Consider the following 57671-nt stretch of genomic DNA (forward strand, 5'->3'; position numbering starts at 1 on the left):
ACCGGCCTTCACCATGGGCAACGCCTGGCAGTTCTTCATGGGCTACCGCTTCGCCATCTTCAACTACGCCACCCAGTCCCTGGGCGGCGCGGTCACCGTCAACCGCTTCGACCTCACCACCCCCTGACACCACCGACCTGACACCACCGACGGCCCTCGGGGACGGATACGCCGATCCCGAGGGCCGTCGGTTGCGGGCCTTGGCCTATTCCATGATCCACCGCTCGGCGCCGGGTGGGCGGCATCGCGCCCACCCGGGTCCCGAGATTCGCTCGCCGGCAGGGGTGACCGATTCTTGGGATCAGAGTCCGATGCTGCGGCTGCCGAGGTGCTTGGCCGTGGTGGCGGGGCTGCCGCCGACCGGCCAGTAGGGGAGGGAGGTAGTGGGGTTGGAGGCCCGCTGGATGAGGTAGGAGGTGCCGGCCTGTGCGGGGATGGCGATGGTGGCGCCGGTCTGGTTCGCCAGCACGGTGGTGCCGCCACCGTTCACGACGGTGACGTTCTGGCCGGGCCAGGGGTTGCGGACGGTGATGGTGCCGTCGGCGCCGGCTTCGACGGCGACGGTGACCAGGGTGCCGTTGCGGATCTGGACGTGGGCCTTGCCCTTGTGCTGGATGTAGACGGTGCCGTCGGCGTTCCAGGTGCTCGGCCAGCCGGGAGCGATGCGCAGGGTGCCGTCGTAGTCCTGCACCAGGCCCTCGGTGACCGCGGCGGCGGTGACGCCCAGCTGCTCCAGGTAGGGGTTGGTCAGCTTACTGGGATCCCAGCTGGCGAACCCGTTGGGGAAGACCTGGTACTTGTTGACGTTGGCGATCAGCGCGGTGCGCATGTCGTTGCCCAGGCCGAGCCGGGCGGCGTGCAGCGCGTCGAAGCTCCAGTCGGTCTCGGTGATGTAGCTGCGGTGGCTGAAGGTGCGCTTGGCCAGGTCGGACTGGTTGCCGCTGTCGCCGATGAGGTTGTACGGCCACACCGGCTCCAGGCCGAGGTTCTCGACGTTGTGCTTGGCCGCGGTGGGCTGCGCCGACAGGGCGAGCATGTCGTTACCGGCGGAGTCGGAGGACGGGCTCAGCACCTGGGTCTGACCGAAGTCGGTGCGGGGCAGCGGCCGGATCTTCGGGATCGCCGTCTGCAGGCGGCCGACCAGGTCGGAGTCGACGCCGAGGGTCTGGGCCGCCTGCACCGTCACCGGGAACAGCGCCTGCATCGCGGCGACGTCGGTGATCGGGTCGTCGACCGACCACTGAGTCTCGTGGGCGTTGGAGTGAGTGTGCAGCAGGCCGTCGGATCCCGCCTTGGCGTGCGACAGCAGGAACTTCGCCGAGTCCCGCATGACCGGGTAGTTCGCCGACAGGAACGACCGGTCGTCGGTGGCCAGGTAGGTCTGCCAGATCCACAGGCCGATCTCCGCCCCGGAGGTGACGGTCTGGGAGTTGTAGGAGGGGGCGATGGTCGAGTCGCAGGACTCGTTGCCCGAATACCAGCTGCCGTTGCCGTTGAAGCGCATGGTCTCCGGCACGCAGATGCCCTCGTGCCCCGGGTAGCGCGCGGACGTCCAGGCGGCGATGTTGGACAGGTTGGTGCGGTAGAGGGTGAACATCGGCGTGTTCAGCGAGAACGCCCCGGCCGACAGGTTGGCCTGGATCATCATCCGCAGGTTCCAGAACCAGTATCCGGCCGGGTACCAGGGCTGGGTGTCCTGGCCGACGTTGAACAGGTTGGCCTCACCGGCCTGGGTGCCCGGCAGGGTGTCGCGGTTGCTCGCGGCGATCGCGTACAGGTACAGCGTCCGCATGTTCTCGAAGTACTCGCCCGACCCGTCACCAGAGGTGATCTTGATGAGGCCGACCGAGTTCCAGTAGTCGTGCCACCACGACAAGGTGCTCGCGGCCAGGTCCGCCGAGCCGCGGGTGAGATCGGTGCCCAGCAGGCCGGTCGCCGTGGTCAGCGCGTTGCCGCCCTTCCAGCCGGGGGACACCACGATCACCCGGAACGACCCGTCGCTGTTGGGCTGGAAGCTCACCTGCGCGGTCCGCGAGTCGGGATTGGACGCCCGCACGTTGCGCCCGCCCGCGCTGACGCCCGCCATGGTGCCGAACGTCTGGCCGGAGGCCCACGTCCCGCCGTCGGTCCAGGACTCCGACAGCGTCGCCACCGATCCGGACGCCTCGGCCCTGGGGTTGCGCGGGCTCCACAGCTTCACCTGCGCGGTCTGGGAGCTGTTGGGGTCGGCGCCGGTGACGTCCACCACCAGCTGAGAGGTGTCGGCCCGTACGTAGGCCTTCAGCGTCATGCCGCCGCCGGACTCGTACAGCGTCCCGTCGTACAGGTCGAAGTAGCCCTTGAAGTCCGACGCCCCGGTGAGCCTGCTCAGCCCGGGAATCACGACCTGGCCCGGCGACTTGCGGTCGGGGAAGGTGTCGTTGCGGTTGAGCTGCGCGGTGAACCCACCTCCGCCCCAGGCGGGGGCGCCGAGGGCGCCGTTGCCCAGTGGGACGAACTGGGTGGAGCTGGTGTTGGCCTTGCTGAGCACGATGTTCGACCGGCGCACCACGTTCGGGACGTCCACGACGAACTTCCCGTTCTGCCACGCCGTCGAGTTTCCGCTCGGCGACACCGACGGACTCGGGGACGCCGAGGGGCTGACCGAGGGGCTGACCGACGGGCTGGCCGAGGGGCTGGCCGAGGGGCTGGCCGAGGGGCTGACGGAGGGGCTGGGGGAGGGGCTGGTGGTGACGGTGCCCGTGCAGGGGGTGCCGTTGAGAACGAAGTCCGTCGGCACCGGGTTGGCCGAGCCGCTCAACGTGCCGTTGAAGCCGAAGCTCGTGCTGCCGCCGGTCGGTATGGACGCGTTGTAGCCCGCGTCGCTCACCGTGACCTGCGCGCCCGACTGGGTGTAGCTGCCGTTCCACAACTGGCTGATCGTCTGCCCGCCGCCGAACGACCAGGTCAGCTTCCAGCCGTTGACGGGGTCGCCGATGTTGTTAACGCTCACATTGGTGCCGAAGCCACCTGGCCACTGGTTGGTCACCGTGTAGGTGACCTGACAGCCGGCGGCGGCATGGGCGGACGGGACACCGATGAGGGCGGCGCCGACGCCGACGCCGGCCGCGGCCGCGAGTGCCATGCGTAACCGATGGAACTTGAGTCGCATGCTGTTGGTCCTCCAGGGGGCGGATTCACGGGAGGGGCCGTCGCCGACCCGGCGGCGACGTCGAGCGCCTTTCCAAATCCGGAGAATCGTCCGTCCTAGACATAGGACGTCTTCGTAGGCGGACAGTACGAAGAGCCCTGTTCGCCGTCAAGTTCCCAACCGGCTCATAGTCGGGCGGTGGCGCGGGGCGCGCGGTTGGCGTGCCCAGTGGCGAGAGGTGGCCGCGGACCGCGCCGGGCGACGTCATTCCTGGTCGGTCCAGTATTTCGAGCGTGCCGCGCGCTCGGAAGGCCACTCGGGAACGCCTGATCGCGGTCGCCGGTAGATCCGGGGCCGCGGGTGCGGGACTCGTGAAACGTACATGTCCGGCCGTACCCCTCGGACATGCCGCGCATCCTCGCATGCGCTGCACCCTTGTTTCATGGGATGACTAACACGAGGAAGTGCCGACACATGCCGACGCATACGGTCACCTGCTGACCGCGCTGACCCGGCCGCCGCGGCCCGGAGGTCGTGTCGTCTTCGTGCCGGTCTCCGGCTCCCCAGGGGGCTCACCCCTCCAGGCGGTAGACCCGTGTCGCCGTGTCGCGGAAGACGGCCTCGCGGTCGGCGGCCGTCAGTCCGGCATCCGTGAGGAGCGCCGAGACCGTCTCGGTCCAGAGGGGCAGGGAGCCGGCGAGGAGACAGACCGGCCAGTCGGAGCCGAACATGAGACGAGACGGACCGAACGCGTCGAGCGCCACGTCGACGTACGGGCGCAGCGCGGCGGCGTTCCAGTCGTCCCACGCCGCCTCGGTGATCAGGCCGGAGAGTTTGGCCGTCACGTTGGGCTCCGCGGCGAGCTCACGGATGAGACCCGCCCAGGGGTCGAGCTCTCCGGACGCGATCGGCGGTTTCGCGAGGTGGTCGAGGACGAAGGTCAGCTCGGGCACGGCGCGTACGGTCTCGATCGCGGCGGGCAGCTGGTGCGGCAGGACGAGCAGGTCGTAGGCGAGTCCGGCCGCCGCGACCTGCCGCAGCCCGCGGCGCACGTCGTCGCGGGCCAGCCAGCGCGGGTCGGATTCGCCCTGCACCAGGTGGCGGATCCCGTGCAACAGGGCACCACCGGGCGAGGCGGCCAGGGCGGCGAGCTCGTCGGCGAGATCGGGCCGGGTCAGGTCGGTCCATCCGACCACCGCGGCGACGGTCCGTGACCGCGCCGCCAGCGCCAGGAACTCGCGCGTCTCCTCCGCGTCGCCCAGCACCTGCACGAGCACGGAGCGGCCGATGTCCGTGCCGGCCGCGGCGGAGGCGTAGTCGGCAAGGGTGAAGTCGCGGCGGATGGGAGCCATCTCCGGGGGATCCAGCCACGTCTGCGGGCGCTGGGAGAGGTCCCACAGGTGGTGGTGGGCGTCGATGCGGGTCACGCTCGGAGCCGCGGGGGGAGTCGCAGCGGAGGTCACAGTGGAGGTCACAGTGGAGGTCACAGTGGAGGTCACGGTGGAAGTCACAGCGCGTCGAAAGCCTCTCGTGCCAGTTCCTGTAACGGTCTGCCGGTGGCCTCGGCCAGGGCGGCCAGGTCGTCGTACTCGGGTTTGACCCCCCACGGCCCGTGCTTGATCCGGACGTCCCGGCCGTGCAGGCGCACGGTCTCGAAGTGCCGGGGCAGGGCGACCTTCTCCACCGCGCCGCGTCGCAGGCCCAGGCTCCCCGTCTCGGCGAAGACCAGGTTCTGCAGGTCGTCGGCCAGCTCAAAGGGTGTGAGGACGTGCAGGACGTGCGCGGGGCGCCCCTTCTTCATGACGGCGGGCGTGATCCAGGCGTCCGCCGCGCCCGCCGCGAGGGCTCGCTCGATGACGTGCCCGAGGACCTCCCCGGTCACGTCGTCGAGGTTCGTCGACAGGACGATCTGGGTGCCGGTCTCGGCCACCGGCTCTCCGAGCATGGCCACGGTCACGTTGGGCCGGTCGGGCAGCACGCGGCCGCCCGCGCCGTACCCCGTGGCGCGCAGGGCCATCTCCGGAGCCGGGCCGTACGCCGTGCCTGCGGCGCGCAGCAGGGCCGCCCCCGTCGGCGTGACCGCCTCTCCCGCCTCCCCGCCCCGCACCCGTGCGCCCTTCAGCAGCGCGAGCGTGGCGGGAGCCGGGACGGGCAGCACGCCGTGGCGGGTGTGCACCGTGCCGCCGCCAAGCGGCAGCGGCGCGGAGTGCACTCGCGTCACCCGGAGATCGCGCAGCGCCGCCGCGCATCCGACGATGTCGATGAGGGTGTCGTGCCCGCCGAGTTCGTGCAGGTGGACGTCGGCGGCCGGCACGCCGTGCAGCGCGCCCTCCACCTCGGCGATCGCGGTCAGCGCCGCCTCCGCCACGGTCAGGCCGGTCCGGGCCGCCATCGCGATCAGCTGCGCGGCCGGGCGCTCGGTGGCGTCGTCGTCGACCTCGATCCGCACGCGGGTGGCGGTCAGGGCTCCGGTGCGCACCCGTTCGGCGTCGAGCCGCCAGCCGGTGAGCCCGGTCGCGGCGACCGCCTGCCGTACGGCGTCGAGCGAGGCGCCGGCGTCGAGCAGCGCGCCGAGCAGCATGTCGCCCGCGAGTCCGGTGAAGGGGTTGAGGCAGAGGATCACCGGGACGTCCTCCTCGTGAGGCGGTAGGCCGCGAGGGCGGCGCCGAAGCCGGAGTCGATGTTCACGACGGTCAGCCCGGCGGCGCAGGAGGTCAGCATGGCCAGCAGGGCCGTCACGCCCTCCAGCGCGGCGCCGTATCCGGTGGAGGTGGGCACCGCGATCACGGGCGTCTCGACGAGACCGCCGACGACGCTGGCCAGTGCGCCCTCCATGCCGGCGATGACGATCACGCTGTCGGCCGCGCGCAGGTCGTCTGCGGCGGCGAGCACGCGGTGCAGCCCGGCCACCCCGACGTCCCTGACCATGACGGTCCGCAGGCCGAGCGCGGAGGCGACGGCCGCCGCCTCGGCCGCGACGGGGCCGTCCGCCGTCCCCGCCGTGACCACGGCCACCGTGTGCTCGATCGGCCGCGCCGGCCGCCAGACCAGCAGCAGGGCGTCCGGGTCGTACGCACCGCCGGAGACGAGCTCGCGCACCGCGGCGGCCGTGCCGGGTTCGACCCGCGTCACGAGAACCGGCCCGGTGTTCCGGCCGAGCAGAGTGGTGACGATCCCGGCGATCTCATTCACCCGCTTGCCCGGGCCGTACACCACTTCGGGCAGCCCCTGGCGCGTCTCCCGGTCCAGGTCGACGCGCGCATACCCGAGATCTAGCGACTTGCTCATGCCGGGACGATATATCCGACGGTCAGCAGGAGATTCGCGTAAAGCCGGTCGTCGCCGGTCGCGACGGCGAACGCGACGTCCGGCTGTTTCGCGGCCTCATAGAAGTCGAGCCGGTCCATGGCCTCGATGGGCAGGCCCGGGCCGAGCAGCTCCCGGTAGCGGGCCAGCACCTCGGGCTCGCCGCCCTCGTCGGGACGCATCGAATGGACCGACTCCAGCGGTACGGCGTCCGCGAGAACCTCCAGGACGTCGTCCACGCGGACCAGCCCGGGCCGCAGGTTGAGATGGATCACCGGGGCTCCGGCCCGCACGTTGGTGGCGTGGGCGTAGTTGGCGTCGGCGAGCAGAACGCGCGATCCGTGACCGGTGGCCGCGAGCGCGGACAGCAGCGGCGGGTGGATCAGGGGGTAGCGGAGCACGGTCACTCTTCCGCGAGGTAGGGGATCGTCATAGGGCCTTCCGGCAGGACGCAGACCCGTCCGGGCAGGGCGCGGACCGTGGCGGCGATGTCGCCGGTCTGCTCCAGGTGGGCGGCGGCAAGGTCGGCGTCGCCCAGATACGACGTGTGCATGATCACGTTGGCGTGCCGCTGGATGCGGGCCTGGATCTGGACCTGCCACTGGTCGGGAACGGTCTCGGCGCGGCGGGAGATCTCCTCGAACAGCGCCTCCGGAGAGGCGGCGGAGGTGAGCACGTCCCGGTAGGAGCCGTGGTCGGGGAAGCCGTCCCGGCACTCGGCGGCGCAGATGATGGTCCCGCCGGGTTTGACGACCTGGGCGGCGGCGCTCATCCCCTTCACCGACTGGTACAGGTTCTGGTCGAGCGGGAAGCCCGCGTTCGTCGTCACCACCACGTCGAAGGGCTCGCGAACCGGGCGCATCGCGGCGGCGCGGGCGGCGGCCGTGGCGGCGGCGTGCATCGGCAGCAGATCACCGCCGAACGCGTGCACGATCTTCTGCTCCCGGTTGAGCACGACGTCGAGGGCGAAGGTGACGCCGGTCGCGGCGGCGATGGCGCGGACGTCGTCGTGGACGGGATTGCCCTGGACGACACCCCAGGTGGCCCGGGGGTCGCCGATGCGGGCCGCGTCGTGCAGGGTCAGCACGGTCTCCAGTGCGGCGAGCCCGGGCGCGACCAGCTTGGGGCCGCCGGAGAACCCGGCGAAGAAGTGCGGCTCGACGAAGCCGGTCGTGATCCGTACGTCGGCGTCGGTCCACTCCCGGTTGAGCCAGACCGGTACGTCCTTGCCGTGGCGGCCCATCCACCTCAGTGACGACGCGTCGCGCGCGTCGTGGTTGACGATCCGCACGGCGTCCACGACTTGGTCGCCGAACATCGCGCGCAGTTCGGCGCCGGTGTTGCCGCGGTGGGTGCCGGTGGCCACCAGGATCACGACGTCGCCCAGATCGACGATCCCGTCCAGTTCGGCCAGGATCGCCGGGATCATCAGGTGCCGCGGCTGGGGTCTCGTACCGTCGCAGGCGGAGATCGCCACCGTCTGGCCGGGGCGCACCCGCTCGCGCAGCGGCGGGCCCGCGACGGGTTCGCGCAGGGCCCGCCGCAGTTCGGCGGCCTCGTCCGTCACGGCGGGCCGGGCGACCGGCGCGATGACCGTGGTCCGGTCGTCCGGCAGCTCTACGACCAGGCCGCCGGTGCCGTAGGCGAGGTCAACCCGCATGGTTCAGTTCCTCCCAGAGCACGTCCGGGATGTCGGCCGCCGCCAGCGCCAGATCCTCGACGATCTCCTCCGCGCTGCGTGCGCCGATCAGGACCGTGGTGACGGCCGGGTGCCGGTGGGGGAAGCGCAGGGCCGCGGCGGGCAGCGGCACGCCGTGCGACGCGCAGACCCGGTCCAGTTCGCGTGCCCGTTCCAGCACGGCGGGCGGGGCGGCGTCGTAGTCGTAGGTGGTGCCGCCGGCGAGGATCCCGCTGTTGAACACCCCGCCTGCGACGACGGCGACACCGCGCCGTTCGCACTCGGGCAGCAGCTGTTCGGCGGCGGAGCGGTCGAGCAGCGTGTAGCGTCCCGCGACCAGGACGGCGTCCAGGTCGGTCTCGCGGACGAACCGGGTCAGCATCTCGGCCTGGTTCATCCCGGCGCCGATCGCGCCGATCACCCCCTGGTCGCGCAGCTCGGCCAGCGCCGGGTACGCCTGGCCGGCGGCCTGCTCCCAGTGGTCGTCCGGGTCGTGGATGAACACCAGGTCGAAGTGGTCGAGCCCGGTCCGCCGCAGACTGTCGTCCAGCGAGCGCAGCACACCCTCACGGCTGTAGTCCCGCACCCGCACGAAACCGGTCCGCCCGGGGAACCCCTCCTCCTCGCCCTCACCAGGGACGAGAACGCGGCCCACCTTCGTGGAGACGACCGCCTCGGCGGCGCCTTCGGGTAGGGCGCGCAGGAACCGCCCGAGACGCTCCTCGGCCAGCCCGCTCCCGTAGTGCGGCGCGGTGTCGAAGTAGCGGATCCCCGCCTCCCACGCGGCGGCCAGCACCTGCTCGGCCTCTTCCTCGCTCACCGGCGCGAACAGCCCACCCAGCGGCGCCGTGCCGAGCCCGTAGCGTCCCAGCCTGCCCGCCAGGCCACCGGCGGCGGCCGTCACGACGTCACCGGCCTCAGCCGCAGGCCCGACATCCCGCCGTCCACGGCCAGCTCGATCCCGGTCGTGGACCCCGCCCCCGGGCTCGCCAGATAGGCCACCGCGTGGGCGACCTCCTTTGGCGTCACCAGGCGGCCGTGCGGCTGGCGGGCGGACAGCGCCGCCCGCTCGGCCTGCGGATCGGGGGCGGCGTCCAGCAGCCGGCCGACCCAGGGGGTGTCCACGGTGCCGGGGGTGACGCAGTTGACCCGGATGCCCTCGCGGACGTGGTCGGCCGCCATCGCGCGGGTCAGCGCGAGCACCGCCCCCTTGGACGCCGAATACACCGCCCGCTGCGGCAGGCCCGCCGTCGCGGCGATCGAGCAGGTGTTGACGATCGCGGCGTGCGGCGACTCGCGCAGGTGCGGCAGCGCCGCCCGGGTCACCCGGGCGACCCCCACCACGTTCACGTCGAACACCCGCAGCCACTCGGCGTCGTCGTTGTCGGCCACCGTGCCCTGCGCACCGATGCCCGCGTTGTTCACCAGCACGTCGATCCGGCCGTACGCCTCCGCCACCGCCGTGACAGCCGCACGTACGGAGACGTCGTCGGTCACGTCGCAGACGAACTCGGCGTCCTTCAGGTCCAGGACGGCGACGCGGGCGCCGCGGGCGGTCAGCTCCTCGGCGACCGCCCGGCCGATGCCCGAGGCCCCGCCGGTGACGATCGCCACCAGGCCGTCGAACTCTCGACTCATGCCTGTCCCATACGCTGGCGCTGGCGGCCCAGGCCGTCGATCTCCAGCTCCACCACATCGCCCTCCCGCAGGTAGGCCTGCGGGCCACGGCCCAGCGCCACCCCCGCCGGAGTGCCGGTGTTCACCACGTCACCCGCCTCCAGCACCATGAACTGGCTGAGATACCAGATCACGTGATGCACCCCGAAGATCTGGTTCTTGGTGTTCCCGTTCTGCCGCAGCTCCCCGTTCACCCACAACCGCAACCCCAGCGCCTGCGGATCGCCGACCTCGTCGGCCGTCACCAGCCACGGACCCAGCGGATTGAACGTTTCACACGACTTGCCCTTGTCCCACTGGCCGCCGCGCTCGTTCTGGAACTCCCGCTCCGACACATCGTTGGCGATCGCATACCCCGCGATCACCTCCGCCGCCGCCTCCGGGGATTCCAGGTATCGCGCCGTACGGCCCAGGATCACGGCCAGTTCGACCTCGTAGTCGGTTTTCACGCTCCGGCGCGGCACCAGCACCTCGTCATCGGGGCCGACCACCGTGTTCGACGCCTTCATGAACACCACCGGCTCGGCCGGGATCGCCGCGCCCGTCTCCTCCGCGTGATCGGAATAGTTGAGCCCGATACAAATGATTTTGCCGGGCCTGGCCACCGGCGCACCCACCCGCTCATACGGCCCCGCCTCCGGCAGCCCGCCCTCCGCCAGAGCCGACCGCACCCGCTCGACGCCTCCCTCAGAAAGGAACGCGCCGTCGATGTCGGCCGTCAACGACGACAAGTCGAACACCCGCCCGTCGGGCGCGAGCACGCAGGGTCGCTCCTCGCCCACGGGACCCACTCGCAACAGCTTCACGATCTTGGCCTCTCCGCTGGTTCACAGGGCCATGTGCCGTGCCGAGCCTGCCAGATTCATCGGGTTGAAGTAAAGCCTTTGATGGGATATCTGCCGACTTGCCTTGACCTTCTTCCAGTGTGACCCTACTGTTCCAATCACATTCATCGGATCAATTGGAGTTCGCCCATGCCGACGATCACCTCTGTGAACGTGATCGACATCAGGTTCCCGACCTCCGCGACGCTCGACGGCTCGGACGCCATGAACCCGGACGGCGACTACTCCGCGGCGTACGTGGTGCTGGAAACCGACGATGGCGACCTGGCGGGGCACGGTCTGACGTTCACCATCGGGCGGGGCAACGACCTGTGCGTGGCCGCCGCCCGGCAGATCGGGGCGCGGCTGGCCGGCCGCGACGTGGACGAGCTGGCCGGCGACCTCGGCGGGCTCTACCGCGAGATCATGGCCGACAGCCAGATGCGCTGGCTCGGGCCGGAGAAGGGCGTGGTGCACCTGTCCGCCGCGGGCGTTCTCAACGCGGCGTGGGACCTGGCGGCCCGCCGGGCCGGCAAACCCCTCTGGCGCTTCGTCGCCGACATGACGCCCGAGGAGCTGGTCGCGGCCTGCGACTTCCGTTACCTGTCCGACGTGCTGACCCCCGCCGAGGCCGTCGAGATGCTGGCCCGGCTCGCCCCCACACGCGGGGAGCGGATCGCCGAGCTCGCCGAGCACGGCTATCCCGCCTACAACACTTCTCCGGGCTGGCTCGGCTACGACGACGGCAAACTGCGCCACCTTCTCCGTGAGGCCGTGGCCGACGGCTGGACGCACGTCAAGCTCAAGGTCGGCGCGAACGTCGAGGACGACATCCGGCGCCTGTCGATCGCCCGGGAAGAGCTCGGCGACCGCGTCCTGATGATCGACGCCAACCAGGTGTGGGACGTGCCCCAGGCCATCGAGTGGGTCAACCGGCTCGCGCCGTACGAGCCGCTGTGGATCGAGGAGCCGACCAGCCCCGACGACGTGCTCGGCCACGCCGCCATCCGTAAGGCGATCGCCCCCGTCGGCGTCGCGACCGGCGAGCACTGCCACAACCGCGTCATGTTCAAGCAGCTCCTGCAGGCGGGCGCGATCGACTTCTGCCAGATCGACTCCTGCCGGCTCGCGTCGGTCAACGAGATCGTGCCGGTCCTGCTCATGGCCGCCAAGTTCGGCGTGCCCGTCTGCCCCCACGCCGGCGGCGTCGGCCTGTGCGAGCTGGTCCAGCACATGGCCGTCGTCGACTACGTGTGCGTGAGCGGCAGTCTGGAGGGCCGCGTCCTGGAATACGTCGACCATCTGCACGAGCACTTCACCGACCCCGTCCGCATCGAGCGCGGCCGCTACCTGCTGCCTGAGAAGCCCGGTTACAGCGCTCGCATGCACTCCGAGTCGATCGACGCGTACCGCTACCCTGATGGCCACCAATGGGGAGGCTGACGTGGGCGCCATCGAGACGGCGATCGACACCATCAAGCAGATGATCATCGATGGGGAGCTGCGCCCGGGGCAGAAGCTCCCCGTCGAGAAGAATCTGGCCGAACAGCTCGGTGTCGCCCGGAACACGCTGCGCGAGGCCGTACGCGCGCTGGTCGCCATGCGGGTCCTGCAGACGCGGCAGGGCGACGGCACCTACGTCACCAGCCTCTCTCCCGACCTGCTGCTCGACGGGATGAGTTTCGTCGCCGACATTCACCTGGACGCCGGGGCGGGGGAGTTCCTGCACGTGCGCAGGATTCTGGAGGCGGAGGCGACGGCGCAGGCGGCCACGCGCATCCCGGACGCCGATCTCGTCCGCCTGGGCGATCTGCTCGACGAGGCCGAGACGGTCGCCGCCTGCGATCCTGTCGACCACGAGAAACTGGTCGCTCTCGACCAGGACTTTCACGCCCTCATCGCCTCCCATTGCGGCAACGCCGTCCTCGCCGCCGTCATCCAGAACATGTCCGGCCGCACCGTACGAGCCCGCGTCTGGCGGGGCATGAGCGACCCCGAGGCCGTTCACCGCACCCTCCGGGAGCACCGGGCCGTCCATCGGTCTCTGCTGGCGCGGGACTCCGAACGGGCCCGGCTCCACGCCGCCCTGCACGTCCTCGGTGTCGAGGAGAGCCTCACCGGCTCGCGTGCCTTCGTGGGCGAGGCCGCCCGTGGCTGATCGTCCCGCTTCCGAGGGAGAGAAGACGGCGGACGCCGGCCGGGTGAGTGCGGCGGGCGCGGTGAGCGACGCCGTGGACCCGCTGATGGCCCGGCTGATGGACCGGCTGCGCCGTGAGGACGCGGTCGTCGTCGCCTACTCCGGCGGCGCCGACTCCGCGTTGCTCGCCTTCGCCGCCGCGAGGGTGCTCGGCAGGCGCGCACTGGCCGTCACCGCCGTCTCGCCCAGTCTGGCCGCCTCCGAGCGGGCCACGGCACGCGACTTCGCACGAGCCCACGGCCTCGCCCATCTGGAGGTGTGCACGGACGAGGCCGACAGGCCCGAGTACGCCGCCAACGGCGCCGACCGCTGCTACCACTGCAAGTCGGCGCTGTTCGACGCGCTCACGCCGCTGGCGGCCGCCATGGGCGCCCGGATCGCGCTCGGCACCAACCTCGACGACCTCGGCGACCACCGCCCCGGGCAGCGGGCCGCAGCCGAGCGCGGGGCCATCGCACCGCTGGTGGAGGCCGGGCTCACCAAGGCCGACGTCCGCGCGGTCAGCCGGAAGCTCGGCCTGGTCACCGCGGACAAGCCCGCCGCGCCCTGCCTGGCCTCGCGGGTGAGCTACGGCGATCCGGTCACGCCGGAGGTTCTGCGCAGGATCGAGACCGCCGAGGGCGCGCTGCGCGAGCTCGGCTTCCCGGTGTGCCGGGTGCGCGCCCACGCCGGCGGCACACTCGCCCGGGTCGAGGTCCCGCACACCGAAATCCCGCGGGCGTGCGAGCTGCGCGAGCGCGTCGACGCCGCGGTCCGCGGCGCGGGCTTCACCTTCTGTTCGCTGGACCTGTCCGGTTTCGCGTCCGGGCGCCTCAACGCGCTGCTGCCGTTGCTCCCCTCATGACGCGCTCCCCGGCCTGAACCGGAAGGCCGGGTGATCCCCGCCTTCAGGCGAAGCGGGAATCACCCGGCCGTTTCGCGTCTGAAGGCGCCGCCCCCATCCCGGCCTCCTCCGGCACAACCACCCGGCACCGGCACAACCGCGGAGGTGACCGGCAGGCCGACGCCGCCCTCTACCGCGTCGTCCTGTGTCGCCTGCGCGGGGACCCGCGCACCCGCGCCCACATGGAACACCCCGGACCCGTACGCGGTGATGAGCGGGGGAGACCGGCGCGGGGACCGGCCTCCCCTTCTCGTCATTCCTGCGACTTGCCGCCGGTGAGGCGGGAGATCGCGAGCGCGGTGAGGATGATCGCCCCGTTGAGCGCCTGGATCCACTGCGCGGGGACGCCCGCGAGGGTGAGGACGTTCTGGATCATGTAGAGCAGCAGGATGCCGGTGAACGCGCCGAACACGGTGCCCTTGCCGCCGTTGAGGCTGACTCCGCCGATGACGGCGGCGGCGAACACCGTGAAGATCGCGCCGTCCCCCTGGGCGGCGGCGACGGAGGCGAGCCGGCCCGTCAGCAGGAGACCGCCGATCGCGGCCAGCAGGCTGGCGGAGATCAGCGTGATCCACAGCACCCGGTCGGTGCGTATACCGGCCGCCCTGGCGGCGTCGACGTTGCCGCCGATCGCGTAGAGCGCCCGGCCGAACCGGGTGAAGCCCATGACCACGATGCCGGCCGCGAACAGCAGCAGGCAGATCCAGATCGACGCGGGCACGCCGAGCCACATCGTGGAGCCGAAGTAGGTCATCGACGGCGGGAGGTTGAAGAAGGTCTGCCCGCCGGAGATGCCGGTGAGGAGGCCGCGCAGCACGATGAGCATGCCCAGCGTGACGATGAAGCCGTTGAGCCCGAAGCGGACGATGAACAGCGAGTTCACCACCCCGACCAGCACCCCCACCGCGAGGGTGATGGGGATCCCCCAGGCTCCCGGCAGCAGCCCGAGCCCGGCCCCCGTTCCGCTGGCGACCGTCAGCCAGGCGGCCACGCCGGGCGCCAGCCCGAAGGTCGACTCCAGCGAGAGGTCCATCCGGCCGGCGATCAGCACGAGCGTCTGCGCGAGGACGAGGAGCGAGATCTCCGACATCGTCTGCAGGATGTTGATCAGGTTGTCGCTCTGCAGGAAGATCGGGTTGACGATCTGCCCGACGATCGCGATCACGATGACCGCGGGAACGAGCGCGAAGTCCCGCAGCCGCGCCAGGGGGATCTTCGGGCGGCGCCTTTCCGCGGCCTCTTCCGGCGCGGGCGGGCTCGGTGGCTGTCCCGTCGTGGCGTGTGCGGCGGTCTCAGGCATCGAGGTCGACTCCTTCCATGGCGGCCACCATCTCGTGGTCGTGCCAGCCGGCGGCCAGTTCCGCGACGACGCGGCCGTGGAACATCACCAGCACCCGGTTGCACAGCCGCAGGTCGTCAAGTTCATCGGAGGCGATCACGACGCCGGTCCCGGTGTCGGCGATCTCCTCGACCTTGCCGAGCAGGAACTCCTTCGACCGGACGTCGACCCCGGCGGTCGGCGTGATCAGCACGAGCAGCCGGGGATCGTTCGCCAGGGCCCGAGCCATGACGACCTTCTGCTGGTTGCCGCCGGACAGCCCGGAAACGGGGAGGTCCGGGCCGGGTGTCTTGATCGCGAGGTTATTGATCATTTCGCGGGCCATCGCGTCCTTGCGGCGGCCGCTGACGAAGCCCGCCTGACCGAGCCGCTCGGGCACGGTCATCGTGGCGTTGTCCGCGATCGACATCAGGGGGACGAGCCCTTGATGGTGGCGGTCGCGAGGCACGAAGCCCACACCGGCGGCCAGCGACTCCGGCACGCTTCCGGGTCGGGGGCGGCTCCCGGCCACCTCCAGGGTCCCCTCCTGGGGGGCCCGCAGCCCGACGACGGTCTCGGCGAGCTCGGTCTTCCCGCTGCCGCCCAGGCCCGCCAGCCCCACGATCTCCCCGGCCCGGACCTGAAGGTCGACGTCCTGGTAGACGTCGCCGTCGGACAGTCCCCGTACGTCGAGGACCACCGGGGTCTCCGCCGGGACCGGCGGGCGGACGGCGTGCTCGCGCAGGCCGGCGGCCTCACCGGTCATCGCCGCCACCAGCTCGCCCTGCGGCAGGTCCGCCACCGGCGCGGTGAGGATGTGCCGGGCGTCCCGGTAGACGGTGACCGTGTCGCAGATCTCGTAGATCTCCTGCAGGTGGTGGCTGATGAACAGGAAGGTGACTCCCTGCTCGCGCATCGCCCGCATCCGGTCGAAGAGGCGGGCGATCGCCGCGCCGTCGAGCTGGGCGGTGGGCTCGTCGAGGATGATGAACCTCGCGCCGAACGACAGCGCCCGGGCGATCTCCACGAACTGCCGCTGCTCCACCCCGAGCTCACCGGCCGGCCGGCGTACGTCGACGTCCACCGACCAGGCCTCCAGCTGCTCGGCCGCCTTCCGCCACAGGCCCTTCCAGCCGACCAGCCCGAACCGGTTGCGATCGTGCCGGTTCAGGTAGAGGTTCTCCGCCACGGTCAGCTCAGGGATGATCGTGGACTTCTGGTAGACACAGGCGACCCGCTCACGCCAGGCGTCGCGGTCCGACAGCCGCGGAGCGGGGGTCCCGGCGAAGCGGACCTCGCCCTCGTCGGGCGCCTGCAGGCCCGTCAGGATGGAGACCAGGGTCGACTTGCCCGCGCCGTTGCGGCCGACCAGGGCGTGCGTCTCCCCAGGCCTGATCGTTATATGGGCGCGGTCCAGCGCCGTCGTCTCGCCGTACCTCTTGGTGATGCGCTCCGCCTCCGCGACCGCGGGCCGGCCCGTAGGGTCCGGCCCGGTGTCACGGGCGGGTGGAGGGCTCGCGGGCCCTCCCGCGAACTCTTCCATTGCCACGCCCTCTCAGCTCAGGTTGTTGCCCCACAGCGACTTGTCGTCGTGCTTGACGCTGGGGATGCCGCCGTAGGTGCCGCCGTCGGCGGTGACGAGCGGCGCGGACAGCTGGTCCTCCAGCAGGCCCGGCCGCACCTGGATGATGGTGCTGTCGTGATCGGTCTTGCCCGGCTGGAAGGTCTTGCCCTCGATCGCGGCCTGGGCGTACGACAGCGCCCACTTGGCGTACAGGTCCGCGGGCTGGGAGACGGTCGCGTCGATGTTCCCGGCGGCGATGTCCTTGAGCTCCTGCGGGATGCCGTCGTTGGAGACGACGAAGACGTGCTTGGGGTCGTCCGGCGGCACCAGGAGGTCGCGCTGCTTGAGCACCTGCAGCGTGCCGGCGAGCGCGAAGCTCGACTGCATGTACACGCCCTTGACGTCCGGGTTCGCGGTCAGGACCGTGGAGAGCTTCTGCGAGGCCACGGCGCCGTCCCAGTTGGTCGCCTCGCCGAAGACCTTGATGCCGGGGTAGTTCTGCTTCATGCAGTCGTTGAACGCCTCGGTGCGGTCGCGGCCGTTGATGGAGGCCAGGTCGCCCTCCAGCATGACCACCTTGCCCTTGCCGCCGAGCTTCTCGCCCAGGAACTTGCAGGCCTTCTCCCCGTACGCGCGGTTGTCCGCGCGCACGACCATGAAGGCGTTCCCGGTGTCGGGCCGGGTGTCGACCAGCACGGCGGGGATCTTCTTGGTCTCGAGCTGCTGCAGCGTGGGCGCCACCGCCGCGGTGTCCTGCGGCGCCATCACCACGCCCTTCACGCCCTGACCCATCAGGGTCTGCACGTTGGAGGTGAGCTTGGCGATGTCGTTCTGGGAGTTGGTCGTCTTGACCTCCGCACCCAGCTCGCCGGCGAACTTCGGCACGTAGCTGATGTAGGAGTTCCAGAAGTCCGTATCGGAACGCGGGTAGTCGACGCCGATGACCGGCTTCGCCGCTGCGTTGTTCCCGCCGCCGGAGTTGTCGTCTCCCGTACCGCTGTTCCCGCCGCAGGCCGCGGCGAGGCACCCCGATATGGCTAAGGCCGCGGCGAGCGCGAACCGTCTGCGTTCCATCGTCTCTCCTTCTGAAGCACCACGGCTGCCATGCCGTAGCTGACCGCGCCACGCTCAGGTGACGCCCGCGCCGCTGTGCGGAGCTTGGGCGAGCCTCGCCGTGAGCGGGCTAATCACTGACAGGACATGGGATGTCTTTCTATGCTCAAAACCGCGCCAGTGTCCAGACCTTGAGGAGGGATGGTGATATTCCGTTATTCGAGCGGCTCCCCACCAGCAAGGGATCCGACGTATCGACCGGCCCCGCCACGCCGGGAGACCACGACACATCGCATGTCTGTCCCGGCTGAAGGCGCGGGATCCGGCAGAGGCGCGGCTGGTTCCGAGAGCGTTCACGTGCGCCCGGAGGGACCGTGTGGAGGTCCGCTGTCCTGACATACCAAAATGCAGGTATGTCGTTGACCGAGCAGGCGATCGAACGCATCAGGCAGCTCATCAAGGACGGGACGCTTCCCCCGGGCGCCCGGCTGCCTCCCGAACAGGAGTTGGCCGCCGAGCTGGGCCTGTCCCGCAACCTGCTCAGAGAGGCCGTCCGCTCCCTCGTCACCACACGCGTGCTGGAGGTACGCAGGGGCGACGGCACCTACGTCACGAGCCTTTCGCCGGAGTTGTTGCTCGAAGGAGTCGGCCTCGCCGTCGAGATGATGCGGGGCGACGATCTGCTCGAGATCACCGAGGTGCGGCGCCTGTTCGAGCCGGTGGCGACGGGTCTTGCCGCCGCCCGGATCACCGCCGACCAGCTCGCGGACGTCGAACGGCATCTCAACGCCATGATCGCGGCGCAGGACGACATCGAAGCGCTCAACCATCACGACGACGCCTTCCACCGGGCCGTTTTCGAGGCGACGGGCAACAAGTCCCTGTCCGCCCTGCTCGGCGGCATCGCCAGCCGGACCCTCCGGGCCCGCGTCTGGCGCGGGCTCGTCGAAGAGAACGCGGCCGGCCGCACGATCGCCGAGCACGCCGCCATCTACCGCGCACTCGCGGCCGGCGACGCCCCCCTCGCCCAGGCGGTCGCGCTCATGCACGTCAGCACCACGGAGACCTGGCTGCGGGAGAACCTCGGCCGTTCGCGGTCCGGCGCCGACCCGGACGCGGTGAGGTGATCACGGCGGCCACCTCGCCATGTCCCGGCATGTCACCCCGCATCGGCCCCCGCCCGGCCCGAGGTCAGTCGGCCACTGGGTCGGACGGCGCGTCGCCGTCGTCGGGCAACCGGTGCAGGGACTCCTCGACCCCCATGAGATGGTTGGCCATCCGGATGCGCGCCCGTTCGGGATCGCGCGCCGCGAGCGCCGCCCAGATCGCCACGTGCTCGTCGTGAGTGCGCCGGTCGGCACCCTCCTCGTGCAGGCTTCGCCACAGCCGGCCGCGGACGGTGCGCCTGGCGAACGCCTCGATCAGGCCGATCATGACCGGGTTGTCGGTATGGGCGGCGATGATGCGGTGGAAGGCGATGTCGATCTCGATGAGACGCTCGTGGTCGTGGGGTGCCTGACCGACGATCCGGGCCGACTCGCCGAGCAGGTCCCTCGCTTGGCAGAGCGCCTCATCGGTGATCCTGGTCGCGGCCAGCCGTGCCGCCTCGGCCTCGAGCAGGCGCCGGACGGTGTACACGTGCCGCGGGTCGCCCTGGCCGTGCAATTCGACGACGAAGCCCATCGGAGCCAGCAACTGCGTCGCGTCGAGGTTCGTGATGTACGTCCCGTCACCCTGCCGGGTGCTGACGATCCCGAGGATCGACAGCGCCGAGACTCCTTCGCGCAACGCCCCGCGCGAGACGCCCAGCGACTCGGCGAGGTCCTTCTCGACGGGCAGGCGGTCGCCGGGCCGCAGGACGCCGTCGAGGATCATCCGCTTGATGCTGTCCACTACATCGTCTGTGCGTGACATGGCAGGTAGGTATCCAAAGTCCGGCCGGAGCGGGGGATTTCCCCGTCACCACGGGCAGCCAGGGAGCGGATGCGGCCTGCCCGCACGTCGTCGCCCGTGCTCGTCGGGGAATTGGTGCTGCTCTACGGATACAGGACGCGGCCTCGTACCGCTACTCGGCGGCGTGTGGCCTTCCCCGCTCCCCTCCCGCGCGGGCCTGCTGCCCGGTGGCGCGGGCAACGCACGCTCGTAGCCGCCCGCGACGTCCGGTTCCCTCCGTCGCCCACGGCTCGCCCACCGCGACCTGGATCAATGCGCGCCAGGGGACAGGGACAGGCCAAAGGTTAGATGTTTCCTGGGGATTGAGGGGCCAGATGACCGCCTTTCGGGCGTTTCTATAAGAATCGTTGACCGATACATCAAATCTTTGTAGCTTTGCCATCACCCCCTACACAGCCTCGTCACGCAGCCGGTCCCGCCGAACCCCGCCAGGCTCCTCGATGTCGGGTTCGCAGCCCATTGGCGCGGTGCCGGCCGCCGACAAGGCCGCAGTGCGCTTGGAGAGCGAATGCCAGATCTGACGCGAAGGCAATTGATGAAGATCGGCACGGTCGGAGCCGGGGCTCTGATACTGCCGATGCAATGGACAGCGGTCGCCCGAGCCGGATCGGTGGCACCCTCGGAGGTACGCGCCGCCAACGACATGGCGCTCTGGTACGACAAGGGCGCCGGCACGGACTGGCTCCGCGCCCTCCCCATCGGCAACGGACGCCTCGGCGCCATGGTGTTCGGCAACGTCGACGCCGAGCGCCTGCAGCTCAACGAGGACACCGTCTGGGGCGGCGGGCCGTACGACCAGAGCAACACCAAGGGCCTGGCGGCGCTGCCGGAGATCCGGCGCCTGGTCTTCGAGGACCAGTGGAGCCAGGCCCAGACCCTGATCGACCAGAACATGCTGGGCAGGCCCGCGGGCCAGCTCGCCTACCAGACGGTCGGCAACATCAAGCTGACCTTCCCCGGCACCAGCGGGTTCACGGAGTACAACCGCCAGCTCGACCTCACCACCGCCGTCACGTCCGTCAACTACCTGCTGAACGGCGTACGGTACAAGCGCGAGGTGTTCGCCAGCGCACCGGACCAGGTCATCGTCGTTCGCCTGACCGCCGACAAGCCCGGCTCGATCACGTTCAGCGCGACGTTCGACAGCCCCCAGCGGACGACGCTCACCAGCCCGGACAGCACCACGGTGGGGCTCGACGGCGTCTCGGGCAACTTCGAGGGCATCACCGGCCAGGTCAAGTTCCTGGCGCTGGCCAAGGCCGTCGCCGAGGGCGGCACCGTCACCAGTTCGGGCGGAACGCTCCAAGTGTCCGCCGCCGACAGCGTGACGCTGCTGATCTCCATCGGCTCCAGCTACGTGAGCTACAAGGACGTCGGCGGCGACTACCAGGGCATCGCGCAGCGGCACCTCGACGCCGCCCAGGGCAAGGCCTATGACGCGCTGCGCAGCCGGCACGTGGCCGACTACCAGGCCCTGTTCAAGCGGACGACGCTCGAACTGGACCGCACCGACGCGGCCGACCAGCCGACCGACGTCCGGATCACACAGCACGGTGCCGTCGACGACCCGCAGTTCTCCGCGCTGCTCTTCCAGTTCGGCCGCTACCTGCTGATCAGCTGCTCGCGTCCCGGGACCCAGCCGGCCAACCTGCAGGGCATCTGGAACGATTCCCTGAGCCCGTCGTGGGACTCGAAGTACACCATCAACGCGAACCTGCCCATGAACTACTGGCCCGCCGACACCACGAACCTGTCGGAGTGCTACGAGCCGGTGTTCAGCATGATCCAGGACCTCACGGTGACCGGCGCCCGCACGGCCGAGGTCCAGTACGGCGCCGGCGGCTGGGTCACCCACCACAACACCGACGCGTGGCGGGCGACCTCGGTCGTCGACGGTGCGCTCTGGGGCATGTGGCAGACCGGCGGTGCGTGGCTGGCCACCATGATCTGGGACCACTACCTGTTCACCGGCGACGTCGAGTTCCTGAGGAAGAACTACCCGGCGATGAAGGGTTCGGCGCAGTTCTTCCTCGACACCCTCGTGGAGGAGCCGAAGCTCGGGTATCTGGTCACGAACCCGTCGAACTCCCCCGAACTCGCCCACCACTCGAATGTCAGCGTGGCCGCCGGTCCCACCATGGACAACCAGATCCTGCGTGACCTGTTCAACGGCTGCGCGGAGGCCAGCGAGGTTCTCGGCGTGGACGCGAGCTTCCGGGCGCAGGTCCTGGCCGTCAAGGACCGGCTCCCTCCGATGAAGATCGGCTCGCGCGGCAACATCCAGGAGTGGCTGTACGACTGGGTGGAGACCGAGCGGACCCACCGGCACATCTCGCACCTGTACGGCCTGCACCCCAGCCACCAGATCACCAAGCGCGGCACCCCGGAGCTGTACGACGCGGCGCGGCGGACCCTCGAACTGCGCGGCGACGACGGCACCGGCTGGTCGCTGGCCTGGAAGATCAACTACTGGGCGCGGATGGAGGAGGGCAAGCGGGCGCACGACCTGGTCCGCCTCCTCGTGACGCCGGCCAGGCTCGCCCCGAACATGTTCGACCTGCACCCGCCGTTCCAGATCGACGGCAACTTCGGCGCCACGTCCGGCATCGCCGAGATGCTGATGCAGAGCCACACCGGCGAACTGCACGTGCTGCCGGCGCTCCCGGGGGCATGGCGGAACGGGAAGGTGCAGGGCCTGCGGGGCCGCGGCGGCCACACCGTCGGCGCGGCGTGGAGCGACGGGCAGGCCGACGAGTACCTCATCACGCCCGACCGCGACGGTGTCGTCAAGGTGCGCGGCGGCATTTTCACCGGCCGCCACAAGGTCCTCGACGTCGCCGGCGGCACGGTGAAGGTGGAGAAGACCGAGCCCGACGCCGTCAAGATCACCGCACAGGCCGGTCACACCTACCGGGCGTTCACGCTGCAGAAGGTCTCGGTGGCCGCGCCCGCCGAGGTCACGCCGGGTCAGGGAGCGAAGGCCAAGGTCACCGTCCGGGCGGTCGAGGTGTCGCTGGCCTCGGCGACGGTGGCCCTCACGGCGCCGGAGGGGTGGACCGTCACCCCCGCACAGGCGAACGTGGGGCCCCTGGCGCCGGACGCGACGGCCACGGTGGAGTTCACCCTCACTCCCGCCACCGGCGCGGCGGCCGGCGCCGCGGTCCTCACCGCCGTGGTGAGCGGCACCGAGGCGGGCGAGAACTGGACCGCGTCCGCGAAGGCCACGGTGCAGGTGTGGGGCGGCGGGGAGAAGCCGCTGGAGGAGCTGTTCAGCAACGTCGGCGTCACCGACGACACCAACACCAACCTCGGGAACTTCGACGGCAACGGCGCCAGCATCTCCGCCCAGGGGCTGGCGTCGGTCGGTGTCACCCCCGGGGCCACCGTCACCAAGAACGGGCTGAACTTCAAGTGGCCCAACGTCACGGTGGGCACCCCCGACAACGCCATCGCCTCGGGGCAGTCCCTCAAGGTGACCGGGACGGGCAAGACGCTCGGCTTCCTGCTGACCGGGACCTACGGCGCGGTGTCCGGCCCGGCCACCATCGTCTACAAGGACGGCACGAGGCAGACCTTCACCCTCAGCTCGCCCGACTGGTACGGCGCGCCGAGGCCGGAGGGCGACGCCGCCGTCGTGGCCCCCTACCAGAACCGGCCGAACAACCAGCGGCAGAACACCGCCGCCACCATCTACTACGTCGGCGTGGCTCTGCAGAACAAGGAGATCTCCCGCGTCGACCTGCCCAACATCAGCGCGGGGGCGGCGAACGGGGTCGCGACGATGCACATCTTCGCGGTCGCGCTCGATTCCGTCACGCCGCCCTCGCCGGAGGTCAAGCTGACCGTCACCGCCACCACCCGGTGCATCGGCACCTCGGCCTACGTGGCGGTCACCGCCGTCAACGACTCCGACGTGCCGGCGACGATCACGCTGACCACCCCGTACGGGTCCAAGACCGTGGCCGACGTGGCCCCGGGCAAGCAGGCCTACCAGTCCTTCAACACCCGGGCCGCCCAGATCGACGCCGGCAAGGTCACCGTGAAGGGCACCGCGACGATCGACGGCAAGCAGGTCACCTCGTCCTACGACGTCGCCTACACCGCGGCCAGTTGCTGACGACATCGGGGGAGTCCCCGGCCGGCCGCTGACCGTATCGGCGGTGACCACCGTCCACACGTAGGGACACCGCCGTAGCACAACCGGGGCCGGCCGCCCGACCAGCCGGCCGGCCCCGCCCCTCATCAATGGAGCGATGATCATATGAAAAGCACCAGGACCACCCAACTGCTGGCCGCATCGGTGCTCGGCCTCGCGCTGGCCGGCGCCGGCGTGGCCGGCCCCGCGGCGGCCGCCGACGACCCCGGCACCGGCATCGACGTGTCGGTGAAGATCGAGCCCACCACCACCCCCGGCCAGGTCTCCATGACCGTCGCCGACAACAACGGCGTGGCTCTGCAGGAAAACGGATCCGACGCCACCGCCCGCCAGTTCGTCGGCACCCTGCCGACGGTCACGGTGACCGACACCCGCCAGCCCGAAGACATCCCCGCCGGGGAGTTCTGGGCGGTCGTCGGCCAGGCCAGCCAGTTCGTCGCGGCCGACGACCCGGCCAAGACCATCGGCCCGCAGTACCTGGGCTGGAAGCCGCGTCTGCTGAGCGGCTCCTCCACCGGGGCGGTGGCGGCCGGTGAGCCGGTCTCCAGCGTCATCTCCGACGGCACCGGAGCCCCCCAGGTGGGACTCGAAGGCCAGGAACTGCTGGTGTCCACCGCCAACTCCGCCGACGAGATCGGCACCTCGCAGGTCAACGCCGACCTCGCCCTGCGCACCTCCACCGACGTCGCCGCCGGGGAATACCACTCCACCCTCACACTGTCGCTGTTCAACCAGTCCTGAACCGGCGGGCAGGACACCACCGTTGTTGTTCCGCGTGCGGTTCGACCGGCGCGAGGGGACGCCCGGCGCGGAGCGCACCGTCGAGTTCACCGTCACCCCCGCCCAGGGCCGGGCCGCGGGCGACGTGGCCGCCTGTCAGAACCGGCCGAACAACCAGCGGCAGAACACCGCCGCCACCATCTACTACGCGGGCGTGGCTCTGCGGAACAAGGAGATCTCCCGCGTCGACCTGCCCGACATCAGCGCGCGGGCGGCGAACGGGGTGGCGACCATGCACATCTTCGCCGTCGCCATCGGCGGACAGCGCACCTGAACCAGTCGGACGACGTGGCCGGGGGCGCGGTGTGGGACGACCCGCACCGCGCCCCCGGCTCACGCATGCCGGTAGCCGTCCGGCGGGCCGTCCCGTTTCCTGCGATGAAACTTTCAGACATCCCATTTCTCGCCAGAATCGGGACCGGCGCCCTTGTAGACATGGGCTGTCTGCACCCAGTGCGAGGCGAGTAACGGCAATGCCGATGCGGCATGCGCAAACGTGCGGGCTCGTGTGCCTCGCTCGCGTTTCCACTTGTCGTACGCGCGAGGCCCCACTGCGCCACAGTGCATCATTCGCGCGCGCGGCGGCGGGGGAGTGTGGACAGATCGCCCCGCTTGACATACAACGACATCCAATGTCTCTGCGGTGACCGTCTGCTCATCTCCGTGAAACATCCAAGGGATCGTGTCCATGCGTACCGTCGTCGGGCCCGGGCCATCGTGGCCGAGTTGATCCTCACGGGGCTGCCGTGCCAACCGTCGCCGAGCGCCCGCCGACGGCGATCGCGGTCCGCCCGCCGCGATACCCACGAAGGAGAAGGTGTACGAGGCGGTCACCCGAGCAGGGCCGACGGGGTTGGCCTCGACGGCCGCGCACGCCCAGGAAAATCCCCCCGATCGCGAGAGGTACCTCGCCATGTCCGCATCCTCGTTCCAGTTCAGCCGCAGGCAACTGCTCGCCACGGCCGCGCTCGCCACGGCCGCCGGCGCGCTGAAGGCCGGCCCCGCGTGGGCGAACGCCGGTCCGCAGAGTTACACCGCGAGCTGGTCGTCGGTGGACCAGCACCCGCCGGCCGCCGAGTGGTTCCAGGACGCGAAGTTCGGCATCTACTACCACTGGGGCGTGTTCAGCGTCCCGGCGTACGCCAACGAGTGGTACCCGCGCAACATGTACAACAACGGGTCAAACGAGAACAATCACCACAAGAGCGTCTATGGTGACCCGTCGGTGTGGCCGTACCACAACTTCATCAACGGCGCGCGGGACAAGGCCGGCAACTGGGTGCAGTTCGCGCCGAAGCTGACGTCGGCCGGGGGCAACTTCGACCCGAACGAGTGGGCGCAGCTGTTCGCCGACGCCGGCGCCAGGTTCGCGGGGCCGGTGGCCGAGCACCACGACGGCTACTCGATGTGGAACAGCCGGGTGAACGAGTGGAACTCGGTCGCCACCGGGCCCAAGCTCGACCTGCTGCGGTTGCACGCCGACGCCATCCGGGCCAAGGGCTTGAAGCTGCTGGTGGCCATGCACCACGCCTACAACTTCACCGGCTTCTACCAGTGGGTGCCGTCACAGTCCAGCACCAGCCTCAAGAAGCTGTACGGCCAGCTCGACAAGACCACCGAATACCAGCTCTGGTACGACAAGCTCAAGGAGATCATCGACGGCTACCAGCCCGACGTCATCTGGGAGGACTTCAACCTCAGCCAGATCCCCGAGTCGTACCGGCTGAATTTCCTGTCGTACTACTACAACCAGGCGGTGGCCTGGAACAAGGACGTCGTCGCCACCTACAAGGACGGGTACAACACCAGGGGTGAGGTGGTCGACTACGAGCGCGGCGGCCCGGCGGGCATCCAGACCCCCTACTGGCTGACAGACGACAGCATCTCCAGCTCCAGCTGGTGCTACACCGTCGGCATCGGCTACTACTCGCTCAACGCCATGCTGCACTCGCTGATCGATCGGGTCAGCAAGAACGGCAACATGCTGCTGAACATCGCTCCGATGGCCGACGGCACCATCCCGTCCGGGCAGCGGTCGATCCTGCTGGGCATCGGCGACTACCTCAAGCGCTTCGGCGAGTCCATCTACGCCACCCGGGCCTGGGCGGTCTTCGGCGAGGGTCCCACGCAGATGGGCGGCGGCTCCTTCACCACTCCACGAGCGGGCACCGCGCAGGACATCCGGTTCACCCGCAGCAAGGACAACACGGTCCTGTACGCCACCGTGCTGGGCTGGCCGGGCGCGACGCTGAACATCGCGACGCTGGGCTCGAACCGGATCAACCTGAGCAACCTGGCCTCGGTGCAGCTCCTCGGCTCCTCGGCGGGCCAGTACACCACCCTGCCCAACCCCACACAGGACGGCTCGGGGCTGCACATCTCGATGCCCTCGTCCAACGCCCCGTTCAGCGCCCCGGCGTACGTGGTCAAGCTGACCTTCAACGGCCAGATCCCCTCCCTGGGCTCCGGCGGCACCCCCACCGGTTACGTGCGGATCGCCAACGTCGCCACCGGTCTGGTGCTGGACAGCGGCGGCAACGTGGCGTCGGGGTCGAACCTCAAGCAGTGGAACTGGGACGGCAGCAACAACCTGCAGTGGCAGCTGGTCGACCTGGGCGGCGGCTGGTATCGGATCGTCAACCGCACCAACGGCATGGTCGCCGACAGCTGGGGCAACACCGCCAACGGCGCCAACGCCAGGCAGGCGGCCTGGAACGGCGGCAACAACCAGCAGTGGCGCCTGAACGATCTCGGCAACGGCCGCTACCAGATCGTCAACCGCGGCACCGGCACGTCCCTCGACGGCATGGGCTACACCACCGCCGGCTCCGCCGTCGGCATGTGGACGCCCAACAGCAGCACCAACAACCAATGGACCGTCACCGCCATCTGACCACGACCCACCGCGCCGAGCGGATGCGGAGGACGCCTCCGCCCACGCTGACGAACAGGGCAGGATGAAGGACCCGCGTGGCGGCCGGGCGTGCCGCCAGTGTCGGGAAGCCGCCGGGAAAGGGCGTCTCTGGCGCGAGAAGTTCACGAGGCCAGGTCTCTGAGTTCAGGGACCTGGCCTCCGCTTTCTCCACCGGCAGCACCACCGCCTGGCGCCATGTCCGCGAGTCGATCGACCTGCTCGCCGCCCGGGCGGCCGTCCTCGGCCCGCACGCCGTCGAAGACCATCGTCGCTCACGATGAAAAGGGCTCTCCTTCCGGGTTCAGGGGCACACGTCCGGGTGGCGCAAGTGTTACCGCTACCACCAACGGCCGTCAAGGAAGACGCCGTACGACGTGAATCATCCGCGTCCGCCCGGTATCTTTCCGAAGCCATTGAAGCAGGACTGACCTGCGGTTGAAGTCGTTGGCAAGGCGTGGCGGGGCATTCGGGCCGGAGACCGGGGCTTGACACCGTCGACGGCACGCTCTAGACCCTGATGTTACCGATAACCCCAATAGGACGTCGCCGATCCCGTGACGCCGAACGGCTGGGAGCGTCGCTTCCGCGCGCCTCCGTCGTTTCCGCCCTCACGCCCCCCAACGAGGAGAAGAACGATGCACGACTTACCCGTTCACCCGGCGGCCGGGCGGCGACGGTCGCCGGGCGCCGTCGCCCTGGGCCTGCTCACGGCGCTCGTCACTTTGGCGGCCACCGCGCTCACCTGGACGGCACCGGCCTCCGCGGCCCCCGCGCCGCTGGTGAGCGCCGTCTCCGGCCGTTGCCTCGACGTGAAGGGCAACGTCGACACGCTCGGCACCACGCTGGACATCTGGGACTGCAACGGTCAGGCCAACCAGGGCTTCGAGTTCACCTCGGCCGGCGAACTGCGCACCATGAACGGCACGCGGTGCGTGGACGCGTACAACAACCAGACCTCGCCCGGCACACAGGTGATCATCTGGTCCTGCAGCGGGCAGGCCAACCAGAAGTGGCGGCAGAACTCCGACGGGTCGATCACGGGGACGCAGTCGGGCCTGTGCCTCGATGTGGACCACGCCGGCACCGTCAACGGCACCGCCGTCATCCTGTGGACCTGCAACGGGCAGAGCAACCAGAAGTGGAGCACCACGACCGGTGGCGGCAGCGCCCTCGTGGTCGACGCGGGCAGCGTCGTCCGACCGGTCACCCGCGTCGGCTCGGGCACCCTCTACGGCCTGTCCGACGCGAACACCCCGCCGGTATCGATCATGCAGCCGCTGAAGCTGCACCAGCTCCGGCAGCCGCCGCCGCTGCACGAGCACCGGCCGAACGGCTCCCCGGTCCCGATCGGCGACACGCTGAACATCTGGCGGAACGCCGCCGCCATCGGCGCCGTGATCACCGTCGACATGGCGGACAGCTTCGACGGCTTCCCCTACAACTGGACCAACTGGAACGACTGGTACAGCCGGATCGACAAGATGATCGCGGCGGCCAAGTCGGCGGGTGTCAGCAACATCGACGCCTGGGAGCCGTGGAACGAACCGGACTGGACCTGGCCGTCGGCGTCGGGCGTCTCCTTCAACGACGGGTGGGTGCGCACCTACCAGCGGATCCGGCAGAGCGAGCCGAACAAGGCCATCATGGGGCCGAGCTACTCGTACTGGAACGTGAACGCGATGCGGTCCTTCCTGACCAACGCCAAGGCGACGAACACGCTGCCGGAGGTCGTGTCGTGGCACGAGCTGAGCGGATGGCAGCAGGTCACCGCCAACGTCCGGGCCTACCGGGCGCTGGAGCGCGAGCTCGGCATCTCGCCGCGGCCCATCTCCATCAACGAGTACGCCACGACCGGTGAGATCGACGTGCCGAGCAGCGTGAACCACTACGTCGCGCAGTTCGAGCGCGAGGGCGTGCGGGACGCCGAGCGGGCGTTCTGGTACGAGGCCGGCACGCTCAACGGCCTGCTGTACAACGGCCAGCCGACGGCGTCGTACTGGATGTACAAGTGGTACGCCGACCAGACCGGCAACGTCGTCAAGGTCACTCCGACCACGTACAACGACGGCGTGGCCGCCTACGACGGCAGGACGTTCAGCCTGGTCTTCGCCGGCCAGGCCGGCAACAACACGATCCGCGTCGACGGGATCGGCGGGCTGGGCTCCTCGGTCACGGCGACCCTCGAGTACGTTCCGGGCTCGGGACGCAAGACGAACGTGGCGGCGGCGACCCGGGTGTGGTCGAACGCCTACAGCGTCACCAACGGCAGCGTCACGATCCCGATCGCCAACCAGGACGCCAACGGCGCCTACCGGCTGGTCCTGACGCCGGGATGACATGCGGAAAGGAGGCCGCCGGGCGCCCGGCGGCCTCCTCGCACGGCTGTTCGCGCGGCTGTTCGCGGGCGTCCATGCCCGCACGCCTATTCCCTGATCAGATGGACCAGGGCGCTGGCGTAGTCGCCGGGAGCCAGATCGGGGAACAGACCGTGGGTGAGCAGGACGGCTCCGTGGTGGACCTCTCCCGTGGCCGTGTCGCGGTAGCGCGCGTCCGGGTCGAGGGCGCGCAGCGGGATCCCCGGGTCGGCGTGCCCGAACCGGCGGGCGCGGCGGTGGACGAGCACGGCGGCCTCGCCGCCGTCGGAGGTGAGGTACTGCACGGCCGACAGATCGCCGTCGGGCGGCAGCAGGCGGTACTGCCGGCCGTGCTGGACCAGTGGGCGGATCCGCTTGTAGTCGGCGACCAGCTCGGCCGCCCGGTCCAGATCGGCCTGGCTCCACTCGGTCAGGGCGCCGCCGATCGCGAGCACCCCGGCCATGGCCACGTGGAAACGGAAGTCGAGGGGGATCTCCCGGCCGGTGTAGGGGTTGGGGCTGTCGGTGACCCACGCGCCCATCACCCGGGCCGGGTAGAGCTGCGAGAAGCCGTGCTGGATGTCCAGCCGGTCGAGGGCGTCGGTGTTGTCGGAGGTCCACACCTGGTCGGTGCGCCGCAGGATGCCGAGGTCCACCCGGCCGCCGCCGCTGCTGCACGATTCGATCCTCACGTGCGGGTGGGCGGCGCGCAGCCGGTCGAGCACGTCGTACAGGGTGCGGACGTGGCCCAGCCACAGCCGCTCGTCCGGGCCGGCCTCGGTGAAGGGGCGGTTCATGTCCCACTTGAGGAAGTCGATGGCGTTCTTGGCCAGCAACTCGTCCAGCGTCCGGTAGAGCCAGTCCCCGACCTCCGGCCGGGACAGGTCGAGCACGAGCTGGTTGCGGTGCTCGGTGCGCCGCCGGTGCGGCCGGTGGATAACCCAGTCGGGATGGGCGCGGTAGAGGTCGCTGTCGGGGTTGACCATCTCCGGCTCCACCCACAGCCCGAACCACATGCCCAGCTCGTGCACCCGGTCGATCAGCGGCCCGAGCCCGTCGGGGAACCGGTGCGGGTTGGGATACCAGTCGCCGAGCCCCGCGGCGTCGTGGGTGCGGGTGCCGAACCAGCCGTCGTCCACCACGAACAGCTCCACGCCCATCCGGGCGGCCGACTCCGCCAGCCGGATCTGCCCGTCCAGTGAGACGTCGAAGCCCGTGGCCTCCCAGGAGTTGTAGAGCACCGGCCGGATCTCGCCGGCATGCGGCAGCACATGCCGGAGCTGGTGGTCGTGCCACGCGCGGCTGGCCGCGCCGAAGCCGCCTTCGGTGTAGAGGCCCGCGCACACCGGCGTGGCCAGCTCCTCGCCGGTGCCCAGCTCCCAGGTCACGGGGTCGTGCCCGGCCCCGGCCGACAGCGTCACCCGCTCGGTGGGAAGACGCTGGGCGGTGAGCCGCCAGCTCCCGCTCCAGGCCAGCGCGCAGGAGTAGACCGCGCCGTGCTCCTCGCCCGCCGTGCCGTCGTCGACCATCGCCCAGGGGTTGGCCTGGTGGCTGGTCACCCCCCTGCGGCTGGTCAGGACGGTCTCGCCGTACGGCAGCTCGGCGCGGTGCAGACGGGTCTCCGCGCCCCACTGACCGCGTACGGAGCTGAGCCGGTAGCCGTTCAGCCGGGGGAGGACCCAGGTGGCGGAGTCCGCCCGTACGACGGTGACGGGCTCGCCCTCGTTGCGCAGGACCAGGTGGCGCTCGATCACGTCGCCGTACAGGCGGTAGTGGCACTCCACGGCCAGCGGGTAGTGACGGTCGGCGTACGCCAGCACCAGCTCCCGATCGGTGCGGCGTTGCCCGGTGAAGACGAGCTCCAGGTCGCGGGTGCCGTCGGCGAAGCGCACCTGCAGGCCGGCGTGTCCGTAGCACAGGCCCCCGGTCGCGATCAGGTCGAAGGAGCCCTCCAGCGGGTCCTCCACCGGCCGGAAGCCGGGCCGCGGCAGCCGTAGCAGCAGCGAGGCCGCCTGCTCGGGGGTGAGGCGAGGTCCCCAGTGCATGACGCGCGGCCGGTCGGCCTCGTCGAGGTGCAGTACGTAGGAGGAGGACGGCCCGGACAGCACCCACAGGCGGTGTTCGGAGTCGTGGTAGATCATCTCAGCCTTTCGACGGCGAAGGAGAAGACGGCATGGCATGCGGGACCGCTCCACCCGCATGACGCGGCGGAGGACTGTGGAGGCGTGGGAGGTCAGGCGGGCGGGGGGCCGCTGCTCTCCCGCACGATGAGTTCGGGCTCGCTCCAGGCCGGGACGGCCGGGGCGTTCTGCGGGTCCAGCCTGCGGTGCAGCAGGCCGAAGCAGGCCCGGCCGAGACCCTCGAAATCGAGCCGGACCGTGGTGAGCGAGGGGTTGAGGTAGGCCGAGGGCGGGGAGTCGTCGAAGCCGACCACGCTGAGGTCGCCGGGAATGTCCCGCCCGGCCTCGCGGGCGGCCCGCATGACGCCCAGCGCCAGGTCGTCGTTGCCGCACAGGATCGCAGTGACCGATCGGTCCGCGAGCAGGGAGCGCACGGCGAGGTAGCCGGATCGAGGGCTCCAGCCGCCGGGCAGCGGCTCGGGCAGCGGCCGGCCGGCGGCGCGCAGCGCGTCCCGCCAGCCCTGGGTGCGCTGCGGCAGCGCGCTGGTGGAGGAGGGGATGGCCACGTAGTGGACGGTCTGGTGCCCCAGGCTCAGCAGGTAGCGGGTCGCGTGCGCGGCCGCCGCCCGGTCGTCCAGCCAGATCTGCCAGGGGTCGTCCGGCCCGTCGTCGGGCCGCCGCTCGACGGCCGCCGCGACCGGGACGTCCGCGGGCAGCGCCCGCAGCGCGCGCACGCCCGCGTCGTCGAAGGCGATCACCATGACCGCCTCCCCGGGCCGGTTCAGCCGCAGGGCGATGTCCGCCTGGGCGGAGTTCCGCTCCAGCACGCTGATGCCCACGGAGAACCCGGCCGTCCTGGCCGCCTCCTCCATGCCGCGCAGCGTGGCGGCGGCGCCGTACAGGGCGGTGTCGGAGGTGAGGACGGTGACCGAGCGGACCGGTCCTCCGGCCAGCGCCTGGGCCAGCCGGTTGGGCCGGTAGCCGAGCTCGGCGATGACCTGGAGGACCCTGGCCCGGGTCGCCTCGCTGACCCGGGCCTTGCCGTTGATGACGCGGCTGACGGTCTGCTGGGAGACACCGGCCACCCGGGCGACGTCCCAGATGCTCGCCGACCGCGCGCGGGGAGCGTCCTGGGCAGGCATGTGACCGGTAACTTCCATGAGTCAGACCTTACTTGATGGCGGCGTTGGCCTCGGTGGTGATCTTCTGGGCGGCGTCCTGCGGCGACAGCTGCCCCAGCCAGACCTGGTTGAAGATGTCGAGCGCTTTGACGTTGTAGACGTCGGCCGCCTCGGTGAGCGGGTAGCCCATCGTGGTGCCCTCGGCGGCCTTCTTGAAGCCGCTGACGTCGACGCCCTTGGCCTTCCACGCGTCGGCGAAGACGTCGTTGAGCGAGGGGATGCCCGGCCAGACGGCGCCCGCCTGGGCGACGGCCTTCTGATGGCGTTCGGACGTCAGCCACTTGAGCAGCTCCCACGCTTCCTTCGGGTGCTTGGTGCCGGCGTAGACGGCCTCGGTCAGGCCGTTGTAGACGCTGCCCTTGCCGACCGGCCCCGCGGGGAGGTCGGCGACGCCGAATGCGCCGCCCGGCAGCGCGGTGTCGAAGGCGCGCAGCATCCAGCTTCCGTCCATCGCGGCGGCCGCCTCGCCGCGCCCGACGACCTGGTCAAGGGACGGGCCGTTGGGCGGGTTGGTGACCGTGGCGGGCACCGCGACGTGGTACTTCAGCCGCAGGTCCTGGACGAACTGGATGGCCTGCACGCAGGCCGGCTGGTCGATGGTCCACCGGCCCCACGGCTTGTCCTGGAGCGTGCAGCCGTTCTGCAGGGCGAAGTTCCACCAGTCCTGCTGACCGGTGGGCGCCTGCATGGCCAGGCCGTACTGCTTGACCTTCTTGGGGTCGAAGCCCGGCTCGTCGGCGTGCTTGCCGTTCTCGTCGACCGTCAGTTTCTGTAGCGTCTTGACGAAGGTGCCGCCGTCGGCGGGGTTCCAGGTGAGGCCGTCGAGGTCGGCGGGGGTGAGCCCGGCGTCCTTGAGGGCCTTGGTGCTGTAGAAGAGCCCGATGGTGTCCCAGTCCTTGGGCAGGCCGTAGACCTTGCCGTCCACCTTCCAGCCCTGGGCGAGCTTGGGGTCGTAGATCGAGGTGTCCACCTTGTCCTGGGCGATGAGCGGCGCCAGGTCGGTGAGCACGCCCTCCTTGCTGAACTTGGGGAAGTAGGAGACGTGGTCCCAGAACACGTCGGGGGCCGAACGCCCCGCGAGCTGGGTCTGCAGCTTGCTCCAGTAGTCGTTCCAGTTGTTCAGCTCGATCTGCACCTTGATGGTCGGGTGGGCCTTCTCGAACTCGCGGATCGACTGCTCGATCGGCGGCTTCTGCACCTCGTCCCACATGGCGTACCTGAGGGTGACGGCGCCGCCGGTGGAGTCCGAGCCGTCTCCGCCGCCGCACGCGGCGAGGGACAGCAGGGCCGCCGCCGCGACAGCTGATACGGCGATTTTTCTGGACATATCTGCATGCCCTTCTCTCTGCGGGGGGTGGTTACTTCAGCCCGGTGAGGGCGATCGAACGGACGATGTGCCGCTGGAACAGCAGAAAGATCACGATGAGCGGCAGCAGCGCGAGGGCGGCGGCCGCCAGGATCAGGTGATACTGGGAGGAGTACTGGCCCTTCAGCGCCGAGATGCCGAGCGTGACCACCCGGGTCGCGTCGCCGTTCGTGACGATCAGCGGCCACAGCAGCGTGTTCCAGGTTGTGATGAACGTGATGGTCGCGAGGGTGGCCAGGATCGGCCGGCTCAGCGGGAGCAGCACCCGGACGAGCACGGTGAGCGTGCCCGCGCCGTCGATGCGCGCGGCCGACTCCAGGTCCCGGGGAATCGTGCGGAAGTACTGACGCACCAGGAAGATCCCGTACGGCGTGCCGAACGCGGTGGGCAGGATCAGCCCGAGATAGGTGTCGATCAGCCCGAACTCCCGCATGATCAGGAAGAGCGGGACCAGGGTGACGATCTGCGGCACCATCATCGTCGCGAGGTAGCCCCAGAACAGCACGTCGCGGCCGGGGAACGACATCCTGCCGAAGGCGTAGGCGGCCATCGTGCTGAACACGACCTGGCCGGCCGTGACGGCCCCGGCGTAGACCAGCGAGTGCAGCAGGAAGCCGGCCATGTCGTACTGCGACCAGACCTGGGCGAAGTTCTCGAGCGTGACGGGGAAGGCGGGCTTCCAGGCGGGGGTGGTGAGCACCTGCGCGGGTTCCTTGAACGCCGAGTTCAGCGTCATCAGGTACGGCGCGACCGAGACCACGGCGCCCGCGAAGAGCGCGAGATACAGAGCGATCCTCTTCATCTGCGTCCTCTTCATGTGGGTCCTCTTCATCGGGGTCCTCAGGAGAAGTCGTAGACGGTGCGCTTGCGGAAGTAGAGGAACTGCGCCGCGGTGACCAGTAGGATCAGCGCGAACAGCACCATCGCCAGCGCCGAGGCGTAGCCGGACCGGAAGAGCTGGAACCCCTGCTGATAGATGTGGAAGTTCAGCACGTCGGTGGCGCCGCCCGGGCCGCCCTGGGTCATCACGAAGACCGTGTCGAAGATCTGGAACGACCCGATCGTGTTCGTCACCAGCACGAAGAACAGCGACGGCCGCAGCAGCGGCAGGGTGATCATGAAGAACCGCTGCACCGGTGTGGTGCCGTCGATCGCCGCGGCCTCGTACAGCGTGTGCGGAATCGCCTGCAGCCCGGCCAGCAGGATCAGCATCGTGTAGCCCGTGTACTGCCAGACGTTCACCGAGGCGATCACCGGCATGGCCCACGCGGGGTCGGTGAGCCAGTTCGGACCGTCGATCCCCACCACGCCCAGCACCTGGTTGACCACGCCGTATCTCGGGTCGAACACCCAGGACCAGATGATGCCCAGTGCCACCGGCATGGCCATCCAGGGCAGCACGAAGACCACCCGGAGCACCTTGCCGCCGCGCATCCGCCGGTTCAGCGCCAGCGCCAGCAGCAGCGCCAGCACGGTCTGCGCCGGGATGTTGAGCACCACGTAGTAGATCGTGTTGAGCACGGCCCGCCACACCTCGGGATCGGCGGCCAGCTCGCGGTAGTTGTCCAGCCCGACGAACGACGGCGCGCCCATCAGGTTCCAGTCGAACAGGCTCAGCGCCGCCACGCCGAAGATGGGCGCCACCAGGAAGAGCAGGAAGCCGACGAGGCTCGGCGCGAGCAGGGCGTACGCCTCGGCGACGGCGCGAACCCGCGCCGCGAGCCGGCGCTCCACTCGGCGGTGCCCCTGCACGGACCGCTCGTAGGTAATGTTATCGATCACATTCTCTCTCCATAAGCCACCAGGGACCCGGAGGATTCCGGTGATGCAGAGAAGAGTTACCGATAACATCCGCGTCGTCAAGTGCCCGTCGATTCGCGACGACCAAGCGATCCACGTGGAAGACCGGGCGGTGCGGGGGCGCCCACGTCGCCAAGGGCGTGCGCGCCGCGGGCCGGCCGCGGTTCGTGACCGTGCCCATCCGTCCGACCTCGCGCGACCTTTCAGCCGTTGACCGGGTCGCCCAGGTTGCCGATGGTCACGTTGGCGCCGAAGCCACCGGGCCACTGACTGGTCACGGTGTAGGTGACCCGGCATTCGGTGCGGCGTACGCGGACGGAACGGGAGCGAAAGCGGCGGTGACAGAGGCCCTGACATGACGAATGCCCCGGCACAAGGCGTGCCGGGGCATTCCAGATCTCGGACGGCCGGTCACGACCTCATCGTCGCGATCAGCCGGCGTTGATCCGCCGATGCCGAACACCAGTAATGAGCGGCTGCAGATCGGATGCACGCCACAGGAATTTCAGAGCCCGATCGGCGCCTGGGGACCTGCGTAGGTCTTCACGAGCGCGGGGACGTTCGCGGCGGGGTCGAGGCGGTAGGAGTAGAAGCTCGACGGGGTGAAGGCCGAGCCGCCGGTCTCCTTCTGCCCGCTGCAACTGACGCAGATGCTGCCGGTCTGCTTCAGCTCGGCCGTGTCGTCACGGTAGTAGGGGCTGTTGACGTGGTCGTAGTAGGTGTTCTCGATCACCATCTTGGTCTTGCCGCGTGAGTAGTTGCCGTAGCCGGTGATGTTCTGCATGTAGTTGTTGTAGAGGTGGGCGTAGGCGACGTTGTCGGTGCTGGGGTTGCGGACGTCGTTGTCGTGGATCCAGTTGTGGTGAATCGTGATGCGGGCGGTGACGTTGGGCGTCCACCCGATACCGAACGCCTTGTGGCCCTCGCCGATGACGTTCCAGGACACGGTCAGGTAGGAGGTGTCCTTACGGCTGTCGATCAGGCCGTCGTTCATCCGCACGATGTAGTTGTGGTCAAGCCAGACGTGATGTGAGGTGTCCATCTGGACGCCGTCGTAGTCGTATTCCTTGTCGTCGGGGTCGTCCTCGGTCATCCGCGTGTCCCGGATCTGCAGGTTCCGAATGATCACGTTGCTCACGTTGTTGAGGTTGAACCCGCCGTTGACGATCTGGCCGTTCTTGCCGACGCCGACGATCGTCTTGTTGGACGCGACCTTGATCTCGGTGCCATACGGCGTGACCGTGATCGGGGCGTTGACTCTGATGATGTAGGGGCTGGACGAACCGGCGTACTTGATCAAATCGGCCAGGTTGGTGACGGTGACGGTCTGACCGCCCGCGCCACCGGTGGTGCTGCTGAGACCCATCCCGCTGGTGCCGGCGAACCCGTCGGGGGCGCTGGAGTAGGGCACAGAAGGCCCTGACGTCGGAGTCGCGGTCGGGGTGGGGGTGCCGGTGGTGGGGTTGAAGCGCCATTGCATGCGGGCGATGTCGGAGCAGGGTTCCTGGACGATCGGGTTGCCGCCCGAGGTGGAGCCGTCCTTGTTGCTGACGCACAGCCCGTTGAAGTTGCTCTTGAGCAGGTAGCGGTCGGTGGTGCTGGAGGGTGTCAGCGTCCAGGTCTGGTTGGTGCTGGCCCCGCAGGTCCACTGCCACAGCTGGACGCCGGTGTCGGAGGAGTAGTTGGGCACGTCCACGCATTTGCCGCTGTTGACGTTGACCAGGCCGTAGGCCCCGTTCTGCGAGACCACCCGGAACTGCTGCTCACCGGCGGCACTGTCGCAGGCCAGTTGCGTCAGCACCGTCCCGTCGGTCTTACCGGCGCCGCTGACCGTCACGCACTTGCCGCTGGAGCCCGACGCGAGGGTGTACACACCGTTCGCGACCGGCGTCGCGGCCTGGGACGGCCACGCCGTCAGGCCGACGAACGCCGCCGACACCACGGTGGTGACCGCGAGGGATCGTTTCATGGATCACTCCTGCTTGTTAGTAAACGGGGTTCCAGCCGTCGGAGCCGGCCAGGTATTTCTGCGGGGTGTAGTTCGCGGCCTGCGAGTCGCTCATCTGCGGCCGGTTGGAATTGACGGTGGCGCCCGAGCCGGTGTTCTTGTACTCGAAGAACCGGGCGTTCTTCCATGAGTTGCTGGACATGTCGGTCCACGGCTGGGAGGTCTTGATGGCCGCGCTGAGCGACGACTCCCGGTAGAGCACCTGCGCGTCGGCCCGCCACGGACGGCCCAGATTCGTGTTGTTCTTGCCTGCGCCGGTGATCCGGGACTTGTAGAACAGGAATCCGTAGGTCTTGGTGGCGGGGGTGCTGGCCGCGGTCATCGTGCCGCCGGTGCTGCGCTTCTCGTAGATGTCGCAGTTGTCGAACACGGCCGTGCCACTGCCGAAGATGAAGTCGGTGGTGCCCTCGACGTAGGAGTTCTTCACGTACGTGCGGGCGGAGTCGCTGCCGAGCAGGAAGGTGTCCTGGTCGCCGAGGACCCGCACGTTGATGAGCTGGCTGCGGTCACCGTCGACGCGCAGCGCCACCGCCTGGTGGCCGTCCGGCGTCGAGTTCTCATCGAAGTCGTTGGAGACCGTCAAATTGGTGAGGACGGCCTCCTTGCCCGTGACCCGGACGGTGAAGCTGCCCGACGTGCCACTGGTGTAGGCGGACCGGTTGTTGACGATCAGCGTGGAGGAAGGGGACGAGCCCGTCCCCCGAAGGGTGACATAGGGCTTGTCCAGCGTGACGATCTCACGGTAGGTCCCCGGCTTGATCGTGATGACGCGGCGGGTGGTGTTGTTGGACGGCACCGCGTCGATGGCCGCCTGCACGGTCCGATACTGCCCCGTGCCGTCCGCCGCCACGGTCACGGTGGAACCGGTGGACGTCGCGGTCGGGGTGGGGGTGCCGGTGGTGGGGTTGAAGCGCCATTGCATGCGGGCGATGTCGGAGCAGGGTTCCTGGACGATCGGGTTGCCGCCCGAGGTGGAGCCGTCCTTGTTGCTGACGCACAGCCCGTTGAAGTTGCTCTTGAGCAGGTAGCGGTCGGTGGTGCTGGAGGGTGTCAGCGTCCAGGTCTGGTTGGTGCTGGCCCCGCAGGTCCACTGCCACAGCTGGACGCCGGTGTCGGAGGAGTAGTTGGGCACGTCCACGCATTTGCCGCTGTTGACGTTGACCAGGCCGTAGGCCCCGTTCTGGGAGACGACGCGGAACTGCTGCTCACCGGCGGCACTGTCGCAGGCCAGTTGCGTCAGCACCGTCCCGTCGGTCTTACCGGCGCCGCTGACCGTCACGCACTTGCCGCTGGAGCCCGACGCGAGGGTGTACACACCGTTCGCGACCGGCGTCGCGGCCTGGGACGGCCACGCCGTCAGGCCGACGAACGCCGCCGACACCACGGTGGTGACCGCGAGGGATCGCCCCGGAATCCGCGTCCGTGTGGCGGAGGCTGGAGGTCTTGCGTGCGCGCTGCCTGATGACGGCGGGCTGTCTAGCATGACGTTCTCCTTTCTGCAATGCGGAAGCAGGCGAGACCATGCGGACGGCGCCCGCCCTGACAGGGGTGGGTCCGCTGGAGTGCCTCAGGTGACACGCACTGGGCTGGTTCACCCGCGTGTTGGGCCGGAGCGAAACACGGCCTTGGCTCAGGGGTCAACGAGACCCATCCCGAACGCCATGACCGTTGGCGAGTATCGGCCCAGAGACCTGGGATGTTTCCCTCGAGCTGCTTTCTGTGTCGCATGAAAGTTTCACTTCAGCGCCCGATCGCGCACCGGTGAGACATCCGATCTGTAGCCATGCCGCTCCGATCGTGCCCAGGGATGATGATCGGGTGATGCCAGGATCTATGTGGGAACGGGGCGCGCTCCGAGCAGGATCGGCGGTCCTGAGTGCCGAGATGGAGGGAAGAAACATCCGATTATTGAGATGCTTCTCGGTCAAGTTTCGGGGCTAGCTACTTTCATGGCCGACGAGATGGGGGAGCGAATCGTCAGATCTGTCTTCGCTCGCCCCGCATCGATTCTTCGCAGCCCCAGGCGCCGCCCCTTCCGGAGTCCCTGGCGGCCGACGCGCCGGCGGTGGCTGCGTTTCGCTGGGACGACGGGGGTCTCCGGGGTTGGCGCCGTCCCTCGCTCCGCGGTGAAAGTTTCAGAATTTAGTTCTAGAGCCCTTGGGGCTCTCCGTCCCCGCACCTGTCACGAATCACGGAGGACAGTGGTGATCACGCCGCTGACCTGGGGCGGAAGGCATGGCGCGCGCTGGGAAAGCCGTGCTGGTGAGGCCACCCGCGCATCGGCCCGCCGACTATGCGAGGGGCAGTGGCTGCCCACAGACCGCGATGCTATGTTTCGCGACAGTTTCAGTTTCTGTTGCGTAGATGAAAGCGCTCACGTTTCGGCGTCTCGCTCCATTCCGAGCGGGCCGGCGATCTCGGGCCGATGTATCGCCGTTCATCAACAGGAGAGCGCATGGCGTGGACGAGATCCGCAGGCTTGTTCTCTCAATCGTGGGTCCTGCGTTCCCACCCGGTACTTGTGAGACCCGGTGGCGGGCGCGCTCGGCGATGCCGACGGCGCGAGAGTGACTTTCCGAGATTTCGCTACCGCAAGCGCACCCTGGTCAACGGCAGGGAGGACGCGGTCGAAGGCTGACGCGTCCTGATGCGACTGCGAGGAGCCGCTGCACGGTGCGCAGGCCGCCGTCCGGCACGACAGGCCCGTAAAAGACAACGGAGGTCCCCTCTTGAATCTGCACAGGTTACGAAGAGCCCGCCTGCGGGCCGGCGCGGTCGCCGGCGCAGTGGTCGCGCTGCTGATGGCAGGGATGCTGACTGCCGTAGGAGCCCAGGCGGCGGCCGGCTGCCGGGTGGCGTACGCGGTCTCGACCCAATGGCCGGGCGGATTCACCGCCAACGTGAGCATCACGAACCTCGGTGACCCGATCAGCGGCTGGAAGCTCGCCTGGACGTTCCCTTCGGGGCAGCAGGTCACCCAGGCGTGGAATGCGACGGCCACCGCGTCGGGCGCGCAGGTTACCGCCGTCAACGCGAGCTGGAACGCGGCCATCGCGACCAACGCGACGGTCTCCTTCGGCTTCAACGGATCGTGGTCCGGAGCGAACACCGCTCCGGACACCTTCGCGCTCAATGGCGTCACCTGCACCGGAAACACCGGCGGGCCGTCGCCGTCCCCGAGCCCGTCGCGATCCCCCAGCCCTTCACCGTCGGCCAGCCCGTCGCGATCTCCCTCGCCGTCCCCTTCGCCGTCGGTGTCGCCCAGCCCGTCACCATCTCCCTCGCCGTCCTCCTCGCCGTCGCCGCAGCCGGGTGACGCGATGGCCACGGTGGCCGCCATGCAGCCCGGCTGGAACCTCGGCAACACCCTCGACGCCATCCCCGACGAGACGGCGTGGGGCAACCCGCTGACGACCAGGGAGATGCTGCACTACGTGCGATCCCAGGGATACAACAGCATCCGGATCCCGGTGACCTGGAGCAACCACCACGGCCCGGCGCCTGACTACACCATCGACGCCGCCTGGCTGAGCCGCGTCCGCCAGGTCGTCGACTGGTCCCTGGCCGAGGGCTTCTACGTGATGATCAACCTGCATCACGACTCCTGGCAGTGGATCAACGGATACCCCGGCGACCGTACGACCGTGATGAACCGGTACACCGCGCTGTGGACGCAGATCGCCGGCACGTTCCGCGACTACTCCCCGAAGCTGGTGTTCGAGAGCATCAACGAGCCGCAGTTCACCGGCACCTCGGGAGACGCCGAGAGCGATCAGGTGCTGAACGAGCTCAACGTCAAGTTCGTCAACCTGGTGCGCGGGTCCGGCGGCGGCAACGCCACCCGGCTGCTCGTCCTGCCCACCCTGTACACCAACGGCGAGCAGGCCCGGCTGGACGCGCTGACAGGCACCTTCAACCAGCTGCACGACCCCAACCTCGCCGCGACGGTGCACTTCTACGGGTGGTGGCCGTTCAGCGCCAACATCGCCGGCGGCACCACGTACGACAGCAACGTCGAGCAGGACCTGGTCGGCACCTTCGACCGCGTGTACAACACGTTCGTGTCACGCGGCATCCCTGTGATCATCGGGGAATGGGCGCTGCTCGCCTACGACTACACCCGGCCCGGGATCATCGAACGCGGCGAGTTCCTGAAGTACATCGAGGCCGTCGGCTACCACGCCCGCACCCGGAAGCTCACCACCATGCTCTGGGACGCGGGTTCGTTCCTGAACCGCAACGAGCTGCGATGGCGTGACCAGGGCATATACGACATGATGAAGGCCAGCTGGACCATGCGATCCGGCACCGCCTCCTCCGACCAGGTGTATCTCCCGCGCAGCGGCACGATCACCGCCAAGTCGCTCACGCTCAACCTCAACGGCACCTCGTTCCAGGGCCTGCGGCAGGGCGGCACCAACCTCGCGAACGGCACGGACTACACCGTGTCCGGCAACACGCTGACGCTCACCGCGGCCGCCCTCACCCGGCTGGCCGGCAACCGGGCGTACGGCGTGAACGCCACCATCGAGGCCCGCTTCTCCCAGGGCGCGCCGTGGCAGATCAGCATCATCACCTCCGACCCGCCGACCCAGGCCGCCGCCACCGGCACGACCTCCTCGTTCGCCATCCCCACCCAGTTCCGCGGCGACCAGCTCGCCACCATGGAGGCCAAGTACGCCGACGGCAGCCCCGCCGGACCGGCCAATTGGACCCCGTACAAGGGGTTCTGGGACCACTTCCAGCCTGACTACAGCGCGAACACCGTCATCCTCAAACCGGATTTCTTCGCTGAGGTGAACGACGGCCGCGTGACCCTCACCTTCCACTTCTGGAGCGGGGCGCAGACCACGTACTACATCACCAAGTCCGGCACCACCGTGACCGGCAGCACCAGCTGACGAACCCGGCGACGGGGGTCGCGGCCACACCGGCCACGGCCCCCGTCGCAGAGCGATGGGCACCTCGCCGAGTCCGACGCCGGCCAGCGGTGGAAATTACTCAGACAGCGCGTGTTAACGCTAACAAAATGCCCTCCCGGCTTCTCCAGCACGGGCGAACTCCAGAAAGCGAGAACCAGTGGACCTGTCGTTTCTCCGCGGTCGCGGTCGCGGACGGCGGCGCCGGCTCGCCGTGGGCGTGGCCGTAGCCCTCGTCGGCGCCGTCCTCACGACGCCGCCTACGGCGGCTCAGGCGCAGACCCAGACCGTCAACGTCACCGTCAACGCCCGCGAAGGACTGGGCACCGTGCCCGACACCGCGTACGGCCTCAACCAGGCGGTGTGGGACGGAAACATGAACACCCCGGCATCGGTGGACCTCCTCGGCAAGGCCGGTGTGCAGATGATGCGCTATCCCGGCGGCTCGTACGGCGACGGCTTTCACTGGAAGACCAGCACCGTCTCCGGCGGCGGGTGGGTGGCGCCGGGGACGGACTTCGACTCCTTCATGGGCACGGTCAAGGCCATCGACGCGCAGGCGATCCTCATCGCGAACTACGGCTCCGGCACGGCCCAGGAGGCCGCCGACTGGGTGAAGTACGCGAACGTCACCAAGGGGTACGGCGTCAAGTACTGGGAGATCGGCAACGAGATCTTCGGCAACGGTCACTACGGCGCCGACTGGGAGCTCGACTACCACGACAGCAAAGGGCCGGCCACGTACGCGAACAACGTGGTGGAGTACGCCCGGGCGATGAAGGCGGTCGATCCCACGATCAAGATCGGGGCGGTGGTCACCGATCCGGGCAACTGGCCCGACGGCGTCGTCGGGGACGGGGACAGCGCGGCCTGGAACCAGACGGTGCTGTCGATCGCGGGGCCGTACATCGACTTCGTGATCATGCACTACTACCCGAACCACACCACCGCCGCGGACGTCCTCCAGCAGGTGCGGCTGCTTCCCGGTGAGCTGGAGCAGGTGCGGCAGCAGATCAACCAGTACGCCGGCCACAACGGCCCGAACATCGGCATCGCGTTGACCGAGACCTCGTCCAACTACCAGTCGGACACCCAGGTCGGCGGCCTGTTCACCGCGGACGTCTACTTCGCCGCGCTGGAGAACGGCGTCTTCACCGTGGACTACTGGGACACCCGCAACGGCATGGGCGACGTCACCACCGCCCCCGACGGGTCGACGTCGTACGGCGACGGCGGCCTGCTGTCGAGCGGCAACTGCAACGGCGACAACGTCTGCGAACCACCGCTGAACACGCCGTTCGCGCCCTACTACGCGCTGCAGATGCTCAGCAAGGTGGCGCTGCCCGGCGACACGCTGGTCAAGGCCGCCTCCGACAACCGGCTCGTCACCGTGCACGCCGCCCGCAACGCCGACGGCGGCCTCAGTGTCGAACTCGTCAACCAGGACCCCAGCAACTCCTACACCGTGCACCTCGGCTACGACGGCTGGACCCCAAGCAGCGCCACGCCGACCGTCCACACCTTCGGCTCCGGGTACACCTCGATCGTCACATCCACGCAGGGCACCGCGAGCACGCAGGTCATCCCGCCGTACTCGATCGTGACACTGAAGCTCACGCCGTCGGCCACGAACCCGGTCAGCGCCTCGCTGACCGCGCCCGGCAGTCCGGCGGCGAGCAACGTCACCGCCACCACCGCGACCATCTCCTGGCAGCCGTCCACCGGCGGCGGCGTGACCCGCTACGCCGTCTACCAGCAGTTCGGCACCAACAGCGTGCTGCTCGGCGAATCGACCTCGACCTCGTTCACCGCGCGCAACCTGGTCCCCGGCACCTCCTACACGCTGAACGTGCTCGCCACCGACCAGAAGGGCTATCTCTCGACGCCCTCGAAGCCGGTCACCTTCGTCACGGGAACGCCGCGCAACAGCACCTGCGCCGTCAGCTACACCCTCGCCACGGGCTGGGGCAGCGGTTTCGTCGCGAACATCAGCGTCACCAACACCGGTGCCACCCCCATCACGGGATGGACGCTCGCGTTCAGCTTCCCGGCCACCACCGAGTCGGTCTCCGACAGCACCTGGAACGCGAATTTCTCCAAGGACGGCCAGAACGTCGTCGTCACCCCCACCAGTTCGAACGCCTACCTCGCCCCGAACGGCGGCAACACGGTCAGCCTCGGATTCGTCGGCAACCAGACCGGAGCCAACCCGCCTCCGGCCTCGTTCACCCTGAACGGGACCGTCTGCACCACGACCTACTCGTACTGACACGCCTGGGGTGCGGGCCGGACGGCCCGCACCGCCTGGTCGTATAAGAAACGTGTCCTCTTCATCCGGCCCGCGACCGGCGCTCCGCGCCATCGAATCGATACGACTCCCTCACGACAGGAGACAGCATGCCCCCCGTGAAGCTGTCCAGGCTACGCCGGCGCACCGCTCTCGCCGGTACCGCTCTGCTCGCCGGAGCCCTGCTCACCGCTCCGTCTCTGAGCGGGCCGGCCACGGCCGCCCCCTCCACGTACGAGCCGACCTGGGCCTCGGTGGACCAGCACCCGGCCGCCCCGGAGTGGTTCCAGGACGCGAAGTTCGGCGTCTACTGGCACTGGGGCGCCTTCGCCACGCCGGAGTACGGCACCGAGTGGTACCCCCGCACGATGTACATCGACGGCTCCAGCGAGAACAATCACCACAAGAGCGTCTACGGCGATCCCTCGGTGTGGCCGTACCACTACTTCATCGACGGTGCCCGGGACAAGGCGGGCAAATGGGTGCAGTTCGCGCCCAAGCTCAAGTCCGAGGGGGGTAATTTCGACCCGAACGAGTTCGCGCAACTGGTCGCCGACTCCGGCGCGAGGTTCGCCGGTCCCGTGGCCGAGCATCACGACGGCTTCTCCATGTGGAACAGCCAGGTGAACGAGTGGAACTCCGTCGCCCGCGGACCCAAGCTCGACCTGGTCGGCCTGTTCGCCAACGCGATCCGCGCCAAGAACCTGAAGTTCATGGTCTCGCTGCACCACCTGTACAACTTCACCGGCTACTACGACCACGTGCCTCCCCAGCAGACCACCTCCTTGAAGAAGCTGTACGGGCAGCTCAGCTCCGCCGAGGAACAGCAGCTGTGGTACGACAAGCTGAAGGAGATCGTCGACAAGTACCAGCCGGACATGATCTGGCAGGACGGCGGCCTCTACCTGGTGGACGAGGCCAAGCGGCTCGCCTTCCTGTCGTACTACTACAACCAGGCCAACCAGTGGGGCAAGGAGGTCGTGGCCACCTATAAGGACGGCTTCGACACCAAAGGCGAGGTGTACGACTTCGAGCGTGGCGGCCCCGCCGGTATCCAGTCTCCCTACTGGCTGACCGATGACGCCGTCAGCAATCCATCCTGGTCCTACACCGGCGGGATGACGTACTACAGCTCGGCTGCGCTGGTCCACGCGCTGATCGACCGGGTGAGCAAGAACGGCAACATGCTGCTCAACATCTCGCCGAGGGCCGACGGGTCGATCCCGCAGGCCCAGAAGGACCTGTTGAACGCCATCGGCGCCTACCTCAAGCGCAACGGCGAGTCGATCTACTCCACCCGTGCCTGGACCGTCTACGGTGAGGGCCCCACCAAGATGGGCGGCGGCAGTTTCGTCGAACCGCGGGCCGGCACGGCGCAGGACATCCGCTACACCCGTAGCAAGGACAACACCGTCCTGTACGCGGCCGTGCTCGGCTGGCCGGGTTCGACGCTGAACCTCGCCTCGTTGGCAGCCGGGAGGATGGATCTGTCCAACCTGAGCAAGGTCGAGATGATCGGCGACACCGCCGGCACCTACATCGATCTGCCCACCCGCACCCAGGACTCCTCCGGCCTGCGCATCACCCTGCTTGGCCGGCCGTACTCGGCGCTTGCGTACGTGGTGAAGCTGACCTTCAACGGGCCGATGAAGACGCCTGCCGACACGAGCGGCCCGCTGCGCAGCCTCAACGGCGGCCGGTGCCTGGACGTCAGCGGCGCCTCCCAGGCGAACGGCGCGCAGGCGCAGCTGTGGGACTGCAACGGCCAGGCGAACCAGCAGTGGACGCGGACCCCCTACAAGGAACTGCGGGTCTACGGCGGCAAGTGCCTGGACGCGTACGGCCAGGGCACCGGCGACGGAACTCAGGTCGTCATCTGGGACTGCAACGGCGGGATCAACCAGCAGTGGAACGTCAACCCCGACGGCACCGTCACCGGTGTGCAGTCCGGCAAGTGCCTCGACGCGTACGGGGCAGGCACCGCCAACGGCACCAAGATCGTCTTGTGGGCCTGTAACGGCGGAAACAACCAGAAGTGGACCCGAAGCTGACGCTTCGACGAGCGAGGCATCCAGGGTCACCCACGCCGCTCACCCACGCCGGCCGGACGTGCGCGACACGTCCAGCCGGCGTGCCGACGGGACGAATCGGTTCGATTGGTGCTGCCGACGCAGGCCACGTCCCCCCCGTTCAATTGCTCAGCCCTTGGGGGGCGCCGTGCTTCCCCGGACGGTGAGGGTGGTCGCGATCTCCAGCCCCACCTGGGTTATCTCCTCACCACGCCCGAGGGCCAGTGCCAGCTCGGTCGCGGCGACCGCCATCTCGCTCAACGGCTGGTGGACTGTGGTCAGCGGCGGGTCGACCCAGGCCACGACCGGCAGATCGTCGAAACCCACCACGCTCAGATCCTGGGGGATGGACAGCCCGAGCTCGCGGGCGGCTTGGTAGACGCCGAGCGCCTGCAGGTCGTTCGCGGTGAAGATGGCGCTGGGCCGGTCGCGCCGGGAAAGCAGGTCGCGCGCCGCGGCGTAGCCGTCCTCGCGCGTGAGCAGGGTGCGGACCACGAGGTCGGGATGCGCGGGCAGATCGGCCTCGGCCAGCGCGGAGAGGTAGCCGGCCAGTCGAGCCCGGCAGAACGGGTGATCCGGGCCACTGATCATGGCGATGCGGCGGTGCCCCAGTTTGATCAGGTGCCGAGTCGCCGCCTGACCGCCTCTCCAGTTGGTGGCGCCCACGAAGGGAACGTCGTCCGGAAGCTCATCGATCGGGTCGAAGACGACGAACGGGATGCCTTTCGACGTCAACTGGTCGCGCTCCGCCGGGGAAAGCTGCGCCACCGAGAGGACGCATTGAGGGCGGCGGCCGACCGTGTCGTCGATGGACATAGCCGCCGAGTCGTGAAGGCCGAACTCCGAGACCATGACTCCGACACGGCTTTTGCGGGCCACCCGCTCGACCCCACGGATGATCTCCACGGCCCACATGCTCTCGAGCTCGCGGAACACCAGTTCCACGATGTTGGTCCGGTTGCCCGTGGGCTTACGGTATCCGTACTGGTTGATCAGTTCTTCGATGCGGGCGCGAGTCTGAGCCGACACCCCCGAGCGCCCATTGATCACCTTTGACACGGTGGGGATCGAGACCCCCGCGGACTCGGCGATATAGGCGATGGTCACCGATCCCGGCCCGCCACCTTGCGAGCTCTGCTCGTCGGCCGCAAGTCCGTCCGATCGGTTGTCCGTCACGGTCACCCTTCCTCGTCAACGGCGAGTCCGCCACGTCGTCGTCGCCGGGGCACCCGGCCCTACACGGTCTGGGGCCATTCTGGCACCCGCGCCGACGGCCGGGGGGCCGTCGGCGCCGCTCAGACCGATGCGGATACACCCGCCTGCGCGCCGGCTTCCTGTACGAGCTATCCGAAATTGTCGACGAAACTTTCTCAGATGGTCCAGCTTACAGCTCCCCGGTGCCGGCGATTCGTGACGCATGTCCCGCGCTGCTTGGAGGATCTCTCGCCCGGCTACATGGCACCGCCGGACTCGGTCACGTGTGATGAAGCGGCTGATAGTCGAACCAGTCGAAGTGGACGCTGCCGGCCGCGGCGTACATGCCGACCACCCGGCCGGTGAAGCCGCCGGCCACCTCGGTGGACAGGTAGCGTCCGTCGAGGGTGCAGAGCTCGGTGAACGCGCCGTCCACCGTATCGACGCCGAACGAGAGCGCGTCGGGCCCGGTGCGCGCGTCGTCAGGCGGCTGCGCTTCGGCCGTCCGTACGCCGAGCACCAGCGGCCCGGCGGGCACCGGCCGCGCGGCGACCACGGTGCGCAGGGGGCCGATGCGCGCGACGACCTGCACCTGGCCGTCCGACGCCTCGATCTCGTAGTGGTGCCGCTCGTCGAGCCGGACCGCCAGGCCGCCGCGTCCCCGGGAGGGGTCGATCCGTACGCGGGCGCGCCACGCCAGATGCCGCTGACGCCTGCCCAGAAAGGTCGCGTCGGTGTCGTCCAGAGACGCTCCGCGAGCGCGAAGGGTCAGCCAGCCGGCCCGCTCCTTCGTGGTGCAGTGCCCGTCGGGACGGCTTCGCGGAGAGATCCAGTACGGCCGCAGCTCGGGGAGGTCGAAGTCGTCCCTGCCGACCTCCTCGGGGGCGATCGACAGCGGCCACGCGGGAGCGGCCATGTCGGGGGTGAGCTCGCCGACGACAGGCCAGTCGTCGACCCAGCTCACCGGGGCCAGGAAGGTTTCGCGCCCCAGGATGTGCCAGCCGGGAGTGCCCCCGCGAGGCCGCACACCGAGCAGCACCATCCACCAGGTTCCGTCGGGGGCCTGTACGAGATCCGCGTGACCGGTGTTCTGGATCGGGTGATCGGAACCACGGTGCGTCAGAATCGGGTTCGCCGGGCACGGCTCGAACGGCCCGGTCGGCGCGGGCCCACGCGCGATCGACACACTGTGGCCGCGCTCGGTGCCGCCTTCGGCGATGAGGAGGTACCAGTACGCGCCGATCCGGTAGAGGTGCGGCGCCTCCGGGGAGGCGGCGCCGGGGGTTCCGGACCAGAGCGTGCGCGGCGGCCCGAATGTCTCCCCCGTCTGCGGATCGATGCGCACCTGCTCGATCCCGGCGAACGTGCACCAGCAGGTGCCGTCCTCGTCCCAGGCCAGGTCGGGGTCGATGCCGGTGACGCCGCGCAACCGGATCGGGTCGGACCAGGGTCCGGCGGGGTCGGTGGCGGTGAACAGCATGTTGCCGCCATCGGTGCTCACATTCGTGACGACCAGCCAGAACCGGCCGTCGTGATGGCGCAGCGTGGGCGCGTAGATTCCGGCCGAGGAGGGCATGTCGGGAGGCAGGTGCAACTGGCTCGCCCGCTCCAGGGCGTTGCCGATCTGCGTCCAGTGCACGAGGTCGCGGCTATGGAAGACGGGCACGCCGGGGAAGTACTCGAAGCTGGAGCAGGCGAGGTAGTAGTCGTCGCCCACGCGGCAGATGCTGGGGTCGGGGTGGAATCCGGGGATCACGGGATTGGCGACGGTGGGGGCCGGCTGGATCTGGTCTGACACCCCGTCTGGTCCTTTCGTCGGTGGATCAGGCAATTTCGTCGGACGAAGCCTGTGCCGCGGGGCCGGGCCGGTGCTCTGCCGGATGGTCAAGGTGGGGGCGAGCAGGACGAGTTCGTCGTCCGGCTGCTCGCCGCGCATAGAGGCGGTGATCCGTGCCATGACCTGTTCGACGGCGATGCGGCCGAGCTCCTTGGCCGGGCCGGTCACCGCCGTGAGAGCAGGCGCGTACTGTTCGGCCAGGTGCTCCGGGCACAGGGCGATCACCGAGGCGTCCTCCGGAACCGTCCGCCCACTGCCGCGCAGCAGGCTGAGCAACGGCCCGATGGCTCCCTCGTTCTGCACCACGAAGCCGGTCGTCTCGGGCCGGTCGGCGAGGATGCGGCCGAGCGCCCGGGCGGTGCTCTGGTAGGTCCCTTCGCAGGGACGATGGAGGAAGCGCAGACCGCGCTCCTCGGCACGCCTGCGAAACCCCGCGAGCGTGCGCTCGGCGTACCCCGCGTGCCGCTGATAGATGCCCGAGCCGTAACCGATGAAGGCGCTGTCCCGGTGGCCCAGGTCGGCCAGGTGGTCCGCGCACAACGCGCCTGCGGCGGAGAAGTCGTGGTCGACGCACGACAGCCCGCGCGGGTCCTCGGGCAGGCCGATGAGCGCCGCCTGGGTGCGGAGGTCACCCAACGTCGGCACGCGTTTGTCGTCGAGCTCGACGTCCATGAGGATCACGGCGTCGGCGAGGCCGCTCGCGGCGAGCCTGCGGACGCCGCCGGGGCCCTCGTCGTTGGTGATCAGCAATACGTCGTAGCCGTGCTTGCGTGCCGTCATGGTGACGGAGGTCGCTATCTCCAGCATGATCGGCACGTACACGTCGCTGCGCAGCGGCACGGCCAGGGCGATGATGTGCGAGCGCCTGCCGGCCAGTGCCCGTGCACCCGCGTTCGGGTGGTATCCGAGCTCGGCCACGGCGCGTTCGACGCGGCGCCGGGTGCCGGCGGAGACGGGGCGTTTGCCGCTGAGCACATAGCTGACCGTGCTCGGGGAGACGCCTGCCGCTCTGGCCACATCGGCGATGGTCGCCATCGTGAGGTTCCTGCCCCTTTCTGTCGGTTCCGGTGAGCGGCCTGAGGCGGAGCGCGGAACCGCTCCGCTCCCCGGCGGCCGGGCCGGTTCACCCCTTGACGGCGCCCGTGAGAACACCCGTGCGGAAGTGCTTCTGGACGAACGGGTAGACGATCAGGAGCGGCACCAGGGTCAGCACCACCACCGCCATCTGCAGCGACAGGGGAGCGGTCTGCGCGTGCGCCATGCCGAAGCCGGAGTTGACCGAACCCGGCATGCCGACACCGCGGTTGACATAGGTGAGCAGCACATACTGCAGCGGCCACTTCTCGCTGTCGGTCGGCATGTAGAGCATGACGTTGAAGAAGGAGTTCCAGTAGCCGACGGCGTAGAAGAGGGCGATCACCGCGGTCACCGCACGCGAGACGGGCAGGACGACGGACCAGAGAATCCGCCAGTCTCCCGCTCCGTCCATCCGCGCCGCGTCGATCAGCTCGGTGGAGGTCTCCGCGAAGAAGGAGCGGAGCACCAGGATGTTGAAGACCGAGATGGCGCTCGGGAGGATCAACGCCCACCACTGCCCGTAGCCGCCCAACCCGGTCACCACCAGGAAGGTGGGGATCAGCCCGCCGCTGACGAACATCGTGACGATCAGCAGCACCAGGATGAGGCGGTGCCCGAGCGAGCGCGGCCGCGACAGCCCGTAGGCGCACAGGACCGAGACGACCATGGACAGCGCCGTGCCGGCGACGGTGATGCCGAGGCTGACCAGGAGCGCGGTGCGCACGGTCGGATCGGTCAGCATCTCCCGGTAGGCCTGGAAGGTCAGGCCGTCCGGCCAGACGACGAGGCCGCCGGCCCGGTTGACGGCACCGGGAGTGGACAGGCTGGTCACCACGATGATCCACAGCGGGACCAGCATGACCGCCAGCACGCCGCCGAGGGTGATGCCCTTGGCGGACTGGCCGGCGACGGTCGGCCGCTCCTGCCAGGGCGGGCGTGCCGCCCGCGCCGGGGGGGCCGTCACGCCGGTCTTGCCGCCTCCGATGGTCATTACCTTGGTCATTTCCGGTACAACCCGTCCTCGCCGAACGAATGCGCCAGCTTGTTGGCGCCCCAGATGAGCAGGAGCGAGATCACGCTCTTGAAGAGCCCGGCCGCCGCGCCGAGGCTGTAGTTGGCCGTGGTGATGCCGTAGTAGAAGGCATAGGTGTCGAGCACCTCCGCCGTCTCGTGACCGACGGCGTCGCGCTGGATGAGGAACTGCTCGAAGCCGACCGAGAGCGCGCCCCCTAGCCGGAGCACCAGCATCAGTACGATCACTCCGCGCAGGCTGGGGAGGGTGATGTGCCACATCCGCCGGAAGGGCCCGGCGCCGTCCACGGCCGCCGCCTCGTAGAGGCCGGGGTTGATGGCGGACAGAGCGGCCAGGAAGACGATGACCCCCCAGCCGGCCTCCTTCCACACCGCCTGAGAGGTGACCAGCAGCGCGAATGTGTCCGGATTGGTCATGATGTCCCATGGCTGGAGGTCGTGCGAGCGCAGGAACTGGTTGAGCGCGCCCGCGCCGCCCAGCATCTGCTGGAAGATCGTGATGACCAGCACCCACGAGAAGAAGTGCGGCAGGTAGACGACGGACTGGATGAAGTTGCGCACACGCTCGCTGAGCACCGAGTTGAGCAGGAGCGCCAGCGCGATCGGGATCGGGAAGAAAAGGATCAGCTGGACCAGGCTCAGGTAGAGCGTGTTGTTCAGCGCGCCCCAGAACAGCGGGTCGGCGAAGAGCTGGTGGAACTGGTCGAAGCCCGCCCACTCGCTGTTCCAGACCCCGACCAGCGGATCGTAGTACTGGAACGCGGTGAGCAGCCCGAACATCGGGGCGTAGTTGAAGACCACCAGCAGGACGATCGCGGGGACCACCATGATCAGCAGTGACCGGTCGCGCCGCAGCCTGATCCGCCAGCCCAGACGCCCTTCCCGCAGGTGGGGCGTGCTCACTGGCCCGTGCCGTACTTGTTCAGCACGTTGTCGGTCATCCACTGCTTGAGCCGATCCCCGCCGCCGGCCTTCCAGGTGGCGACGGCGGCCTGGACCTCGGAGACCTTCTTCTTGCCGTGGTAGCAGTCCTTGATGGCGTCCTCGACGGGCTGCGCCGCGAGGGCCGCCGACAGCGACTGGGGTGTGCTGATGTTCATGTTCCAGAAGACCGGCTTGTAGAGCGCCTTGACGTTGGCGGCCTGCCAGGCGGCGTAGTCCTTGGTGACGACGTCGGCGCCGGGGTTGCTGATCACGTTGGGCGGCGAGGCCAGGAACGGGAAGGTCATCGACTGGACGAACTTCTTGCCGTCCTCGGTCGCGGTCGGCACGCCGTCCTTCATCGTGAAGTGGACGCCCTCGACCCCGAAGTTCACCATCGTGTATTCGGCCGAGCCGAAGGGAGCGGCCAGATAGTCGGCGACCGCCAGCAGCTCCTCGATCTGCTCCGGCTTCAGCCTGCTGTTGAGATAGCTGACGACATTCGTGGAGGGGCCCATGGCGACGCGGGGCGCGCTCGTGCCGTCGGCGGCGAAGAAGTCGAACGCGCCGCGGCGGTAGTCCTTGTCGGCGGCGGTGCCGGACTGGTAATCGGGGAGGTTCCAGGCACCGGTGCCGCCACCGCTGATCAGCGTCTTCCCCGAGTAGAAGCGGGTGTTGCCGTTCGCGTTCTGCCCGGCGACGGCGTCCGGGTGCACGTAGCCGGCCCGCGCCAGGCGGTAGTGCCAGTCGAGCGCCTCGAAGAACTGCGGCATCTCGTACTTGTGGACCAGCTTGCCGTCCTGGACGTCCCATACGAGGGGGAGGTTCCAGGCGGGGAAGAAGTAGGTCCACACGTCGTCGAAGGCCCACACGCCGCGCTTGGCGTCGGTCAGCTCCTTGCCCAGGTTCATCATGTCGTCGGCGGACCGCACCTGGCCGGCGGTGATGCCCTTCGCCTCCAGGATGTCGCGGCGGTAGAAGATGGCGCCGGCGACGACGAAGCTGCTGGAGAAGGACGGGATGCCGTACAGTTTGTCGCCCCACACGCCGGTCTGCCAGGCGCCGGTGGGGATGGCGGCGAGGTTCGGGTACTTCTTGACCTTGTCGCCCGCCAGGTAGGGCGTCAGGTCGGCGAGCTGCGTCCCCGCCAGCCCGCCGACGTTGAAGTTGGCGTTCCACCAGGTCGGCAGCTGGATCCAGTCGGGCAGGCGCTTGGCGGCCGTCATCGTCGGGACGATGGTGTTGTAGTTGTTGCCGTCCGCCGGCTTCATGGTGAGGGTGACACCCAAGGCCTTGTTCATGGCCTCGTAGAAGGAGTTCCCCGCCGGCGGCACCGTGCCCCACAGTGGGGTGACGGCGGTGTAGCTGCCGCCCCTGCCCGGGACTCCCTGAACGGTGGCGACTCGGCTGGAGGGGTAGGCCAGGAAGGCGGGATCGGTCGCGGCTCCGGCTCCGCCCGCCACCGAAGGGATGTCCGCTTTGACGGAGCTGCTTGGAACGTAGGACGGCAGCGCCGCCCGCAGTCCGGTCTTGGTGTTCGCGCCGGTCTTCTGCTGCGCCGCGCCGCCGCAGGCGGCGAGGAGGGGAGCCGTCGCGGCGATGGCGATGAAGCTCCTGCGGTTCAACTCGGGTCTCATGGTGGGGGGCCGCACCCTTCGAAGTCGTCGAAGCGCTTCTATGTTGCGGCGAGACTAATGACGTGTTTCTGGCAAAACAAGGGCACCTTATAAACGAAACTTTCTCTGCGTCCGTCATTGACACCTTCGCCGGGCTCGTGGCAGCGTCGAAGCGCTTCGCCACCCCCTCCCGTCGAGCCTGCTTAGAGGTCTGCACGTGAGTTCCCCCGCTCTGCCCGCAGCCGGCCCGCTTCCCTTCCGGGACCCCGCACTGCCGATCCACAGGCGCGTCGACGACCTGCTCGGACGACTCACCCTCGATGAAAGAATCACGATGCTGCACCAGTACGCGCCGGCCGTGGCGCGCCTGGGCATCGCCTCGTTCCGGACCGGAAGCGAAACCCTGCACGGCGTGGCATGGCAGGGGGTGGCGACGGTGTTCCCGCAGGCGGTGGGACTGGGAGCGACGTGGGACGAGGAGTTGGTCCGCCGGGTCGCGGAGGCGGTCTCGGTCGAGCTGCGCGCCTTCCACCGCCACCGCCCGCCCCTGATCGGCCCCGGTCCCAACAGCCTGCACGCGTGGGCTCCCGTGGTGAACCTGTTGCGCGACCCGCGCTGGGGTCGCAACGAGGAGGGCTACTCCGAGGACCCGGTGCACACCGCCCGGCTTGGGATGGCCTACTGCACGGGCATGGCCGGCGACCATCCGGCCTACCTGCGTGCTGCTCCCGTGCTCAAGCACTTCCTCGCGTACAACAACGAGGACGACCGCTGCGTCACCTCGTCCGGTGTCCGCCCCCGCGTACTGCGGGAATACGACCTGGCGGCATTCCGACCGATCGTCGCCTCGGGCGCGGCCACCGGCGCGATGGCCGCGTACAACCTGGTCAACGGCCGTCCCTGCCATGTCAGCCCGCTCATCGAGACGGAGCTGCGGCGCTGGGCCGAGCCGAACGGGCACGAGCTTTTCGTGGTCAGCGACGCCGAGGCGCCGTCCAACCTGGTCGATCCCCAGCACTACTTCGACGGCCACGCCGAGTCCCACGCCGCCGCGCTCAGGGCCGGCATCGACAGCTTCACCGACCACGGCGAGGACAGCGGGGTCCCGGTCGGCAGGCTGCGCGAGGCGCTGGACCGGGGGCTGATCGACGAGGACGACGTCAATCGCGCGGTGCGACGGCAACTTTCGCTGCGCTTCCGGCTCGGGGAGTTCGACCCGGACCTCGACCCCTATGCCGGCATCGGTCCCGAGGTCATCGACTGCGCCGAGCACCGGGCTCTCGCCCTGCGCGCCGCGACGGAGTCGGTGGTGCTGCTCAAGAACGACAGGCTGCTGCCTCTGGAGCGCGCTCGGCGAGTGGCCGTCATCGGGCCGCTCTCGGACACGCTGTTCGAGGACTGGTACAGCGGCACCATGCCGTACCAGGTCACCGTCGCCGCCGGGCTCGAAGCGGCGCTCGGCGAGGTCGTCCGCGTCGAAGGCGCGGACCGGATCGTCCTGCGTTCGCGCACCACCGGGGAGCCGCTGGGCAGGACCTCGTTCGACGTCGTGGACTGGGGCGGCGGTGTGCTCACGCTGCGCGACGCCGAGACCGGCCGCTATCTCAGCCTTCAGGACGACGGCTCGCTGGTCGCCGACCGGGAGGTGCTCAAGACCTGGTTCGTCAACGAGACCTTCCGGCTCGAGCCGGTTCTCGATGGCGTGGTGCTGCGTAACGTCCGCACCGGGCTGTACGCGGTCGTCGACCCCGACGACCGGCGGGTCGGCGTCACCGCGGAAACCCCCGCCGCCGCCGAGCGCTGGGAGCGGGAGCTCGTGCGCGACGGTGCGGCGGACGCCCGCGCCGCAGCCGAGGCCGCCGACGTCGCCGTCGTGGTGCTCGGCAACCACCCGCTGATCAACGGCCGTGAGACGGAGGACCGCCGGGACATCGTGCTGCCCGAGGGGCAGGAGACGCTGCTCCGCTCGGTCGCCGCCGTCCGCCCGCAGACCGCGCTCGTGGTGATGAGCAGCTATCCGTACGCCGTGGACTGGGCGCACGAGCACCTGCCCGCCGTGGTGTGGACCTCCCACGGCGGGCAGGAGACGGGCCGGGCGCTGGCCGCCGTTCTGCTCGGCGAGGCCGAGCCCGGCGGACGGCTGCCGCAGACCTGGTATCGCGGCGACGACGAGCTGCCGCACCCGCTGGACTACGACATCATCAAGGCCGGCTGGACCTACCAGTACCATCGGGCCGCCCCGTTGTACCCCTTCGGCCACGGGCTCTCCTACACCGAGTTCGCCTACGGCGACCTGCGGCTCTCCTCCGGAACGACAGCCCAGGACGGTGTGGTGGAGGTCTCGCTGACGCTGACCGACATCGGCGGGCGGCCCGGATCCGAGGTGGTGCAGCTCTACGTCCGGGCGCTGGACGCCCGCTACGAGGCTCCCCGCCTGCGGCTCGCCGACTTCCGCAA

At 69.3% G+C, this 57671-nt stretch carries 39 protein-coding genes and 1 pseudogene (1 of these 40 running past the window's edge); 14 read left to right on the top strand and 26 right to left on the bottom strand.

Translation table 11 applies throughout. From position 1 onward, the window contains the following. Positions 1–301 precede the first annotated feature (301 nt). The 9 genes from QSK36_RS38630 to QSK36_RS38670 form a co-directional block, all read right to left on the bottom strand. Entirely contained in the window at positions 302–3151 is a 2850-nt protein-coding gene (locus QSK36_RS38630) for a cellulose-binding domain-containing protein (protein WP_285785812.1), read from the bottom strand. 551 nt (positions 3152–3702) lie between these two features. After that, a complete protein-coding gene (locus tag QSK36_RS38635) occupies positions 3703–4557 on the bottom strand; it encodes an amidohydrolase family protein (protein ID WP_285785813.1) in 855 nt (284 codons plus the stop codon). 80 nt (positions 4558–4637) lie between these two features. Further along, positions 4638–5753 (bottom strand): nickel pincer cofactor biosynthesis protein LarC, encoded by a 1116-nt coding sequence (gene larC / locus QSK36_RS38640; protein WP_285785814.1) that lies wholly within the window; start codon positions 5751–5753, stop codon positions 4638–4640. After that, the gene (larB, locus tag QSK36_RS38645) at positions 5750–6418 is read right to left on the bottom strand and encodes a nickel pincer cofactor biosynthesis protein LarB (protein WP_285785815.1); all 669 of its coding nucleotides are present in this window, start codon (positions 6416–6418) and stop codon (positions 5750–5752) included. Before larB ends, larC begins: the two co-directional genes overlap by 4 nt. Then, positions 6415–6837, bottom strand: coding sequence for an RbsD/FucU family protein (locus QSK36_RS38650; RefSeq protein ID WP_285785816.1), 423 nt, complete (start codon positions 6835–6837; stop codon positions 6415–6417). The genes larB and QSK36_RS38650 overlap by 4 nt, the downstream gene beginning before the upstream one ends. 2 nt (positions 6838–6839) lie before the next feature. After that, positions 6840–8096, bottom strand: a complete 1257-nt coding sequence (gene larA / locus QSK36_RS38655) for a nickel-dependent lactate racemase (protein ID WP_285785817.1) — start codon at positions 8094–8096, stop codon at positions 6840–6842. Further along, positions 8086–9018 carry an aldo/keto reductase gene (locus tag QSK36_RS38660; RefSeq protein WP_285785818.1) on the bottom strand — a complete coding sequence of 311 codons (933 nt, stop codon included), beginning with the start codon at positions 9016–9018 and terminating at the stop codon, positions 8086–8088. Before QSK36_RS38660 ends, larA begins: the two co-directional genes overlap by 11 nt. Next, on the bottom strand, positions 9015–9752 hold the full coding sequence (locus tag QSK36_RS38665; RefSeq protein ID WP_285785819.1) for an SDR family NAD(P)-dependent oxidoreductase: 738 nt from the start codon (positions 9750–9752) through the stop codon (positions 9015–9017). The genes QSK36_RS38660 and QSK36_RS38665 overlap by 4 nt, the downstream gene beginning before the upstream one ends. After that, positions 9749–10597 (bottom strand): fumarylacetoacetate hydrolase family protein, encoded by an 849-nt coding sequence (locus tag QSK36_RS38670; RefSeq protein WP_285785820.1) that lies wholly within the window; start codon positions 10595–10597, stop codon positions 9749–9751. Before QSK36_RS38670 ends, QSK36_RS38665 begins: the two co-directional genes overlap by 4 nt. A gap of 168 nt (positions 10598–10765) precedes the next feature. Here QSK36_RS38670 and QSK36_RS38675 point away from each other — a divergent pair, with 168 nt between their 5' ends. The 4 genes and pseudogenes from QSK36_RS38675 to QSK36_RS38690 form a co-directional block, all read left to right on the top strand. After that, complete coding sequence (locus QSK36_RS38675; RefSeq protein WP_285785821.1) at positions 10766–12058, top strand: L-fuconate dehydratase; 1293 nt, start codon at positions 10766–10768, stop codon at positions 12056–12058. 1 nt (position 12059) lies between these two features. After that, on the top strand, positions 12060–12773 hold the full coding sequence (locus tag QSK36_RS38680; RefSeq protein WP_285785822.1) for a FadR/GntR family transcriptional regulator: 714 nt from the start codon (positions 12060–12062) through the stop codon (positions 12771–12773). Continuing rightward, positions 12766–13656, top strand: a complete 891-nt coding sequence (gene larE / locus QSK36_RS38685; RefSeq protein ID WP_221264301.1) for an ATP-dependent sacrificial sulfur transferase LarE — start codon at positions 12766–12768, stop codon at positions 13654–13656. The genes QSK36_RS38680 and larE overlap by 8 nt, the downstream gene beginning before the upstream one ends. A gap of 83 nt (positions 13657–13739) precedes the next feature. Then, positions 13740–13877: pseudogene (locus QSK36_RS38690) on the top strand (transposase); the annotation flags it as partial. A gap of 71 nt (positions 13878–13948) precedes the next feature. Here the strand turns inward: QSK36_RS38690 and QSK36_RS38695 are convergent. Genes QSK36_RS38695 through QSK36_RS38705 form a run of 3 tightly spaced genes read right to left on the bottom strand, consistent with a single transcriptional unit; the run spans position 13949 to position 17651 of the window. Next, on the bottom strand, positions 13949–14995 hold the full coding sequence (locus QSK36_RS38695) for an ABC transporter permease (protein WP_183542146.1): 1047 nt from the start codon (positions 14993–14995) through the stop codon (positions 13949–13951). Next, entirely contained in the window at positions 14988–16556 is a 1569-nt protein-coding gene (locus QSK36_RS38700; RefSeq protein WP_285785823.1) for a sugar ABC transporter ATP-binding protein, read from the bottom strand. The genes QSK36_RS38695 and QSK36_RS38700 overlap by 8 nt, the downstream gene beginning before the upstream one ends. 12 nt (positions 16557–16568) lie before the next feature. Further along, a complete protein-coding gene (locus QSK36_RS38705) occupies positions 16569–17651 on the bottom strand; it encodes a sugar ABC transporter substrate-binding protein (protein ID WP_183542150.1) in 1083 nt (360 codons plus the stop codon). A 392-nt stretch (positions 17652–18043) separates the two neighbouring features. Here QSK36_RS38705 and QSK36_RS38710 point away from each other — a divergent pair, with 392 nt between their 5' ends. Then, positions 18044–18757 carry a FadR/GntR family transcriptional regulator gene (locus tag QSK36_RS38710; protein WP_183542152.1) on the top strand — a complete coding sequence of 238 codons (714 nt, stop codon included), beginning with the start codon at positions 18044–18046 and terminating at the stop codon, positions 18755–18757. A gap of 64 nt (positions 18758–18821) precedes the next feature. Here QSK36_RS38710 and QSK36_RS38715 read toward each other — a convergent pair whose 3' ends face one another. Then, positions 18822–19544, bottom strand: a complete 723-nt coding sequence (locus QSK36_RS38715; RefSeq protein ID WP_285785824.1) for a FadR/GntR family transcriptional regulator — start codon at positions 19542–19544, stop codon at positions 18822–18824. A gap of 616 nt (positions 19545–20160) precedes the next feature. Between QSK36_RS38715 and QSK36_RS38720 the strand changes: the two genes are divergently transcribed. From QSK36_RS38720 to QSK36_RS38740, 5 genes are all read left to right on the top strand, one after another. After that, the gene (locus QSK36_RS38720; RefSeq protein ID WP_285785825.1) at positions 20161–23700 is read left to right on the top strand and encodes a glycosyl hydrolase family 95 catalytic domain-containing protein; all 3540 of its coding nucleotides are present in this window, start codon (positions 20161–20163) and stop codon (positions 23698–23700) included. Between the two features lie 144 nt (positions 23701–23844). Beyond that, positions 23845–24480 carry a hypothetical protein gene (locus QSK36_RS38725; RefSeq protein ID WP_285785826.1) on the top strand — a complete coding sequence of 212 codons (636 nt, stop codon included), beginning with the start codon at positions 23845–23847 and terminating at the stop codon, positions 24478–24480. 22 nt (positions 24481–24502) lie between these two features. Beyond that, on the top strand, positions 24503–24793 hold the full coding sequence (locus QSK36_RS38730) for a hypothetical protein (protein ID WP_285785827.1): 291 nt from the start codon (positions 24503–24505) through the stop codon (positions 24791–24793). 639 nt (positions 24794–25432) lie between these two features. Next, positions 25433–27412 carry an alpha-L-fucosidase gene (locus tag QSK36_RS38735; RefSeq protein ID WP_183542163.1) on the top strand — a complete coding sequence of 660 codons (1980 nt, stop codon included), beginning with the start codon at positions 25433–25435 and terminating at the stop codon, positions 27410–27412. Between the two features lie 656 nt (positions 27413–28068). Next, entirely contained in the window at positions 28069–29769 is a 1701-nt protein-coding gene (locus QSK36_RS38740) for a lectin (RefSeq protein ID WP_183542165.1), read from the top strand. Between the two features lie 86 nt (positions 29770–29855). On the opposite strand, the gene QSK36_RS38745 is transcribed toward QSK36_RS38740, so the two are convergent. From QSK36_RS38745 to QSK36_RS38780, 8 genes are all read right to left on the bottom strand, one after another. After that, positions 29856–31928: an alpha-galactosidase gene (locus QSK36_RS38745; RefSeq protein ID WP_285785828.1), complete on the bottom strand. Its 2073-nt coding sequence runs from the start codon at positions 31926–31928 to the stop codon at positions 29856–29858. A 92-nt stretch (positions 31929–32020) separates the two neighbouring features. After that, the gene (locus tag QSK36_RS38750) at positions 32021–33067 is read right to left on the bottom strand and encodes a LacI family DNA-binding transcriptional regulator (protein ID WP_221264303.1); all 1047 of its coding nucleotides are present in this window, start codon (positions 33065–33067) and stop codon (positions 32021–32023) included. A 10-nt stretch (positions 33068–33077) separates the two neighbouring features. Then, positions 33078–34415, bottom strand: coding sequence for an ABC transporter substrate-binding protein (locus tag QSK36_RS38755; protein WP_285785829.1), 1338 nt, complete (start codon positions 34413–34415; stop codon positions 33078–33080). A gap of 31 nt (positions 34416–34446) precedes the next feature. Further along, positions 34447–35256 carry a carbohydrate ABC transporter permease gene (locus tag QSK36_RS38760; RefSeq protein ID WP_221264304.1) on the bottom strand — a complete coding sequence of 270 codons (810 nt, stop codon included), beginning with the start codon at positions 35254–35256 and terminating at the stop codon, positions 34447–34449. A 38-nt stretch (positions 35257–35294) separates the two neighbouring features. Continuing rightward, positions 35295–36236, bottom strand: coding sequence for a carbohydrate ABC transporter permease (locus tag QSK36_RS38765; RefSeq protein ID WP_285785830.1), 942 nt, complete (start codon positions 36234–36236; stop codon positions 35295–35297). Positions 36237–36457: 221 nt separating this feature from the next. Then, complete coding sequence (locus QSK36_RS38770) at positions 36458–36628, bottom strand: cellulose binding domain-containing protein (RefSeq protein ID WP_285785831.1); 171 nt, start codon at positions 36626–36628, stop codon at positions 36458–36460. 131 nt (positions 36629–36759) lie between these two features. Next, entirely contained in the window at positions 36760–38223 is a 1464-nt protein-coding gene (locus tag QSK36_RS38775) for an RICIN domain-containing protein (protein WP_285785832.1), read from the bottom strand. A gap of 16 nt (positions 38224–38239) precedes the next feature. Next, positions 38240–39646, bottom strand: a complete 1407-nt coding sequence (locus tag QSK36_RS38780) for a pectinesterase family protein (RefSeq protein WP_285785833.1) — start codon at positions 39644–39646, stop codon at positions 38240–38242. 1345 nt (positions 39647–40991) lie between these two features. Between QSK36_RS38780 and QSK36_RS38785 the strand changes: the two genes are divergently transcribed. The 3 genes from QSK36_RS38785 to QSK36_RS38795 all read left to right on the top strand — a co-directional run bounded on the left by QSK36_RS38785 (position 40992) and on the right by QSK36_RS38795 (position 47519). Further along, on the top strand, positions 40992–43163 hold the full coding sequence (locus QSK36_RS38785; RefSeq protein ID WP_285785834.1) for a cellulase family glycosylhydrolase: 2172 nt from the start codon (positions 40992–40994) through the stop codon (positions 43161–43163). 238 nt (positions 43164–43401) lie between these two features. Further along, positions 43402–45450: a cellulose binding domain-containing protein gene (locus QSK36_RS38790; protein ID WP_285785835.1), complete on the top strand. Its 2049-nt coding sequence runs from the start codon at positions 43402–43404 to the stop codon at positions 45448–45450. 128 nt (positions 45451–45578) lie between these two features. Then, complete coding sequence (locus QSK36_RS38795) at positions 45579–47519, top strand: alpha-L-fucosidase (RefSeq protein WP_285785836.1); 1941 nt, start codon at positions 45579–45581, stop codon at positions 47517–47519. 147 nt (positions 47520–47666) lie between these two features. Here QSK36_RS38795 and QSK36_RS38800 read toward each other — a convergent pair whose 3' ends face one another. The 5 genes from QSK36_RS38800 to QSK36_RS38820 form a co-directional block, all read right to left on the bottom strand. After that, positions 47667–48719, bottom strand: coding sequence for a LacI family DNA-binding transcriptional regulator (locus tag QSK36_RS38800; RefSeq protein WP_285785837.1), 1053 nt, complete (start codon positions 48717–48719; stop codon positions 47667–47669). Positions 48720–49011: 292 nt separating this feature from the next. After that, positions 49012–51603, bottom strand: a complete 2592-nt coding sequence (locus tag QSK36_RS38805) for a family 43 glycosylhydrolase (RefSeq protein WP_285785838.1) — start codon at positions 51601–51603, stop codon at positions 49012–49014. 88 nt (positions 51604–51691) lie between these two features. After that, positions 51692–52648 carry a carbohydrate ABC transporter permease gene (locus QSK36_RS38810; RefSeq protein WP_285785839.1) on the bottom strand — a complete coding sequence of 319 codons (957 nt, stop codon included), beginning with the start codon at positions 52646–52648 and terminating at the stop codon, positions 51692–51694. Next, complete coding sequence (locus tag QSK36_RS38815) at positions 52645–53580, bottom strand: ABC transporter permease (protein WP_285785840.1); 936 nt, start codon at positions 53578–53580, stop codon at positions 52645–52647. Before QSK36_RS38815 ends, QSK36_RS38810 begins: the two co-directional genes overlap by 4 nt. Then, entirely contained in the window at positions 53577–55235 is a 1659-nt protein-coding gene (locus QSK36_RS38820; protein WP_285785841.1) for a type 2 periplasmic-binding domain-containing protein, read from the bottom strand. The genes QSK36_RS38815 and QSK36_RS38820 overlap by 4 nt, the downstream gene beginning before the upstream one ends. Positions 55236–55431: 196 nt before the next feature. Between QSK36_RS38820 and QSK36_RS38825 the strand changes: the two genes are divergently transcribed. Continuing rightward, positions 55432–57671, top strand: partial view of a glycoside hydrolase family 3 protein gene (locus QSK36_RS38825; protein WP_285785842.1) — the 5' portion only. 595 nt of this gene lie beyond the right edge of the window; the window shows 2240 of its 2835 coding nt (coding positions 1–2240); its start codon is at positions 55432–55434; the stop codon falls past the right edge of the window.

The organism is Microbispora sp. NBRC 16548 (assembly GCF_030268985.1).
GTDB classification, from domain to species: Bacteria; Actinomycetota; Actinomycetes; order Streptosporangiales; family Streptosporangiaceae; genus Microbispora; species Microbispora catharanthi.

What these genes read in the sequence shown, in the direction of transcription:
- QSK36_RS38630 (WP_285785812.1), bottom strand. Translation starts at nt 3,151, where the DNA reads ATGCGACTCAAGTTCCATCGGTTACGCATGGCACTCGCGGCCGCGGCC.
- larB (WP_285785815.1), bottom strand. Translation starts at nt 6,418, where the DNA reads ATGAGCAAGTCGCTAGATCTCGGGTATGCGCGCGTCGACCTGGACCGG.
- larA (WP_285785817.1), bottom strand. Translation starts at nt 8,096, where the DNA reads ATGCGGGTTGACCTCGCCTACGGCACCGGCGGCCTGGTCGTAGAGCTG.
- QSK36_RS38665 (WP_285785819.1), bottom strand. Translation starts at nt 9,752, where the DNA reads ATGAGTCGAGAGTTCGACGGCCTGGTGGCGATCGTCACCGGCGGGGCC.
- QSK36_RS38675 (WP_285785821.1), top strand. Translation starts at nt 10,766, where the DNA reads ATGCCGACGATCACCTCTGTGAACGTGATCGACATCAGGTTCCCGACC.
- QSK36_RS38695 (WP_183542146.1), bottom strand. Translation starts at nt 14,995, where the DNA reads ATGCCTGAGACCGCCGCACACGCCACGACGGGACAGCCACCGAGCCCG.
- QSK36_RS38700 (WP_285785823.1), bottom strand. Translation starts at nt 16,556, where the DNA reads ATGGAAGAGTTCGCGGGAGGGCCCGCGAGCCCTCCACCCGCCCGTGAC.
- QSK36_RS38705 (WP_183542150.1), bottom strand. Translation starts at nt 17,651, where the DNA reads ATGGAACGCAGACGGTTCGCGCTCGCCGCGGCCTTAGCCATATCGGGG.
- QSK36_RS38710 (WP_183542152.1), top strand. Translation starts at nt 18,044, where the DNA reads ATGTCGTTGACCGAGCAGGCGATCGAACGCATCAGGCAGCTCATCAAG.
- QSK36_RS38715 (WP_285785824.1), bottom strand. Translation starts at nt 19,544, where the DNA reads ATGTCACGCACAGACGATGTAGTGGACAGCATCAAGCGGATGATCCTC.
- QSK36_RS38720 (WP_285785825.1), top strand. Translation starts at nt 20,161, where the DNA reads ATGCAATGGACAGCGGTCGCCCGAGCCGGATCGGTGGCACCCTCGGAG.
- QSK36_RS38725 (WP_285785826.1), top strand. Translation starts at nt 23,845, where the DNA reads ATGAAAAGCACCAGGACCACCCAACTGCTGGCCGCATCGGTGCTCGGC.
- QSK36_RS38735 (WP_183542163.1), top strand. Translation starts at nt 25,433, where the DNA reads ATGTCCGCATCCTCGTTCCAGTTCAGCCGCAGGCAACTGCTCGCCACG.
- QSK36_RS38740 (WP_183542165.1), top strand. Translation starts at nt 28,069, where the DNA reads ATGCACGACTTACCCGTTCACCCGGCGGCCGGGCGGCGACGGTCGCCG.
- QSK36_RS38745 (WP_285785828.1), bottom strand. Translation starts at nt 31,928, where the DNA reads ATGATCTACCACGACTCCGAACACCGCCTGTGGGTGCTGTCCGGGCCG.
- QSK36_RS38750 (WP_221264303.1), bottom strand. Translation starts at nt 33,067, where the DNA reads ATGGAAGTTACCGGTCACATGCCTGCCCAGGACGCTCCCCGCGCGCGG.
- QSK36_RS38755 (WP_285785829.1), bottom strand. Translation starts at nt 34,415, where the DNA reads ATGTCCAGAAAAATCGCCGTATCAGCTGTCGCGGCGGCGGCCCTGCTG.
- QSK36_RS38760 (WP_221264304.1), bottom strand. Translation starts at nt 35,256, where the DNA reads ATGAAGAGGATCGCTCTGTATCTCGCGCTCTTCGCGGGCGCCGTGGTC.
- QSK36_RS38775 (WP_285785832.1), bottom strand. Translation starts at nt 38,223, where the DNA reads ATGAAACGATCCCTCGCGGTCACCACCGTGGTGTCGGCGGCGTTCGTC.
- QSK36_RS38795 (WP_285785836.1), top strand. Translation starts at nt 45,579, where the DNA reads ATGCCCCCCGTGAAGCTGTCCAGGCTACGCCGGCGCACCGCTCTCGCC.
- QSK36_RS38805 (WP_285785838.1), bottom strand. Translation starts at nt 51,603, where the DNA reads ATGGCGACCATCGCCGATGTGGCCAGAGCGGCAGGCGTCTCCCCGAGC.
- QSK36_RS38810 (WP_285785839.1), bottom strand. Translation starts at nt 52,648, where the DNA reads ATGACCAAGGTAATGACCATCGGAGGCGGCAAGACCGGCGTGACGGCC.
- QSK36_RS38820 (WP_285785841.1), bottom strand. Translation starts at nt 55,235, where the DNA reads ATGAGACCCGAGTTGAACCGCAGGAGCTTCATCGCCATCGCCGCGACG.